A 57,292-nucleotide genomic window follows, 5' to 3' on the forward strand; every position below is an offset into this window, starting at 1 on the left:
TACCGCCACCGCGGCGGCGAACCACTCTTCCCTCCGGGCCTGACCACCGGCGCGCGACTGAACTTCGCCGAACGCCTCGACTACAGCCGTCGTGAAGGACTCGCCGGCGGGCGCGTGTTCACCGATCTGGGCGCGGTGCTGATCGAGACCGTGGAACGGGCATTGAAGGACGCCGGAATCGGGTTGGACGACATCACACGTGTCGTCCACGACGGTTTCCACCGCGACGCCGTCCACGCGATCCTGCTCGACCCCTTGGGAATCGAGGAACAACGCGGCATCTTCGACTACACCCGCACCGTCGGCCACGCCGGACCCGTCGACCACATCCGAGGACTGGAACACCTGTGGCGCACCGGCGCGGTCAGGGCCGGCGAGCACGTGCTGCTGCTCAGCGACGCACCCGGCATGGAGGTCGCGTGCGCGGTGCTCCAGATCCTGACCGACGCCTGAACACGGCGGGTCAGTCCTGAGCGGGGACCACCCCGCGATCGGCCACGAGCCGCCCCGCATCCAGGGTTATCTCGCGCTTGACACACGCGCGTAGCGATTGTTCGTGCGAGGCCACCACGATCGTGCGGCCCTCGTAGTTCAGATCCATCAACACATCCAGCACCGCGGCGGCCGTGTGCGGGTCCAGATTGGCAGTCGGGTCGTCGGCGAGCACGACGGTGGGATCATCGGCCAGCACCCGAGCGATCGCCGCGCGTTGCTGCTGGCCCCCCGACAACATCCCCGGCAACTTGTCCGCCTCCTCGGCGATGCCGAGCCGAGCGAGCCACCACCGCGCCGACGCCTCACGCTCGCCCACGCTCCCACCGGCGCGGATGTTCATCACGACGTTCTCGCACACCGTGAGATTGGGCCGCAGCTCGACACCCTGCGACGCCAACCCGACTCTGTGCCGACACCGGCCACCACCGCGCCGGTCCGACACCGGTGCGCCCGTCACGGTCACGATCGTTCCCGAGCTCGGGCGTTCCACGCCTGCGAGCAGGCGTAGCAGCGTGGACTTACCACTGCCCGAACGACCCACCACCGCGAGGAAATCGCCCTCGCGAACGGTCAGGCTGACCATGTCCAGCGCGCGGACCTCACGGCCCGCGACCCGATACCGCTTGACCACCTCGGTGAGGGTATAGACAGTCCCCACGGTGCCTCACTTCTTCCGGTCACACCGGCCGCCGGGCCGACGCCGTCGGCGGGATCGGCGCGAGATAGTATGTCCTGCAACAACAGTGCGTCCATCTCCACACCTGGACCTCAAACGATACAGACTGTCACCACACGCAACAGTTTGTACCCGAAGATCGTCTGACCAATCCTCGACGGAACCACCGTCACCGGCGCGGGAGGCCGACGTGCAGACCACGACCGGATCGGGCCGGGTTCACAGGGCTTGCAGGGTGTAGAGCGCGGCGGTGGTGACGGCGGTCGCGCCGAGGGCGTAGCGCAGTGCGCGTTCGGGCAGGCGCGGTTGCAGGTGCGCGCCGAGGTATCCGCCGACCAGACCACCCGCCCCGCAACTGATCCCGATGATCCAGTCCGGGGCGATATCGGCGCCGCCGGTGGTGACCCCGAGCACCGCGTAGGTGGCCGCACCCGCGACCGAGGTGAGCAGGGTCGAGGTGAGCGCGGCGGGCGCTACCTCACCCATCGGAATCCCGCGTCCGACGAGGATCGGGCTGAGTAGCGAACCCCCGCCGATGCCGTAGATCCCGCCGACGACACCGACGACCAGCGCGGTCGCGGTGACGAACCGTCTCGACGGCCGCGGGCGGTCACCGCGGGCGCGAGCGGCGGTGCGCAGGCACAGCCATATCCCGAGCGGTCCCAGCAGCGCGGCCGCGATCAGTTTGAAGGTGGCCGCCTCCGGCAGCGCGAACACCCGCACGACCGCGCCGACGATCACGCCGGGCAGGGTGCCCGCCAGCAGCAGCCGGGTCAGCGGGCTGGTCAGGGGCGCGCGGCGACGGTAGCGGGCCAGCGCGCCGGGGATGGACACGACGTTGAACAGCAGATTGGTGGGAGTGACCGCGGGACTGGGCACGCCGAGCACGCTGATCTGCACCGGCAGCAGGAACACCGCCCCCGACACCCCGACCGGCGCGGTCACCACCGCGACCCCCAGTCCCGCCACGAAACTCGCCGCTACCAGGGCCCCGCTATCCACCCACGAACTATCCCAGCCGGACCGGCGGTATCCCAGCCGGACCGGCGGGGAGGCGGACGCGGGCGGTGTCAGGTTTTCGCATGCCCGGGCCGGTCACAGCAATCGCAGTCGTGGGGGGCTCGCTCGGTCCGAGTGAGCGCGGATGTCGATGTCGGGCAGCAGGTATCGCCCTTCCAGGCATTGCGGCCTTCCTTGACCGCAATCGCAGCGATCACCAGCGCGGTGATCGGATCGGCCCACGACCAGCCGAACACGCCGTTGACCAGCAACCCGATCAGCAGCACCGCCGAGAGGTAGGTGCACAGCGAGGTCTGCTTGGAATCGGCGACCGCCGAGGCGGAACCGAGCTCACGCCCGGCACGGCGTTGCGCGGCGGACAGGATCGGCATGATCACCAGACTCGCCGCGGCCAACCCGATCCCTACCGGCGAATGCCGGGCCTGCTCGGCGCCGAGCAGGGACCGGACCGAGTCGAGGGTGATGTAGGCGGCGAGCCCGAAGAACGAGAACGCGATGATCCGCAGCGCGACCTTCTCCCGTGCGGCGGGGTCGGGCCCGGCGAACTGCCAGGCCACCGCAGCCGCCGAGGACACCTCGATCATCGAATCCAGGCCGAAACCGATCAGCGCGGTCGAGGAGACCCGTGCGCCCTCGACCAGGGCGATGACAGCCTCGATCACGTTGTAGGAGATCGTGATCGCCACGAACCAGCGAATCCGCCGCGCCAGCAACGCCCGCCGATCCGCGCCCGGCGCGACGCCCGACGGCATCGAGGGCATACCGAGCGAGGCCATCAGCAGCACACCTCGCTCTCCGAAGACGGGCAGCAGGCCGGATCGACGGCCAGCACCAGCCCCAGCAGGTCCTCGAGCGCACGCCCGATACGAGGGTCGGCCAACTCGTAGCGGGCACGGCGGCCTTCGGGGACCGCGACCACCAGCCCGCATCCACGCAGGCACGCCAGATGATTGGACAGGATCTGACGCGAGACCCCGATAGTCTCGGCGAGGTCGGAGGGATATCCCGGCGCGGAGCGCAGGCTCAGCAGGATCTGTGTCCGGGTCGGATCCGACAGGGCATGTCCGAAGCGGGCCAGCGCGTCGCGGTGCACTACGGTCTCCACACGCAAACAATACATCCTAATCTGTATCCAGAAAATAGTGGACTATGGTGGTGGTGTGCGTGCCGCGTTGTCTCGGTCGAGGTTGCGGTAGACCGTCTTGTGAGGGACGCCGGAGGTCTCGGCGATGTGCGCGACGGTGTAGCGGCGTATGCCGTGCAACAGGAACCGTCCGGCGGAGGCGGTGGTGGTCGATGCCCTGCTTGAGCAGTGACAGATCGATACCGCGCTCGTCGAGTCGGGCGGCGGGTTCGCTCGTGTGCCGCACCGACCGGCACGGGCGCGAGAGCCGGGTGATGACGAGTTCGACACCGCGGCGCAGGTGGTCGAAGCATTTGTCCCACTCCGGGCACCGCGCCGGCTTCCCCGATGCCTTGTCGACCCAGATCCTGGGGGCCACCGTCGCCGCCGCGGGCCGGTACCGCGGTGTGCACCGTCGGTCCCTGAACCGTCCGGTCCGGAGGAATCGGGGCCCAGGCGTCGCCCCGCCCGGCCCCAACCCCCGCCCCGGTTATCGGGATGCGCGCCGGGCGCGGAACAGGGCCGTGACCGCCGCGGCGACGGCGAGCACGCCCAAGGCCAGACCGGCGATGGCCAGCTGGCGGGTGGTGTCGCCGGGCTCGGCGTGCGCCGGGGTCGGCGCGGCGGCGGATTCACTGCTGTGGGAGTGCGATTCGCCCACGGTCGGGGACCCTGCCAACACCAGCACCGGCAGCGGGTACTCCGGTTCGGGTGCCCCGGCGAGGCTGGGCTGGTCCCAGGTCACGATCGTGCCGTCGCTGTAGGTCTGCACGGCCCGGAAGGCGATGGTGTCGACCGCGGGCAGGGGGCCCGCGTAGAGGGCGAAGCGTTGGAATTGTCCCGGCCCCACCGTGGCGTCGGTGTCGGCATTCCAGGTGACCGAAGTCGCCATCGTCGACGGGTCGCGTGTCACGGTGGCGTTCCAGCCGGGCAGGGGTTCGGTGCGGGCAGTCTTGAGCCCAGGCAGGTCGATGGTCAACGCCGTGGTGAAGGCGTGCTCGGATTCGTTGGAGATCCGGAACGTGAGCACGCTCGAGGAGCCGGGTTTCGCGCCGGGCGCCTCGACCGCCAGATGCGCCGAGGCGACGCCACCGGCCGCCACGGTGACGGTCGTGGCGACCGCGACGGTGAAACCGAGCCGCCGCAGAACTGTGTTCATCTCATATGTCCTGTCCGAAGGGGAATGTGTGCGGATGGTCGCGCCTGTTGTCGGGGGGCTTCGACCGAGCACCCGTTCGACCGGTCTCCGCCCGAGAAGTCGCCGGGGCCTCACCGGCGCCCGACCGGGAACCGGCGGTGATCGCCTCCGGCGACCGGCCAGCTGCCGGGCGGGGAGGTCCGCTCGACGAGTCCTCCGTCGTGGGCGGCGAGTCGTGGCATCGGTACGGTCGGGAAATCCGCGCCGAGGAAGACGCCCTCGGACAGTCGGCGGGGACCGGGCGCCCGGTGGCCTGCGGTGCGCGATTGTGGTGACGCGGCCGTGGCCGGGCCCGGCTCGGAGGTCGCCAGCCGCCGCAGCGCCCAGGTCGAGGCGAGGCCGATGACGGCCAGACCCGCCCAGACCGCCCAGTCCGCGCCCGCGTCGTGGGCCGCGCCCACGACGGTGCCGGTGGCGAGGTTGCCGAGGAGGATGCCGACACCGACGACGGTGTTGTAGAAGCCGTAGTGGGTGGCCACGAGACGGTCACCGGACAGGGTCACGACGGTGTCCATCTCGAACGGGAACACCGCGGCGGTGCCGACCGCGAGCAGGGTGGTGGTCAGCAGCAGAGCGCCCACCGCCGCCGCGGTGCCGAAGCGGGCGGTGCCGGGCACCGCGATCAACGGGACGAACGCCGCCGCGAGCACGCTCATCCCGGCGACCAGGCTCGTGGCCGGACCCCACCGGGCTCGTAAGAAGGCGGTGATCCGCAGTTGCCCTGCGACCGCGACGACCCCGGAGACGACGAACAGACCCGAAACCAGGATCTGAGACCGAGCACCCGCGATGAACTCCGCCTGCAACGGCAGGGCCAGATAGACCTGGAACGACAGCACATAGGAACCGATCATCGCCACCGAGAAACCGAGGAAACGCCGGTTGGACACCACGGTGCGCCAGTCCTCGAACACCGAGGTCGCCTCGGCGGGGGCCTCGGCGCGCCGGGGCGGCAGCGCGAGTAGTTGGGCGAGGGTCAGCGCGGCGAACACCGCCGCGGCGACCGCGGCGGTGAGCCGGAACTCCAGCGTCATCAAGGCGAGCCCGACCAGCGGACCCGCCAGTATTCCCGCCTGGTAGAACATGTTGAACACGGCGAAGGCTTCCAGACGGCGCTCACCGGCGTCGGCGGCCAGGTACGCGCGCACCGCGGGATTGAACAGGGCTCCGGCGAAACCGGTCGCCGCCGAGGCGATCAGGACACCGGGCAGCGAGTCCGCCACGACCAGCAGCGCGAATCCGCCGGTCCGCAGCAGACACCCCGCCACGATCAACGGTTTGTAGCCGAGCCGGTCGGCGAGGGTGCCTCCGATCAGGAACATGCCCTGTTGGGAGAAGTTGCGCACGCCCAGCACCAGTCCCACCGCCCACGCCGCCAGCCCCAGCGGTCCGGCCAGGTAGCCGGCCAGATACGGCATCAGCATGTAGAAGCCCAGGTTGATGCCGAACTGGTTGATCATCAGCAGCCGGGCGGGCAGATCGAATCCGGCGAATCTGGCGTACACGCTCACGACGGAGTCCCCGCGGCCACGGACGGCTCGGGTGCGCTCACCGTCGTGCAGCGCGTCCATCGGGTCACCACCCGCTGCCCCGAGTGGGCGATGGTGTCGGGTTCGACCGGCGGGGTGGCGTCGAGCAGGCCGTGCTGGGCGCAGTAGGTGTCGTTGTAGACAGTGTCGAAGTAGCGGTGCGGTCCGTCGGGGAACACCGCGGCGATCTGTGTGTCGGCGGAGGTGACCCGCGCGGCCCAGCCAGCGACCAACGCCACCGCGCCGACGCTCCATCCGCCGCTGGCGTGGTGGGTCGCGGCCAGGGTGCGCGCGGCCCACACCGCTTCGGCCGGGGCGACCCAGTGCACCTCGTCGAAGGCGTCGTAGTCGACGTTGGCGGGCAAGATGCTCGACCCCAGCCCGCGCATCAGGCGCGGCCCGGCCGGTTGACCGAAAATCGTCGAGGAGATCGTGTCGACACCGATGAGGGTCATCTCCGGGTTGAACCGGCGCAGCACGCGGGCGATCCCGGCGGAGTGGCCTCCGGTGCCGACCGCGCATACCAGGACATCGACGGTGCCCAATTGCTCGATCAATTCCCGGGCCAGAGCGTCGTAGCTGTCGACGTTGTCCGGGTTGTTGTACTGGTCGGGGCACCAGGCGCCGGGATTGGCGGCCAGCAGTCGAGCGACCCGGTCGCGGCGTGCCTGTTGCCAGCCGCCGCTGGGATGTGCCTCGGTGACCAGTTCGACGGTGGTGCCGTAGGCACCCAGCATCCGGGCCACGATCGGTTCCAGGCCGGGATCGGTGACCACGGTCACCGGGTGCTGATGCACCATGCCGGCCAGCGCGAGTCCGAGTCCGAGGGTGCCGCTGCTGGATTCGACGATACGGGCCCCCGGACGCAGCTCGCCGCGCTCGCGGGCGCGGCGGACCATGTGCAGCGCGGGACGGTCCTTCATCCCGCCGGGATTGAAGCCTTCGAGCTTGGCCCAGAAGCCGCGTCCGACTCCGGCCAACGGTTGGCCGATCCACAACACCGGGGTGTTGCCGACCAGCCCGCGGGGTGCGTCTGCGGTCAGCGGTGCTGCCGGTTTCCGGCCGGCGGGTTCGAGATCGCGCAGGGGCACGACATTGTTCATGGGGCTGTCTCTTCTCTGCAACGGCGTCCGCGTTCGACGGCGCGCCACGACGGGTGGGCAGCAGATTCCCGCCGCCGAGAACACCTCGGCGCGGGCGCGGCCGATCAGCGTCGGGCGATGCAGAACAGAGTCAGAAGGGTCCGCCCGGTAGCGGACATCGAGGGGCGCGGGGGGCCACGCACACCCCCGGCGGACACCGCCGGACCCGGCGCCGCCACCAGCACCGAGGTCACCGCCGCGAGCAGCAAAGCCACGACAGTCAGCGAGACGACCCCCGGTGGCAGTGCCGGAGAGGCGCAGTGCACGCGGTGGTCGACACAATGGTCGATGATCGGCGATGCGAGATCGTCGTGGACGGCGCCCGAGTCCCGCTCGGCGACCGCGTGCGAGCCACCGCCGTGTTGGGCATGTTGCTGGGCCAGTCGGCAGTCCAGACCGGGAACGACCACCAAGGCCACCAGCGCCAACACCACCAGCCAGCTACCAGGCCGCAATCGAACGAGGAAATCCACGATGACACGACAGTAACGAAATCGTAACGACCCGCGCAACCGCGCGAGTGGACCCGACCGTCCGCCGGCGCCGGTGGTCCCGGTCGTCGCGCGGAACTTCGATTCAGGGCGCGAATCGCGGCCGGGCCGCGTACGCAGCTCGTGCCCCATTCGCACCTCCTCGGCCGATCATCGTGTCCGCAAATATTTTTCGTGTCGTCCACCCGAGTCTATCTGAGGCGGGTCGGCATCCGCGTCAACCGATCTACTATCTCGGTACGTAATAAGTTTGCGATCAGACGCGCTACCCGACGGGGCGTCCATCGATGGCGATCGGTTGGGGAATCGACAATCGCCCGCCACGCCGAACCCGCAGGCCGTGAACACAGCTCGTCCCTGCCCGCCCGACTCCTCGGCAATCGCCCCGAGAACCCCGCATAGTAGCCCCACAATGATCACGACGCAGACCTCACGGAGCTCATGACCGGCGTTGCGGTTGGTGGCCGCGACCTCGATCGCCGCCGCGGCGGCGATGTTCGTTGCTGTCCCCGCCGCAGCGGCCCCGCCGTCGGCAGGGACCGGTGGACATATCTTAAACGACGGCAACGGAGGCAACGGGCACGGCAACCCCCGTGTCGACTACGGCCACCACCAGGACGGCAGCGGCCGCAGTCGCTAGCCCTGCGGCGCGGCCGGTACAGGTAGGCCCTGCTGTGACGGTGCCGCAACAACCATCCTTTGTGATATAGGTTGTCCATTGTGGTCATCACCGTGATGCAGGCGATCTCGCGATCGCCGAGGATCACTTGACGCACCTCACGCGCACTCGCCAGGCACCGGCCAGATCGTGTCCATCGCCACCGACTCCAATTCCCCCGAATCAGGACCTGCCCGGCACGAGCGGATCTCAGTTTCCGATAAGCGGCTGCCGAGGAGGACGACGGCGGTTCCGCTGCCAGTGCTCGGTTACCGGAATCCGGGTTGGCGGGTGGGTGCGGCCGGCCAGATACGGCAGTCCGAATGCGAGGCTGGACTGGATCCTGAGGACGGGCCATTCACGACGCCCCTCGCGGTTGCCGAACCCAGACCCAGCCACGGCCCGACGATTTCGGCCACACGCCATCTGTGCGCCGACCAGCAGATTGAAGAATCGTTCGGTTCCTAGTTGGCGCTGAACTTGTACACCGATCCGCCAGGTTGTTTACGTCCAGAGTTCTCCTGTGGTGTCGGTATGAACGATCGCAGCACTGCGGGAGGGATGGCGAGGGGCTCGGCCGCGGCCCGGTAGGGCCGGTCTCCGAATCGTCGGCTCAGGAGTGTCCATAGCAGCAGCGGGCTTTCGTTGCCTACCTCGACCGGTTCTTCCTTGCGCCAGCCCTTCGCGGACAACTGTACGAACAACGACCTCGTTCGAGTGTCGGTGATCAACTCGAGTGCCGCCGCTCTCATGATCAAAGCTTGTATGGATACTCCCCAGGTGGCCTTGATCCGCGCGTAGTCAGTCAAAGTTGTTGCATCAGAAAGTATCTCAACGGCCCGGGAGCGCGGGACGAGTAGGGCAGATGCGAACTTGTTGGCCTCGTTCTCCGGGTCGTTTGCTCGGGGGCGGAACGTATGTAAGACCATGTGCCCGACTTCGTGTGCGATTGTGAATCGCTGTCGATCACCGTGCGTGCCCGGGAAGAATCCGATCAGGCCGCTGGCGCCGAGGCCGCCCCAGTACGAGGCTCCGAAATGGCCTCCTCCTGCTGGCGCTTCGTCGCCCTCGATCTGTGGGGGCACGATAGGGGCCACGGCGACGCCGGCACGTTCCAGTGCGCGCGTGAGATGCGGGATCGGTGCGGCAGGTGCAAGGCGTAGCGCTTCTCTGGTTTGATCGGCCAAGTGGTTGATTTCGTCGTCGGTCACCGACTCCTGGGTCACAAAGGGGAGGTCGGCAACCGGGTACCTGCCCTCCGTGATCAAGCCATTCGAGACTCGGTATCCCTCGCCGTACCACCGATGAATCCGTCGAGTCATGGTCCTGCTTGCGCCCGCTAGCTTTCGAAACCGCAGCGAGTCCAGAGGGATCGAGCTCGACTCGACCCGGAAAAAGCTCAGCGGGGTTCCGGTGGAGTCTGCGATGATCTTGAGTTCGGCTGAGGTTGCGTCACGAGAATGAGTCTCCACTTCGGACAGCCAGGATTGACCGAGGCCGGTCATTCCGGACAGTTGCTGCTGCGTGAACCCGAACAGTTCGCGCAGCGCGCGTATCCGCTCACCCGGAGATGCCGGGAGCATCATCACCACCTTCCTCTTCCGCTTCGGGAATCCAAAGATCCAAGCCCTCATCAGTCGGCTGGAACTCGAGATCGGACAACTCCTGAGCAGTTTCGGGGAGCACGAACTCGAGATCGACCTTGGCCCGTTCTCCCCACCTCCACGGACCGATCGTACGAACGATCCGGAAAGTGGGTGTCGCTGACTCTCGATCTATCCGCCACACGCCGAGCAAGCGGTCGTTCGCTTCTCCGCTGAGCGGGAGTTGGGGCGGCAACGGCGGGTTGCTGAAATACGCCTGGCGAGCCTCGTTGGTGCCGGGAGGGGGGATGTAGTCGTCTGCGTGCGCGTGCAGCAGGTGAACTCGATAGTTACCGTCGCTCAGCCACAGGGCGCCGTTCTGTGAGTGTCGGCCTGCCAACTTCCATGCACCGAGCGAGCCGACTCTTGCTTGGTGCAACTTATGATGGGCGAGCGCGCGAATCGTGTGAGTCGCGTGCCAGCCATAGAGATCAGCATCCGCGAGCTCGGGCAGGCGCGAACGGCGGATCTGCTCAGCCCAGGCAAAGGTGTCGTGGAGCGGCTCGCACAGGTCGGACAACGCCGATCGCACCCGCTCCACGTGCTCCTTAATCATGGCGTCGATAATATCAGGAAGAAAGTTAAGGTGCTGTGTCTCTTCGGTAGCTGGCGTGTCTGTCTCCCGCCCGAGTAGATGTTCGCCGCGCTGCGGGGTGCCACCCACGTGTGGGGAGCGTGCATTCGCGGTCGGCCGGAAATGACCCAGGTCCGCGTCCTCGAATTCGCGCAGGCGGTGATGGGCTTCCGGATCGACCCCTGACCTGCCTGCGAGCCGCCGCGGTGGCGGGTCTGCGGCAACCTCGCGAGTGCCGGTTGTGTGATGACGCCGTCATCACCGGTTCCGCGAAAGGCCAGGTCGGCGCATGATGACTGGGTCATCACCCGGATGGTACTGTTGAGCTTCGTAATGTCATGAATCGTCCTGAAAAGCGGTTGAACAGCGGCGATGTCGACGCGTTGGCTGATTGACCTGCGCATTTCCGGCGATCCGTACCGGGGTTCGATTCCCCCAGGCGGCTCCATTTCTGAATCAATTCCCGCTGGTTGTGGCGTGCCCGGTTCCTCGCGGTGGGGGTTCTGCCGTTGCAGCGCCTCGATCAGGTGGTGGGCGGCGGTGGCCGGTTCGAGGGGGCCGCACATTTCGCGGAGGGACGCGAGTCGGGTACACGCGTTCAGTGATTCGTGGGTCGGGATGTATTCCTTCAGGCGTTGCGCCTCGGTGGACTGTTGGAAGGCGAGGACGAGTGTGATGTCGTCTAAGTGCGCGGTTTCGCGGCCGATCGCCGCTGGGTCCCCGTCGAAGAAGGCGTCGGTGTCCAGTAGTTGCGCTTTTCCGGACCGCTTCGGTGACGGCATCTTCTGCACCCCTCACCCATCGTGCTGCGGCGTTCGGCGAGACATCTGGTTGTCGAGTTGTCCGCCACGGCAGGTGCTTTCGCGTGCTCGCGGTGGTCGAGGGGTGCGGACGAGAAGATCGACTCCGGTTCCCCGCGGGCCGATGACTTGCTATGATCGAGCGGTCACGTAAGTGACGTCGAGTGGTGAGGACCGCCCTGCGTAGACGGCCCCCACCGATGGGTTACCTGATCCGTACTCGACGGACCAGAGCGAGCGCCCCGGCGATCGCGGCAGCCAGTATCAGTGACATGCCGTAGTCGACCGGGGCGTTACCCTTTTTCCGGCGATGTTTCGCCATCTCCCCATCACCTCCTTCCTGGGCGCGGTGTGTGGACCTTGTCCACCGCCCCTCGGCTGGAGGTGTCTTCACTCTACGGCAGCCCCGTGGTCAAAAAGCAACTGGCACAGCGGGTTTCGGACTTATGACAAGTGTTCGGTAGGTATGCCGAACGTCCAACAGCCGCTCGCTCGGGCCGACTCGAACGGTTGCGACCGGGCCGTGGCTGGGGGCGGGGGAGCGGCCGACGGTGGTGATCGCGCCGGGGGTTTCGGGGCAGGCGGACCGGTGCGCGATGTCGGTGGCGTTCTCGACGGGGATGACGGTGTTCACCGATCCGTCGCCGGGGATCTCGGCCAATCAGGAGTAGCCGTCCTCGGCGGTGTGGAGCGGGTTGGGGGCGCGGGTGCTGGTCGTGGACTACATCGGCTTGGGGACGCCAGGGATCCACACGTTCGCGAATCGGATCGAAGGGGCGCACGCGGTGCTGGACGCGGCGCGGGCGGCGAACGCGCTGGCCGGGGTCGACGCCGACGCGCCCGTGGTCTTCTGGGGATATTCGCAGGGCGGGGGTGCGACGGCGGCCGCGGCGGAGATGCAGCCGACCTACGCGCCGGAATTGAATCTGAAGGGGACCTGGGCGGGCGGGCCGGTGGCGGATCTGGCGGCGATCCTCGAACGGATCGACGGCGCGTTGATCGGCGGGGTGGTGGGGTCCTCGCGCCCGGCGACCCCGGTGTTGATCACCAGCGGACGCAACGACGACACCGTCCCCTACGGGCAGGCTCGGCAGTTGGCGCTGGATTGGTGCGCGCAGGGGGCGACGGTCACCTTCCGCACCAACGAACTGCCGCCGATCCTGCCGGGCGCGACCATTCCGGCGCATTTCGGGCCGGAGCTCATCGAAGGATTCGGTCCCGACAACGCCGTCACCTACCTGCTGGATCGCCTCGCGGACAAGCCGGTCTCCGGGTGCTCGCCGGCTTGATCGGTCGCGGTCGGGGCGGTCTGTGGTCGGTCACGGACCACCCCCATCGGATTCATGACGTGCCCGGATTTCGCGTTGAACAGCGGATTCCGGGCCGTCGGGTGAGGACTCTGGTCGCAGTCCGGTACGTGGCGGGACAGCAGCCGCGCCGGGAGCGACAGCGATTTCACGCGGGAAGGTTTCGGATGGGGACAAGGACTTGGGGACGATTGTGGATGGTCGCGATGGCGGTGACGGCGTGCGCGGTCTCCGGGGGCGTCGGGAACGCGGTGCCGCAGGCGACCGCCCCCGACAAGCCGGTGACCGAACAGCAACTGGCCGACTACATCGCCGACGGGTTGAAGGTCCGTCCGGTGGCGGGGACCGGATCGGCGTGCAGTTCGGGTAGCGGCACGGGGTCGGGCAACGGGTCCGGCGACTGCTACGGCGGGTCCGGCAGCAGTTCGGGGTCGGCGGGCGGATCTGCCAGCGACACCGTGGGTTTCGGCCCGTCGATGACGTCGTGGGTCTCGGCGTTCGGCTACGGGCTCCAGCATCCGGACGCCGCGCCGCCCGGAACCAACGACTGGTCCTGCAAGCCGACCGCGGCGCATCCGCGCCCGGTGATCGCGCTGCACGGCACCTGGATGAACGCCTACAACGGTTTCGCGTTCATGGGACAGCCGTTGAAGGACGCCGGGTTCTGCGTGTTCACCTTCAACTACGGGCGCTCGAATCTGCTCCAGGGCGGCGGGCTCGGTTCGCTGCTGCCCGGGGTGATGGGCACCGGCTACATCCAGGATTCGGCCGATCAGGTGGCGCTGTTCGTGGATCGGGTGCTGGCGGCGACGGGGGCCGACGAGGTCGACGTCATCGCGCATTCGCAGGGTGGTGCGCTGGCGAACTGGTACACCAAGTTCGACGGCGGCGCGGCGAAGGTGAACAAGCTCATCACCTTCGGGGCCACCCATCACGGCACCACCTTGGACGGGATCGGCGCGCTCGGCCGCGCGATCAACAACCTGGGGATCGATGTGCTCGGCCTGGTGGAGATCTTCGTGGGGCACGCGGGAATCCAGCAGACGGTCGGCTCGGATTTCGTGAACACCCTGAACGCGAACGGTGACACGGTGGCAGGCGTCGACTACACGGTCGTCGGCACCCGCTACGACGAGGTCACCACCCCGTTCGACCTGACCTTCCTGAAGGCGGGCCCGGGCGCGACGGTGAACAACATCGTCTTGCAGGACGGCTGCGAATCCGATGTCTCCGACCATCTGACGCTGATGTATTCGCCGCGCGCGCTGTCGATCGCGCTGCGGGCCCTGGATCCGGCGGGCCATCCGGACCTGGTGTGCTCGTTCAATCCGTGGCTGGTCGGCGGCGGTGGTTCGCTCTAGCGGACGATTACGGGACACCGGAAGGGTGGCGGTGAACGGCTACCGCTACCCTTCGTGCGGGGGAAGCTCCTTCGGATACGTGATCAGCGGAGCTTCCCCCTCTTCCGAACCACCCCGGGCTCAGGGGATTTCGCTCGCTCAGACGGCGGTCGCCGCGGGGCGGGCGCCGCGTTCGGCGATCCGGCCCAGGACCGCGTTGAAGCGGTCGATGGCTTCCACGTTGCCCAGGTGGCCGGTCGGGAAGACGTGGTAATCGGCCAGAGTGCCCGCCGCTTCGAGGATTTCGGCGATGCGCCGCGACATCCGCTCGGGCAGCAGCAGGTCGTTCGCGCCGGCGATGACGGTGGTCGGGACGCTGAGATGCTTGGCGGAATCGCCGAGGTTCATGTCGACGAGGGCGGCGGCGTGCAGGCCGCGGGTCAGCGGGCGACAGCCGCGGATGATCCCGAGCGCGAAGGAGACTTCGTCGGCGGTGGCCTTGGGATTCATGACCCGGTTCTTGAGCACCGCGCTGACCAGCGGGCCGCCGGGTACCGGGAACGGGGAGAACAGCAAGGTCTCGGCGATCAGGCCGGGCATGCGGATCGGGTTGCCGCGCAGGGTGATTTGACGTGCGGACACCGTCAGCGGCTTGTTGAGCAGCGGCAGCATGTCGGTCTCGTAGCGGACCTCGCCGGAGGTGGTGTTGAGCAGCACGACTTCGCTCGCCCGCTCGGCGACCTGGTCGGGGAAGTGAGCGGCCCACGCCTGCAACGTCATCCCGCCCATGCTGTGCCCGACGAGGACGGCCCGCTTGCCGCGCGGGAGCGCCGCTTCGAGGACGGCTTCGAGATCCTCGGCGAGCGTGGCGGGGCCGAGGGCGGCGCGGCCGAGGGCGCTCTCGCCGTGGCCGCGCTGATCGTAGGTGAGCACCCGGTAGCGATCGGCGAACGCGTTGATCTGCGGGTACCAGTACTCGATGCTGCAACTCCACCCGTGGATGAGCACGATGGGGTCGCCGTCGGCGGGCCCGTAGGCGTGCACCCGCAGGCGCGCCCCGTCGGCGGTGGTCACGGGGATGACGTCGTGCGGCGCGGTGGGCTTGTTCAACAGCGCGGTGGCGTACTTGCGATTCCGCATCCCGGCGCGATAGGCGGCCGTGAGCGGCTCGGTTCCGCGTAGCGACGCGAGCGTCTTCATCGACGTGACCAGCATTCGAGCACTCCTTTGTGTCTGCCGTTACCGTACCGTGCAAGCTGGGGTGCTAGCTAGTGCAAGCGTCGGTTGCGGAAATCCTGGCTCGAAAGCGCGGATACCCGGTATTCGGTCCGGCGAACCTGCCCCGTGCGCGAAAGATCGAACACCGCTCACCAGGGGAAACGCCCGGGTGTGAGGCGGTGTTCGGCGCTGGGACGTCGTGACCGCTCGCATACTTCCGATATCGCGAGCGCGGTCACGGACGCTACGACTCCGCCGCCCCGGATCTGTCCGGGGCTCGGCGGAGTCGGGAATCGGGCGCTCAGCCCGGGGTGAGGAGTTCCGCGATCAGTTCGGGGACGACCAGGCAGACCTGATCGTCGGGGTGGAAGTCCACCCGCGGGTCGCGGTGACGCGGTGCTCGGACGAACACCACCACCGACGACCCGTCACCGGGATCTATCTCTACCGCGACCGAACCCGCGGTTTCGCCCTCCAGGGCGCCCTGCCAGCGGCCGACATGCCCGAATTCGAGCCTGCGTGCCGAACTGACCCCAAACGCGTCGAGCCGGGTAACACCAGCGGCATCCACGTCGGGAAATGCTACGGGAGCAGCGGAAACGCCGGAGCGAATCGATCATGTTCGACGCCTGAGCGGCTAGGATGCGCCGTCCCGGGCCCCACTGTGGTGGCGGCTCGGCGGTGCGGCCGATTACCGTGTCGACTGTGGAGGGCACGCACGTCCCGGGCGAAACGGCCGCGGAGTCGATCATGGCGAAATACACCTCGCCGCCGAAGCATCGCGGCTGGCGCGCGATGCCGATTCCGCTGCTGACGGCGGGGGTCGGCCTCGGTGCGGTGGCGCTGCTGGCGGTGCGTGACCCCCACGTGGAGGGGTCCTACGGCTACTGCCCGGTCTACGCGCTCACCGGTTTGTACTGCCCCGGTTGCGGGGGGATGCGCGCGGTGCACAACCTGACCGAGGGCCGCGTCCTGGACGCGCTGCACAGCAACCTGATCGCGGTCCCCCTGCTGTTCGGGCTCGCGCTGTGGGTGGGGTCGTGGATCGTGCGGGCCTGGCGTGGTGAACGGTTGGTGCTGCCGCGGATCGAGCGCACCACCATGTACGCCCTGCTCGGCCTGATCGCGGTGTACTCCGTCCTGCGCAACACGCCGTGGGGCGGGTGGCTGACCCCCGTCTGACCGGAAACGGCTGCTTGACCCCGCGCGAGACGGGCAAGCTTCGAATATGAGCGACACGTTGAAGCAGCGCATCCGGGCCAAGCTGTTGCGCCAGTTGGACGAGGACGGCGCACCGGACGCCGAACAGGACGACACCCGCCAGGTCGCGATCGAGAACGATCTGGAGACCCTCGCGGCCGTCGCCGACGACGATCCCATCGTCGAGGAACTGGCCTCGCGCTACCTGGTCTTCTGATTCAGCGCTTGTGCCCCGCGGGCGGCAACTGCGGCAGGACTTGGGCGCGCAGCCACCCGTCCCACAGCGGACGCAGGGACGCGCGGGTGTAGTGCCCGGCCAGATCGGTGAACTCCTCGGCGTCGACCGAGGCGTGCCGGTAGCGGGAGGTCCAGTCGCGCAGCAGGTCGAAGAAGGCGCTGTCGCCGAGTTCCAGGCGCAGCGCGTGCAGGGTGAGCGCGCCGCGCTTGTAGACCCGGTCGTCGAACATGCGCGCGGGCCCGGGATCGCCGACGACGAGGTCCTGCGGTTGCCGCGACAGGTTCTGGCGCGCGGCCCTGGCCTGTTGGTCGGCGGTCGGACCGCCGGAAGCCTCCGACCAGATCCATTCGGCGTAACAGGCGAAACCCTCGTGCAACCAGATGTCGCGCCACCGGCGGATGGTGAGGCTGTTGCCGAACCACTGGTGGGCCAGTTCGTGGGCGACCAGTCGTTCCGAACCGCGCCTGCCGTCGCAGTGGTTCGCGCCGAACACCGAGATCCCCTGGGCCTCGATGGGGATCTCCAGGTCGTCGTCGGTGACGGCGACGGTGTAGGCCCCGAAGGGGTACGGGCCGAACTTCTCGGCGAACACCTCCATCATCTGCGGTTGCCGCGCGAAATCGTGCTCGAAGGCGGCGCGCAGACGCGGCGGCACCACCGCGTGCATCGGGACCCGCGCGTGCGGGGAGCCGACCCGGTAGCGGCGATAGGGCCCGATCTGGATGGTCGCCAGGTAGCTGGCCATCGGCTCGGGTTGGTCGTAGATCCAGGTGGTCTGACTGGCTTTGGTCTGCTTGCCGACCAGAGCCCCGTTGGCCAGCGCGTAGTACGGGGTGTCGGTGGTGATCGCGATCCGGTAGCTGGCCTTGGAACTCGGGTGGTCGTCACACGGGAACCAGGAGGCCGCGCCGTTGGGCTGACTGGCCACCAGCGAGCCCTCCGACAGTTCCTCCCAGCCGACCTCGCCCCACGGCCCGCGCACCGGCTTGGGCACGCCGCTGTACTGGATCAGCAGCGCGAGCACGCCGCCCGCCGGAATCCGCTGCTGCGGAGTGACGACCAGCTTGCCGCGCTGGTGGGTGTACTTGGCCGCCTTCGCCCCGTTGACGAAAACCTTGGACACGACCAGCGATTGGGACAGGTCGAAGGCGAAGCGGGGACGCACCTCGGTGGTGACCGCCGTCAGCTCGGCCCGACCCGAGAGTCGGTTGCTGGCGACCTTGTAGGTCAGCGCCAACTCGTAGCGCGACACCCGGTAGCCGCGGTTCCCGTTCTGGGGTAGGTATTCGTCGATGGGCGCGTCGTAGAACTTGCTCGCCATCAACGTGTCGCTTTCGTCGCTTCCGGTTCGGCCGCGGGGGAGACCGGACTCGTCCACGGCGCGATCGGATTTCCCCACCAGCGCGTGGACGGCGGGACGGCGTCGCCGCGCATCACCAGCGAGGCGGGGCCGATGGTGGCGCCGGCGCCGATCACCGCCGCGGGCAACGCGACACAGTGCGGACCGAGGGTCGCGCCCGCGCCCAGGGTGACGGTGTCCATCGCCATGATCCGATCGTGGAACAGGTGGGTCTGCACGACGCAGCCGCGTTCCACGGTCGCGCCGTCACCGAGTGTCACCAGGTCTGCCTCCGGAAGCCAGTAGGACTCGCACCATACCCCGCGGCCGATGCGCGCGCCGAGTCCGCGCAACCACAGGTTCAGCACGGGTGTACCCGTCGCGGCGCGCGCGAACCAGGGGGCCGCGACCGTTTCCACGAAGGTGTCGGCAACCTCGTTGCGCCACACGAACGAGCTCCACAGCGGATGTTCCTCGGCCCGGATCCGGCCGACCAGCAACCATTTCGCGGCCACCGCGCTGCCGCAGGCGACCGCGCCCGCGGCCAGCAGCACCACACCGCTGAGCAACGCGGTGGGCAGGTGACCGAGCGTCTGCGCCAGCCACGCCAGCGTGAACAGCACGCCGAGGCCGATGGCGAAGGTCACCAGGACCGGGATCAGTCGGCAGGTCTCCACGATCGCGCGGGCGATGCGCAGGCGTGGCGGCGGATCGAAGGTGCGTTCGGCGCCGGACTTCTCCGAGGCCCGGCGCAGCCGCACCGGCGGGCTGCCCAGCCACGACGAGCCCGCCTTCGCCTTGGTCGGCGCGGCCGAGAGCACCGCGACCAGACCGTTCTTCGGGACCCGCCGCCCCGGCGCGGTCATGCCGGAATTGCCGAGGAACGCGCGCTTGCCGACCTTGGCCTCGCCGATGTGCAGCCAGCCGCCGCCCAATTCGTAACTGGCGATCATGGTGTCGTCGGCGAGGAAGGCCCCGTCGGCGACGGTGGTGAACTTGGGCAGCAGCAGCACCGTCGACGCCTCGACCGATTTGCCGACCTTCGCGCCGAGCAGGCGCAGCCAGATCGGGGTGAGCAGGCTGGCGTAGAGCGGGAACAGGAAGGTGCGCGCGGAGTCGAGCAGGCGTTCGGTGGCCCACGCCTGCCAGCCGATCCGGCTGCGCACCGGGTGGTACCCCTCGCGCAGGCCGATGCTGAACAGGCGCACCGCGACGATCGTGATCGCCGCGTAGACGGCCAGACTCAGCAGCGTCGCCACCGGCAGGATGGCGAAGGCGCGACCCAGCCCTGCGGTGAGCGTCGCGGTGTCGCGGATCCACCACGCGATGAACACACCGCCCGCGGCCAGTCCGAGCACGGGCACCGCGGCCAGCACCATCGAGGTGACGCCGAAGATCGCGATCCAGTGCGTCGCGCGCGCGGGCGAGTGGTCGGGCCAGCGGTGCCGGGCCTTGCCGACCTTCACCGCGGGCGAACCCGCCCATTCCTGATCGGCCTTGACCTTGCCGCTGACCGCCGAACCCGGCGCGATCTCGGCGTTCTTGCCGATCCTCGTGCCGGGCAGCAGGATCGAGCGCGAACCGACCACCGCGCCGGGGCCGATGACGATCGGGCCGATGTGCACCAGGTCGCCGTCGATCCAGTAGCCGGACAGGTCGACCTCGGGTTCGACGCTGCATCCGTCGCCGAGTTCGAGCATGCCGGTGACCGGCGGCAGGGTGTGCAGGTCGACGCCGCGTCCGATCTTCGCGCCCAACATCCGCGCGAACGGCACCATCCACGGCGCGCCCGACAGGTTCTCCGCGCCGCTGGCCTCGGACAGTCGCACGGCCGCCCACAGGCGCAGGTGTTCGCGTCCGCCGCGCGGATAACTGCCGGGTTCGATGCCCGTCAGCAGGGTCCACGCGCCCAGCACGCACAGCGTCATCCGGCCCGGCGGGGTGATGAACAGCACGAACGCCGCCAGCGCCCACCACCAGGACAGGTGCGGCAGCCACGGCAGCGAGCCGGACCAGGCCGCGACATTGCCGACGGTGGCCAGCCAGGTCAGCCACTGCAAGCCGGTGAGAGTGGTCAGCGGGACGGTGGCCAGCACTTGGAACAGTTGCGCGCGCAGCGGGGTGGGCCGCACGTGCCGGTCCTCGACGGCCGCCACGGGGGCGCTGTCGTCCAGGTAGGCGGCCAGCGCGCCGAGGCGGGGATGGTCGTAGAGGTCGGCGACCGCGACGCGCGGATACCGTTCGCGCAGCGCGGCGACCAACTGCGCGGCGGCCAGCGAGCCGCCGCCGACGTCGAAGAAATCGGTGTCGGGGCTGGTGACCTCCGCGCCGAGGATCGAATCCCACAGGCCCGCCACCCACTGCGCGGTGGGGCTCAGCCCGGCCTCGGCGTCGATGTCCTTGCGCTTGGGCAGCGGCCAGGGCAGCGCGTCGCGGTCGACCTTGCCGGAGGTCCGGGTCGGCAGTTCGGCGACCACGGCCAGACGCGGCACCATCGGCGCGGGCAGTTGTTCGGCGAGCAGGTCGCGGGCGGCCTTGACGTCGTAGTCGGGTTCCGGGCCCGCCAGGTAGCCGACCAGGATCTTGTTGCCCGCCTTGGTGGTGCGGATCGCGGTCGCCGCGCCGGTGACGCCGGGCAGGTGTTGCAGGGCGTTGTCGATCTCGCCGAGTTCGATGCGGCGGCCGCCGATCTTGATCTGGTCGTCGGCGCGGCCGAGGAAGATCAGTCCCGCGCTCTCGTTGCGCACCAGATCACCGCTGCGGTAGGCGCGCTCCCAGCCGAGCGAGGGCAGCGGGGCGTACTTCTCGGCGTCCTTCGCGGGGTCGAGATAACGGGCCAGACCGACGCCGCCGATGACCAGTTCCCCGGATTCGCCCTCGCCCACCGGGTTTCCGGCGGCGTCGACCACGGCCAGGTCCCAGCCGTCCAGCGGCAGGCCGATCCGTACCGGCCAGTCACCGGTGAGCAGGGCGGCGCAGGCGACCACGGTGGCTTCGGTGGGGCCGTAGGTGTTCCACACCTCGCGGTCCTCGGTCCCGGCGAGACGTTCGGCCAGTTCGGGCGGCACCGCCTCGCCGCCGAAGATCAGCAGGCGCACCGGGTCGAGGGCCTCGGCGGGCCAGGTGGCCGCCAGGGTCGGCACCGTGGAGACGACGCTGATCTCCCGGCGGACCAGCCACGGCCCGAGATCGGCGCCGGTGCGCACCAGCGCGCGGGGCGCGGGGACCAGGCACGCGCCGTTGCGCCAGGCCAGCCACATCTCCTCGCAGGAGGCGTCGAAGGCCACCGACAGACCGGCCAACACCCGGTCCTCGGGGCCGATCGGCGCGTCGGGCAGGAACAGGCGGGCCTCGGCGTCGACGAAGGCCGCGGCGTTGCGATGGGTGACCGCGACGCCCTTGGGGGTGCCGGTGGAACCGGAGGTGAAGATGATCCACGCGTCGTCGCCCGGGTCCGGCGATGCCGTGCCGATCTCGGCCGCGGGGCGCTCGGGATCGGTGATCTCGATCCCGTCGCCGGTGACGACCGCGCTGACCTTCGCCTCGCCGAACACCAGTCTGGCGCGTTCGTCGGGATCGTCGGCGTCGACGGGGACGTAGGCGGCGCCCGCGTGCAGGACCGCGAGAATCGTGACGTACAACTCGTAGCCGCCCGACGGCATCCGCACGCCGACGCGGTCGCCCGCGCGCACGCCCGCCTCGGCCAGTCGGGCGACGGCGTCATCGATCTCGGCGAGCAGTTCGGCGTAGGTCAGGACGTTGTCGCCGTCATCGATCGCGGCGGCGTCGGGGTAGGTCAGCGCGGTGTCGGCGAGGATGTCGACCAGGGTGCGCACGGGTGCGGCGAGGTCGCCGCGTTGCAGCGGATCGGTCCGGGGCGACTCGGCGTCCGCGGAGTCCGCTCCGGTCGCGGTATCGATCTGCGGATGCGGCATGACGTCCTGCCCACCTCTCATTGACCCGACCGACCTTCACCGTTGTTGTTCCACACGAGGGTTACCAGCGGGCAAACACGCCGGTAGACCGACTGTCCACGGTACCCGGGGTACCGGGAGAAGCCGCGCCGCAAGGCTCGGCCGGCCAGGGTTTCGTCCTCACCGAGCGCCTCGAGGGCGAACCGGAAGGTGGTTGACAGCTCCTCGGTGCGTCTGTCACTCTCTGATCAGGTCATGAGTACCAGCGTCAAGCCCCGGCTAGCTGGTCGGCAACCCTCCTCCGCGGCGGGGTGCTCCGGGTGACGACCGGGCCGTAGCCCGACCGGGTACGGCAAGCGCGGACTCGATGAATTCCCACGTGACGAGTCCCTGGACCGATGGGATCCGTGATGACCACCGTTGCCGATCAGACCTGTACCGCTCTCGCTCGCGTGTCGGGTGACGACCTGCGCGTGCCGCTCGTGCAGGGCGGGACGGCCGAGTACGCCAACTTCGACTACGCGGCGAGCGCCCCCGCCCTCGCGGCGGTCACCGACCGCATCGCGCAACTGCTGCCCTACTACGCCAGCGTGCACCGCGGCGCGGGCTACGCCTCCCGGATCTCCACGGAATGCTATGAGTCCGCACGTGATTCGGTGCGCGAGTTCGTCGGCGCCGCCGACGACCAGGTGGTCGTGTTCACCCGCAACACCACCGACGCGCTGAGCCTGCTGTCGACCTGCGTACCCGGCGACACCGTGGTCCTCGACACCGAACATCACGCGAATTTCCTGCCGTGGCTGCGCAACGGCCGCCGGGTGGTGCCCGCCGCCGACACCCTGGACGAGACGATCGGCCGGATCGTCGCCGAACTGTGCGCGAAACCGGCCGCGCTGCTGGCGATCACGGGTGCGTCCAACGTCACCGGCGAGGTGCTGCCGATCGAACGACTGGCCCGGGTGGCCCACGACTGCGGCGCCCGCATCCTGGTCGACGCCGCGCAGTTGGCCCCGCACCGCCGCATCGATCTGCGCGCGGCGGGCGTCGACTACCTGGCCTTCTCCGGGCACAAGCTCTACGCGCCGTTCGGCGCGGGCGTGCTGGTGGGCCGGCGTGACTGGCTCGACCAGGCCGATCCCTACCTGCCCGGCGGCGGCGCGGTGGTCGAGGTCGGCGTCGAGACGACGAAATGGGCCTGCGCGCCGCAGCGCCACGAGGGCGGGTCGCCGAACGTGCTGGGCGTGGCCGCGCTGGCCGCGGCCTGCGAGGCGCTGGCCGCCATCGATCCCGAGGCGCTGGCCGCGCACGAGCACCTGCTGGCCGAGCGGTTGCGCACCGGCCTGAGCGCGGTGCCCGGTGTGAGTCTGCTGCGGGTGTGGTCCGACAGCCCCGATTCGGTCGGCATCGTCGCGTTCACCCTCGACGGTTTCGAACCCGGTCACGTCGCCGCCTACCTGTCGGCCGAACACGGCATCGGCGTGCGCGACGGCCGCTTCTGCGCCCACCCCCTGCTGGCCCGTCTCGGCATCGACGGCGCGCTGCGCGCCAGCATCGGCCTCGGCACCGACTCCGCCGACGTCGACCGCCTGATCGAGGCGATCACCACCCTCGTCGCCACCGGCCCCGACTGGAACTACGCCCGCACCGACGGCCACTGGAACCCCACCCCCGAAACCCGCCCCCTCACCCCCGGCCCCGAAGGCGCAGCCCCCTGCACCATCGCCTGACCGTCGCCGTATCGGGCGCGACGCCCGATACACTCGGCCGGAATCGACAACCGTATCGAGGGTGGGTATCGCGATGACTGTATTGCCCGCCTGGGCCGCCGATCCGGGCGCTCTGGTGATCTCCGAAGCGAGCTACGACGCACTGCCCGAGGAGGTGCGCGGCCAGATCGAAGTCATCGACGGCCACGTGTTGTTCTGCCGCAGCGGGAGTCTGCAACACAACAATGTCGCCAGGCGACTGGCCAACCACTTGGAGGCCGCGCGTCCGGACGAGCCGTGTACCGGAGTGGTCACCGACTTCGAGATGCACTACCTCCACGGGCGACCGGGCAGCCCCGGATTCTCGTTCCGGCGTCCCGACGTCGCGCTGCACCGATGCCTGGACGAGGACCGGAAACTGACGACCGAGGATGTCCTCTTGGTGGCCGAGGTGGTGTCACCCGGATCGGAGTACACCGACACCGTCGACAAACGTGCGGAGTACGCCCACGAGGGCATTCCGATCTATCTGGTCGTCCACCTCGACGCCGAGCGGCGGGTGAAGATCATCCAGGAGTATCGGCTCGACTGGGCCAGTCGCAGCTACCGACTGGCCGAGACGCATCAGGACTCGTTGCGGCTGACCGGCCCCTTTCCGGTCGATATCCCGTTCAAGGTGCTGGATCAGGGCTGAGGGGGTTATTCGTCGAGGGGGGTGGGGCGGTGGTAGCGGCCGTTGTAGTAGAGGAGGGGGGCGGCGGCGGGTTCGTCGGTGGTGTCGTCGTGGACTCGGGTGACCAGGCCGACGACGAAGGTGTGGTCGCCGAGGGGGATGAGGCGGTCGACGGCGGCGCGGACCCAGATGGGGGTGCCGTGCAGGACGGGTTCGCCGGTGTCCAGCGCGGACCACAGGGAGCGGTCGCTGAAGCGTTCCGCGGCGGTGCGGGAGAACCGTTTGGCCAGGTCGTGCTGGTGTTCGCCGAGGAAGTGGATGACCACCGAGCGCGCGCCGAGCATGGCGTCCAGGCTCGAGGAGGTGTGGGCGATGTTGAACGAGACCAGCGGCGGGTGCAGCGACAGCGACGCGAACGAGGTCGCGGTGAAGCCGACCGGGCCGTTGCCCGAATCCAGGGTGACGACGGTGACGCCCGCGGGGTAGCGGCGCATCGAGGCCCGGTAGAGCTCGGCGGTGATCCCGCTCGGGTCGTCCGGGATCGGGAGATCGGTCTCGGGCCGTGGTGCTTCGGTCACGTGACCAAAACTACGCCGGATTCAGTCGACGTCGAGGGGGAGGCCCGCGGTGATTCGCACCAGTTCGCGAAAGGATGTGCGGAAGATCGTGTTCGGGTGTCCGCCCGCCGCCCAGACCTCGCGGTACGCGGCCAGGGCGTTGTCCACCCAGGTCGGCAGGTTGGTGGGGTGGCCGACCGGTGCGATGCCGCCCAGCGGTTGGCCGGTGACTTCGCGCGCCAGGCGGGCGGGGGCGGGGGCGAGCGTGCCTTCGAGTCGTTCGCCGGTGCGCGGCAGGTCGACTTGGTGCGCGCCGGAGACCAGCAGCAGCACCGGGTCGTCGTCGAGCAGGAACACCAGCGATTTGGTGATGGCGCCCACGTCGACGCCGAGCGCTTTGGCGGCGTCCTCGGCGGTGTGGGTGGCCTCGGGTTGGCTGACGATGACCCCGTGGTGGCCGCGCGCGATCAAGGTATCGGAGACCCGGCACGCGACCGGTGGTAACGACGCCCTGCGCATGGCACCAGGGTAGAGCGGCGTGGGCGCGCGTGTCCGGTGTTACGGTGTCAGTAGTCGGGATAGCCGGCTTCGGGACCCAGCATCCGGTCGATCCTGATCCGGGTGACGCGGCCGAGTTCGGTGATCGTGCGTCGCGAGAGTTGTTCGGCGGGAACGGAGTCCAGCGCGCGTTCCAGGTCGGCGGGGGACAGCGCCAGCAGTTCGAGGTCGGCGTCGGTGAGTAGTGCGTCGCGGTCGGCGTAGGGGCGCGCGCCGGCGAGGGTGATCGCCCAGGTGACGTTTCCGCAGCACGCGTAGAGCGCGTGGACGGCACGGCCGTGCGGCAGGGTGTTGAAGCGGTCGAGCCCGATCCCTCGATGAATCAGCACGGCGTTTCTCCGAACCGGTGGCGTGGATTAGCTGACGCGTAGATTGTGGCGTTCGCGCAGGTCCGGGAGCTACTGCGCCACACCGAATTAGCATGATGTTTATCTGTGTGCGACACGATTCGCCGAGGTGGTGCCCGGTGCGGGGGGTGAGCGGGCGCGCGGTCCGGTTCCGGGGATACCGGGACCGGGTCGGGACGGTCTCGATACGCTGTACAAATGACTGATTGGCAGGCTTTCTCCGTCGAAATCAAGGACCACGTCGCCCAGGTGACGTTGATCGGTCCCGGCAAGGGCAATGTGATGGGGCCGGATTTCTGGCGTGAGCTGCCGGAACTGTTCGCCGAACTGGACGCCGACGGCGAGGTCCGCGTCATCGTGCTCACCGGGTCGGGCAAGAACTTCTCCTACGGCCTGGACCTGACCGGGATGTCGGGCACTTTCGCGTCGCTGCTGGCCGACCGGGCCTTCGCCGCCCCGCGCACCGATTTCCTGGTCGAACTGCGCAAGATGCAGGCGTCGATCACCGCCGTGGCGGACTGCCGTAAGCCGGTCATCGCGGCCGTCTCGGGGTGGTGCGTCGGCGGTGGCCTGGATCTGATCGCGGCCGCCGATATCCGCTTGGCCAGCGCGGAGGCCAAGTTCAGCCTGCGTGAGGCGAAGGTCGCGATCGTGGCCGACGTGGGCTCGCTGCACCGGTTGCCCGGCATCATCGGCGAGGGGCAGTTGCGCGAGTTGGCCTACACCGGCAAGGACATCGACGCGGCGCGCGCCGAGAAGATCGGTCTGGTCAGCGATGTCTACCCCGATCAGGACGCGGTTCTGGACGCCGCGCACGCGATGGCGCGCGAGATCGCCGCCAATCCGCCGCTGGTGGTGCAGGGCATCAAGGACGTGCTGGATCAGCGCACCAAGGACACCGTCGCCGCCGGTCTGCGCTACGTCGCGGCCTGGAATTCGGCGTTCCTGCCGTCGGAGGACCTCACCGAGGCCGTGCAGGCCGTATTCGAAAAGCGGGAGCCGCGTTTCCAAGGTCGCTAGATCGGCTTGCGTTCGCCGTCCGGTCACCGACATACTTGCGTCACGCAACTAATTGTTTGACGCAAGTAAAGGTGAACCGTGAATCCGGACGAACGGTCGATCGACACGATCGCGGTCCAGCTCACCCGGCTCCAGCGCATCCGTGAACGGACCGCCGCCGCCATCCGCACCGCCGACGGTGTCGATCCGGCGGCGTTCGCGCTGCTGTTCCGGCTCCTCCAGGACGGCCCGATGCGCTCGGGCGCGCTCGCCGAGGCGGTGTACAGCGACGCCTCCACGGTGAGCCGACAGGTCGGCATGCTGGTCGAGCGTGACTTGGTGCGCCGCGAACCCGACCCCGCCGACGGCCGCGCCGCGGTCCTCACGGTCACCGACCACGGGCGCGAGGTCGCCGAACGGATTCGCCGCCGACGCCACGAGAACCTCACCCGCGTCACGGCGGACTGGTCCACCGAGGACCGCGTCCTGTTGGCCGACTTGCTCGAACGATTCGTCGACGACTTCGATCGCGCGCGAACCAGCATGGTCTCGCTGTTGCGCGATCAGCCCGACACCGGATGTCGGCCCGACAACGGCGACGAGTAGGGAGAACCGAGCGTGACGGCGGACATCGAGAACACGGCCACCGACAGACCCCGGACCGACGACCGGAACGCCGTGAACGCGGCGGGTTTCACCCACCGGCAGATCCTGACCATCCTGTCCGGCCTCATGCTCGGCATGCTGCTGGCCGCCCTCGACCAGACCATCGTCTCCACGGCCATCCGCACCATCGCCGACGACCTCAACGGCTACTCGATGCAGGCATGGGCCACCACGGCCTACCTCATCACCGCCACCTTGGCGACTCCGCTCTACGGCAAACTTTCCGACATGTACGGCCGCAAGCCGTTCTTCATGACCGCCATCGTGCTGTTCGTGGTCGGCTCGCTGCTGTGCACGCTGGCGCAGTCGATGTATCAACTCGCGGCCTTCCGCGCCTTCCAAGGGCTCGGCGCGGGTGGACTCATGGCGCTGGCGCTGGCGATCCTCGGCGATATCGTCGCCCCCCGCGAACGCGCCCGCTACCAGGGCTATCTGATCGCGGTCTTCGGCTCCTCGAGCGTGCTCGGCCCGGTGCTCGGCGGTCTGTTCGCCGGACAGGACTCGCTGCTCGGGGTCAGCGGTTGGCGGTGGGTGTTCCTGGTGAACGTGCCGCTCGGGCTGATCGCGCTGGCGGTCGTGGCGCGGGTACTGCACCTGCCCGCGCGCCCGCGCTCCACCGACCGGGTGGACTGGCTGGGCGTGCTGGTACTGGCGATCGGGCTCGCGCCGCTTCTCGTGGTCGCCGAACAGGGGCACGAATGGGGTTGGGGCAGTACGAAATCGATCACCTGTTATGTGATCGGCGCGGTCGGCGTGCTCGGGTTCGTCGCGGTGGAACGGGCCATGAAGGACAAGGCGCTGATCCCGTTGCGGATCTTCGCCGACCGCACCTTCGCCCTCGGCGTGGTCATCGCGGTGGTCGTCGGCGCGGCCATGTTCGGCGGGATCTCGTTGGCGCCGCAGTACCTGCAGGTGGTGCGCGGCGCGAGTCCGACCGTCGCCGGTCTCCAGATGCTGCCGCTGGTGCTGGGCATGATGACCGGTTCGGTGCTGGCCGGACAGATGATCTCGCGCACCGGCCGCTACCGCAGGCATCCGATTCTCGGCGGCCTCACCCTGACCCTCGGAATGTTCCTGCTGCACTACCTCGACGCCGACACCCCGCTGTGGCTGGCGATGGTCTTCATGTTCTGCGCGGGATTCGGCCTCGGCAACATCCTGCAACCGCTGACCCTGGCGTTGCAGAACGCGTTGCCGCCCAGCGATATGGGTGTGTCGACGGCGGCGGCCACCTTCTTCCGCCAGATCGGCGGCACCTTCGGCGTCGCGATCTTCCTGTCGATCCTGTTCGCCCGCACGCCGGACCGGATCGCCGACCAATTGCGTTCGGCCGCCGACGATCCGACATTCCAGCAGGCGGTGGCGGCCGGGGCCGCGGGCAACCGGCCCGAGGACGCCGCGCTGGCGAAAGGTCTGCTCGCCCACGACACTTCCGCCGCGAGCGAGGTACTGCGCGACAGTTCGATCATCCAGCGGCTCAGTCCCGCCCTGGCGCGGCCGTTCCAGGTCGGGTTCGCCGAGGCGATGTCGACGGTGTTCCTGGTCGGCGCGGGCGTCGCTCTGGTCGGGTTTGTGCTGGTGTTGTTCTGGAAGGAGATTCCGCTGCGCACGGCGGGCGGTATCCAGGCGGCGGGCGAACCGACACCCGAACCCGTTGCCGCCGTGGTCGGCCCGACCGGACTGCCGCCCGTGGGGGAGTCGAACGCGGCGATGCCGAACGCAGCGGTCCCGGATGTCGTGGTCCCGGATGTCGTGGTCCCGGATGTCGTGGTCCCGGATGTCGTGGTCCCGGATGTCGAGGAATCGAACGCCGCGACACCGAAGTCGGCAGGGCCGGACGCGGAACCCGAACGCGGTGGGGCGGATCGGCGCTGAGGTGGGGTCCGCACCGCACCCAAGGGTGGGGCGGGTGATTCGCCCGAGGGGAGGGTTGTTCGCCCCCTAGGGGTGGCTGTTTCCGGTGGTCGGCGGCCATAACGTTGTTCTCATCGGAAGCCGGGAACGTCCCGGATCGCGAACCTCAGGAGAACACCACATGCGGATCACATCGCTCGTCGCCGCCGGCCTGATCGCCACCGCTGCCGTCGCCGGGGTGTCGACGGCAGCATCGGCCTCCGCCGCGCCGCAGTACCACACCGCGTCCACCGGGTACTACTACGGCACCTACGCCACCCTGGAAGCCTGCCGCGCCGACGGCGAGTCGCCGAGCACCGGCGGCTGGTACTGGGAGTGCGTGGAGACCTGGAGCGGCTGGGATCTCTACATCTACTACTGATCCCGCACAGAGTAAGGGGCGTCCGGAGATCCGGACGCCCCTTCTCGCTGTTCGAAACCGGCTCAGTGGCCCTGTTCCTGCAGGCGCTTCAGCGACGCTTCCACCTCGGCCTCGGCCTCGGCGCGACCGACCCACTCCGAGCCCTTCACGTACTTGCCCGGCTCCAGATCCTTGTACCGCTCGAAGAAGTGCTTGATGGCGGCCAACTCGAATTCCGGCACGTCGGCCAGATCCTGGATGTGCGCCCAGCGCGGGTCGCCCGCGGGCACGCACAACACCTTGGCGTCGCCGCCCGCCTCGTCCTCCATCTTGTACATCGCGACCGGACGGGCCTCGACGATCACGCCCGGGAACACCGAATCGGGCAGCAGGACCAGCGCGTCCAGCGGGTCGCCGTCCTCGCCGAGGGTGTTCTCGATGAAGCCGTAGTCGGCCGGGTAGGCCATCGACGTGTAGAGGTAGCGATCCAGCCGCACGCGGCCGGTCTCGTGGTCGACCTCGTACTTGTTGCGGGACCCCTTCGGGATCTCGATGGTGACGTCGAACTCCACGCCATCTCCTTCTATGGTGCATTCATCGGCTCAGCTGGCGCGCACGCCGACTCGCCATGCTGTTCGGGGGAACGGTAGCGGTACGAGGATAGTGTGGTCGGCGGAGCCGATACTTTGAAGGGCGGTGATCGGCGCACGGCGTCGATCGCGGTGGTGCACGACAAACGTCGATCGGTGTGCGGCGGCGGAGTCAGGGAGACGGCGGGCCAATGGTTGGTAACGGACGCAACATCGGTGAATTGGCCGCCAGACGGCGGCGCCGGACCTGGATCGCCCTCGGGCTGAGTTTCGTCGTCGTGGTCGCGGTGCTCGTCGCGGGCCTGGTGATCGTGCGGCCGTGGACCCCCGAATTCCGGCACGGCGGCCTGACCGTCGCCGAACCGCCCGCGCCCGTCCGTCCCACCCCTCGACTCGTCCCCGCTCCCGCGAGCGCGCCCGCGCCCAGTCCGGCGGGCATCGGCGCGGCGCTGGGCCCGGTGGTCGGCAATCCGGATCTCGGCGCGTTCACCGGCATCGTCACCGACGCCGACAGCGCCACGACGCTGTGGAGTTCGGACCCGACCAAGCCGATGATCCCGTCCTCGACGGCCAAGATCCTGACCACCGCCGCGGCGCTGCTCGCGCTGCCCGAGGACCAGCGGGTGGTCACCCGGGTCGTCACGGGTTCGGCGGCGGGGGAGGCCGTGCTGGTCGGCGGCGGCGACCCCACCCTGACCGCGCGCCCCGACGGCCTCGGCTACTACCCGAACAGCGCCCGACTCTCGGATCTGGTCGAGCAGATCCGGTCCTCGGGCCGTCCGGTGGACACCATCGTCGTCGACACCTCCGCCTACACGGGGGCGACGATGGCGCAGGGCTGGGACCCGATCGACGTGCCGGAAGGCTCGATCGCCCCGATCGAGTCGGTGATGATCGACGGCGGCAGGCTCGACCCGCTGGTCGAATACTCGCCGCGCACCTCGACCCCGGCCTTGGACGCGGGACGGCAGTTGGCGACCGCGCTCGGACTCGACCCGTCGCGAGTGCGGGCCGGGTCCGCCGTGGCGGGCGCGGCCGAGTTGGCCAGCGTGCGGTCCGCGCCGTTGCGCGACCGGTTGCGCGACATGATGGTGCATTCGGACAATGTGCTCGCCGAGACGATCGGCCGGGAGATCGCCGTCGCCACCGGACGCGAACCCTCCTTCGCGGGCGCGGTCGCCGCGGTGGCCGACACGCTGCGTAAGGCCGGATTCGACCTGACCGGGGCGACGATGTTCGACGGCAGCGGCTTGTCGGTCGACGACCGCCTGCCCGCGCGCCTGCTCGACGAGATCCTGGCCACCGCCGCCCGCGCGGACGGTGTGGGCGCGGGCGGCGAGGCCACGACGGTGCAGTCCGGGCAGGCGAAGCCGCGGACCGACGAACTGGCCGCCACCCTGGCCCCGCTGCTCGACGCGCTCCCGGTCGCGGGGGCGACGGGGTCGCTGACCAGTCGGTATGTCACCGCGAATCGCGGGGCCGCCGGATGGGTGCGCGCCAAGACCGGAACTCTCTCGGTCGCCAGCGCGTTGGTCGGATATGTGCTCGACCGGGACGGCCGGGTGCTGACCTTCGCGCTGATGTCCAACGATCGGCCGCCCGAGGTGAGCAGACCAGCCTTGGACGCCATCGCGGGCACGCTGCGCAACTGCGGATGCTCGTGACAGGTGGTTGACCATGTTCGAAGGCGCTGACACAGCGGGCGAGTCCGATATCGCGGTCCCCGACCAGGACCAGCGGCCCGGTAGACGCAGCGGTCTGACCGGTGCCGTCGACTGGCGACTGGCCGCGCGCACCGGCGGCGCGCTGGTGCCGCCCGGCCCGCGCACGTCCCGGTTCTTCGCCGAACAGGCCGTGGAGGAACTGGCGCGGGCTTCGGTGCGCGCCGAAGGGCCGGTGCGCGAGGTCACCGGGTTGCTCGACGACCGTCCGGTGCCCGCCGCCCGGATCGTGGACAGGCGCGGCTGGATCGGGGCCGCCGCGGATTCGATGGCCGCGCTGACGGGTACCGAGGCCGAGCCCGCGGGCCGATTCGCCGGGAAGCCCGCGGGGGTGCAGGCCGGGGCGATGCTGGCGTTCCTGTCCACCGCGATCCTCGGCCAGTACGACCCGTTCACCGGCGAGGACGGCACGCTGCTGCTGGTCGCCCCGAACATCGTCGCCGTGGAACGGTTGCTAGGTGTCGCGCCCAGCGATTTCCGGTTCTGGGTGTGCTTGCACGAGGTGACCCACCGGGTGCAGTTCTCCTCCGCGCCGTGGCTGGCCGACTACATGAAGGCCAATGTCGAGATCCTCGGCGAGGTCGGCGACGAACCGATGGCCGAGATGCTCTCGCGCCTGGTCGAGGAGGTGCGCGAACGCCGCCGCGGCGGCGGGGCCGACGATCCCGCGAGCCGCGGCATCGTCGGGTTGCTGCGCGCCACCCAGGCTCCCGCGCAGCGCGAGGCGCTGGACCGGATGCTGATGCTGGGCACCCTGCTCGAAGGGCACGCCGACCACGTCATGGACGCGGTCGGCCCGGCGGTGGTTCCCACAGTCGAGCAGATCCGCGCGGCCTTCGACAAGCGCCGCACGCGTCCGACCAACCCGATCCAGCGCCTGTTGCGCGCCTTGCTCGGCGTGGACGCGAAGGTGGCGCAGTACGTGCGCGGCAAGGCGTTCGTCGACCACGTCGTCGGGCGCGTCGGGATGACGGAGTTCAACGTCGTCTGGACCGACGACTACACCCTTCCGCTACCGGAGGAGATCGAGGACGGTGACCGCTGGATCGCGCGGGTGCTCGGCTGAGCCCGCGCGGCCGACCGGCGACCCTCGGATCGGTACTCTGCGGATATGGGCCGTAGAGCAGCAGCGCCCGATCCCGCGGCGCGCAGGCTGCCCGAGACGGCCGCCGTCCTCGAGGTGCGCCGCGCCGTGCGGATGTGGTTGCGGCAGTTCACGACCGGCGACGAGGGCGCGGTGGCGGTGGCGCTGTCCGGCGGGGCCGATTCGCTCGCGCTGACCGCCGCCGCCGTCGTGGAGGCCCCCGCGGTGGACGCGTTGATCGTGGACCACGGACTCCAGGCCGGATCGGATCGCGTGGCCGCGGAAGCGGCGGCCACGGCCACCGCGTTGGGCTGTCGTTCCGCGCGGGTGCTGCCGGTTGTGGTCGACCGGTCCGGCGGCCTCGAGGCGGCGGCGCGGCGGGCCCGCTACGGCGCGTTGGCGGCGGCGCGGGCGGGCGGTCCGGTCCTGCTCGGCCACACCCTCGACGATCAGGCCGAGACGGTGTTGCTGGGCCTCGCGCGTGGCTCCGGTGGACGCTCGATCCAAGGGATGGCCGCCTACAGCGCGCCCTGGGGGCGGCCGCTGCTGGGCGTGCGCCGCGCGGTCACCAGGGCGCTGTGCGCCGACCTGGGCGTTCGGGTCTTCGAGGACCCGCACAACAGCGCGCCCGAGTTCACCCGGGTACGGGTACGCCACGAAGTGCTGCCGCTGCTCGAGGACGTCCTGGGCGGCGGAGTCGCCGAAGCGCTGGCCCGCACGTCCGCGCAGTTGCGCGAGGACGTCGCGGTCCTGGACGAATTGGCCGAGGAGTTGCTGGCTGCGGCGGCCGCGGGCGGAGAGGACGCGACCGCACCCGGCGATCATGCGGTGACCCTCGCGGTGGAGATCCTCGCCACGGCCCCCGCCGCGCTGCGCCGCCGGGCGATCCGGGCGTGGCTGCTCGACGGTGGCGCGAAAGCCCTGACCGACAAACACCTGCGTTCGGTGGACGCGCTGGTCACGGCTTGGCGCGGTCAGGGCGGGGTGGCCGTGGGCGGCGGATCGCCGGGGACGAGGTTGGTCGCCGCGCGCGAACGTGGCAGGCTGACACTGCGGTGGCGTCGGTCGACGCCACCGCAGTGACTGATGCCGATCGGGCTTCGGCCCGTGGGGCCGACGACCACGGAAGGACACCACACCTCGTGTACGAGGACGACATCGCGTCGGTGCTGATCACCCGGGAACAGATCGCCGCCAAGACCGAGGAACTGGCGAAGATCATCGCCGAACGCTATCCGGTCGGCGCCCCGGAAGGGGATCTGCTGCTGGTCGGCGTGCTCAAGGGCGCGATCTTCTTCATGACCGATCTCGCCAAAGCGCTGCCCATCCCCACCCAGATGGAATTCATGGCCGTGTCCTCCTACGGTTCGTCCACCTCGTCCTCGGGCGTGGTGCGGATCATGAAGGATCTGGACAAGGACATCGCGGGACGCAACGTCCTGATCGTCGAGGACATCATCGATTCGGGGCTCACCCTGTCCTGGTTGATGCGCAACCTGTCGACCCGCAACCCGGCCTCCCTCGAGGTGGTGACGTTGCTCCGCAAACCGGACGCGCTGCGCACCCCGGTCGAGGTCGCCCACGTCGGCTTCGACATCCCCAACGAGTTCGTGGTCGGGTACGGCTTGGACTTCGCCGAGCGCTACCGCGACCTGCCCTACATCGGGACGCTGAACCCGAAGGTCTACGGCGGCTGAACCCCGGCGGGCGCCTGGACGCGTTCCAGCGCCCGCAGGTCCTTCTCCATCGCCAGCGAAAGCAGGTACACGCCGACGAAGGCGATCAGGCTGCCCAGGGCCAGGACCCGCACCTCCACGATGATCTCGGTCAGGTCGGCGGGTGTGAGCAGGGTCGCGCCCGCGACGGCCGCCAGCGGGATCGATGCCGCGACGACGAGCCAGATCCCGCTGCGCCGCCGCAGTTTCCGCAGGCGGACCGCGTCCTGCCCGCCGTCTGTCGCGTCGCCGCCGATGTCACCGTGCGCGAGGAACATCGGGTACAGGCAGCGCACGACGTAGAAGTTGACCAGGAAGAACGGGTACACCAGCGCGACCGCGCCGCAGATCGCGTGCATGGCGATGAAATGGGTGTAGTCGTAGGCCCGGATCGCGTCGGAGGTGCCGCGGATGACCAGCGGGAACGACATCCCCGACAGCATCCAGAGGGTGAAGATCACCGCCACGGCGCGGTCGCCGAAGACGATCGCGTCGGTCCTGGCCCGGCGCAGTGTCTCCTCGGAGAAGCGTCCGCCCCTGCGCAATCCGTAGGGCACCAGGATCAGGTGCCGTCCGAAGTACGCGAGTATCACCGTGCCGAAACCGAATCCGACGAAGTTGACGATCGCGGTGCCGATGTCGAGTCGGTGCGCGGCCTGATCGGTCAGCTTGTCGATGATCAGCATTCGGTTGTAGTCGACGTTGAAGACCGAGGCCAGCGCGTTGGGCACGGCGATGGCGAGGGTGATCAACGGAATCCGCCAGCGCCGCAACCGCCGTCGCGGACTGTGCTGCGGCGGGTCGACCAGGTCACGGGCGCGCGGGTCCAGGCACAGGTCCAGTTGCCGGGCCAGGATCGCGGCGTCGGCCCAGCGACGGTCAGGATCGTATTCCAGGCAGGTCGTCAGGACGCGCCGCAGCGCGGCCGGGCAGTCGGCGGGCAGTCGGCGCAGCGCCGCCTCGGGCGGTCCCGCGCGCCGGGTGGCGGTGTCGTCGGAGTCGGCGAAGGGCCGCGCGCCGGTGAGCAGTTCCCACAGCAGCAGTCCGAGCGAGTAGACGCTCGGGCGCTGATCGACCGCGGTGGCGGGATCTTCCGGCGCGCGGTAGGCCGGGTCGGCCGCCGCGTCGGCGATGTCGGCGATCTTCGGTTCGCCCTCGGCGGTGAACAGGACGGTGTCGGGGGTGAGCGCGCGATAGCGCACCCCGTGCCGGTCGGCGTGGTCGACGGCGTCGGCGAGGCGTCTGCCCAGCCAGGCCACCGTCTCCGGCCAACTGAGTCGGGCGAGCTCGGCGCGCACGGGGGAGTCGGCGGGCCGGATCTCGCCGGTGCGTTCCATCGCGGCGTCGACCGAGCGCAGCAGCAGCGCGCCGCCGTCGGTCTCGGGCCCGGTGCGGACCCGGTCCAGGACGTCGCGGGCGGTGCCGCCGGGCAGGTACTGCGTGTAGACGAGCCTGCCGGACCCGGTGGGGGTCAGCAGCGGGCGGTGGTCGAAGACCCGCAGGATGTGCGGGTGGTCCAAGCGGGCGACCCGGTGCCGGTCACCGTGACCCTCGAACAGCCACACCGCGACCAGGCGCTGCATGGACCGCTGGCGCGCCAGGAAACAGCGGCCGGGCGCGACGGCGTCGAGTTCGGTGCGCAGGTCGAAATCGTCGAGGCGCTGCCCGGCCTCGAGCGCGCCGAGCGGTCGGTCCAGGGTGAGCGCGGCGGCGTCGGCCGCGAGGTCCTGCTGCTCCAGGCGTTCGCGGACGGCCGCGGCGAAATCAGGGTAGTCGGCGAGGAAATCGGTCAGCGGCAGCGGCGCTCGGTCGCGACGCGCGGCGAACTCCTCGCAGATCAGTTCGACCAGCGCCGGGCTGTCGGCCATCTCCGGGTAGTCCGCGCGATAGGAGCCGACGGTGCGTCCCTCGCCGGGGCGTTCCCAGCGGTGCCGCAGGTCGATGCGGATCAGGTCGGTGAGGACCGCGGCACGCGCCACCCCGGCGTCGGGGACGAATTCGGCCAGTTCCGGCGGCGGTCGGTCGCCGTGCAGCGCGCGCCGCCACGCCGCGGTGAAGCGGGTGACGGCCTCGGCCCAGTGCACCGTCACTTCGGCGGATCCGCCGCGACGCGGTCCCGGCGGCGGTTCGGCCGCCCGTCGCGCCGTCGCTCGGACTCCTGCCCACCCGGATCGACCACCCGTTCCAGGGCGCGCAGATCCGCCTCCAGCGCGCGGAACAGCAGGTACGAGCCGACGAAGGCGATGATCGCCCCCGCGCACAGCACCCGCACGGCGACGATCACCATCGGGATATCGGTCGGCGGCAGGAAGGTCACGCCCGCGACCGCCAGCAGCGGCACCGACGCCGCCACCGCGAGGTAGCCGTTGCAGCGCCGGTCCAGGTTGCGCAGCCACACGGCGTCCTCGGCGCTGATCTCGCCGTGCCGCAGGAAGATCGGGTAGATGCACCGCACGATGTAGAAGGTGGCCAGGAAGAACGGGTAGGAGGCCGCGATCGCGCCGCACACCAGGATCGAGGCGAGGAAGTGCACGACCGCCCGCGCGGTGATCTCGCCGGTCGCCAGTTGCAGCGCCACCGGGAAGGTCAGGCCCGCCAGCACCCACAGCACGAACGGGACCACCACCACGCGGTCGCCCATCAGCAGCGCGTCGGATCGGGCGCGGCGCAGGGTGTCCGGGTCGTAGCGTTTGCCTTTGCGCAGGCCGCGCGGCACCGCGAGCACGTAGCGGGACATGTAGACGATCAAGGCCAGGCCGAGCGGGAAGAACACCACGTTCACCACGCCGGTGATCACCAGGAAGATCCGTTGGGCGTCCTCGTCCATGCGGTCGACGATCAACTGCTGGTTGTGGTTGATGTTGTAGAGCGAGGCCAGCACGTTCGGCACGCCCACCGCCAGCAGCAGCACCGGCACGATCCAGCGCCGCAGCCGCAGCCGCCAACTGCCGGGAGCCGGGTCGACCAGTTCCCGCGCCCGCGGGTCGAGGCACAGTTCCAGTTGTTTGGCCAGCGTCTCCCCGTTGGCCCAGCGGTCGTCGCGGTCGGGGGCCAGACAGGTCAGCAGGATGCGGCGCAGGGCGGCCGGGCAGTCGTCGGGGACCTGTCGCAGCGCCGCGTCCTCCACCCCCGCGCCGCGCCGTTCGAGCATGGCCTCCAGTGTGGTGTCGTCGCCGTGGGCGTCCGCGCCCGCGGTGGAGTCGTCGAAGGGTTTCGCGCCGGTCAGCAGTTCCCACAGCACCACGCCGAGGGCGTAGATGTCGGAGCGGGTGTCCAGATCGGCGGCCCCGCGCGAGCGGCCGGGATGGCACGCCTCCAACTGTTCGGGCGACATGTAGGCCAGCGACCCGCCGAAGTAGGCGACCGGACTCGTGCCCTCCACGTTGCGGCTGAAGCTGATGTTGAAATCGGCCAGTTTCGGCACGCCCTCGGCGGTGAGCAGCACGTTCGCCGGTTTCACGTCGCGGTGCAGTACGCCGTGCGCGGAGGCGTAGTCCAGCGCCTCGGCCAACCGGCGGCCCAGCCACGCTACCGTCTCCGGCCAGCTCAGTTCGGCGATCTCGGCGCGCACGCTGGAATCGGTGGGCCGGATCTCGCCCTTCTCCTCCATCGCCGCGTCCACCGCGTCCAGCAGCAGACGGCCGCTGCGTTCGGCGGCCGGGGTGGCGCGCACCCGGCGCAGCACCCCGAGCAGGGTGCCGCCCGGCAGGAACTGCATGTACAGCAGCCGCAACCGGCGGGCGTCACCGCGCGTCTCGTCGCCGGTGTCGAGCAGTCGCTGGTCGAAGACCCGCACGATGTAGTCGTGGTCGAGTTGGGCCAGCGTCTGCGGTTCGGTGCCGTGGTCGGCGGAGATCTTCACCGCGACCAGTCGTTGCAGCGACCGCTGCCTGGCCAGGAAGACCCGCGCGAACGCGCCGCTGCCGAGTCCGGTGAGCAGGTCGAAGTCGTCGATGCGCTGACCGATCCTGATCCGGTCGAGCGCGGCGAAACGGCCGGGGTCGTTTCCGGCCGTGGTGCCGATCTCGGTGTCGGCGCCCGGTTCGGAGCCCGTGGCGGCCGCGGTCGCGCTCAGGTCGAACGGCGCGGCGGCGGTGCCGTCCAGGTCGGCGGCAGCGGTGCCGTCCGGGTCGTGCGCGGCGGTGCCGTCGAGGTCGGGCCCCGCGCCGACGGTCGCGTCCCCGCCCGGTGACATCCGGGTGGAGTCCTCCAGGGCCGAGCGGCGGGTGCTCTGATCGATGTCGTCGGCGTTGAGCAGGTCGCGCAACTCGGCGGCCTGACCGGGATACTCGCGCAGGCAGTCGCGGGGGTCGACCCGTTCGCCGCTGTGCCTGCGGACCACGAACTCCTCGTAGACCAGGCCCGCGGGCAACGCGTCGGGCGCGAGTTCGGGAAATTCCGCGCAGTAGTCGCCGAGGCGTTTGCGGGCGGCGGCTGTGGCGCCCGCCGGACGCGGCGCGCGCAGCCAGCGGTGCCGCAGATCGACCCGGATCAGTTCGATCAGGGCCTGCTTGCGGAGGGTGTCGGCGTCGGGCAGGTAGGCGGCGATCTCGGGAAGCTCGGTGGCACCCAGGCCGGCCGCGTCGGCGCGGGCGGCGGACTCCCATGCGGCGGCGAAAGCCGTCACGGCGTCGGCCGCCGGCGTCGAGACGGAACCGCGGCCGGCGGTTCCGCTGTCGGAAACCGTGTCCGGACCGGGATCGTTCTCGGCGTCGGCACTCATTCGGGAACCTCGGGCCTGGGCGGATGTCGCTGACTCCGCGCTGATCGGTCGGTGGCCGTGTCGGATGAATTTCCGCCACACCCGACTTCATCATCCCCCGAGCGGTATCCGAAATGATACTTTGCGGCGCGAGAGCGGATCACCCGATTACCAGACGAGGCGATGGGGGCGTATCAGCACATGTACGACACTGTGACGCGAGTGGTGGTCGATCGAGTGGCGCCGGGTCGCCGCGCCCCCGCTCTCCCACGCACCGCCGAGGACATCCTCTCGGCCGTGCACGAGGGTGCCCTGATCCCGTCGGAGCTGGTCGCGGCGGCCTTGGCCCGGATCGCGGTGGCCGACCGGGAGCTCAACGCCTTCACCGTCGTTCGCGCCGAACAGGCCGTCGCCGAGGCGCGCGCGCTGGAATGTCGCGAGGATCTGGACATGCTCGCGCTGGCCGGTGTGCCGGTCGCGGTGGAACACGCGGTCGCGAGTCCGGTGCTGGGTCGCCTGCGCGAGGCGGGCGCGGTGCTCGCCGGGACGACCTCGGGGGCGGGCGCAGGGCCGCGCGCCGACGTCGCGGAGTCGCGCACCCGCAATCCGTGGAATCCGGATCTGGCGGGCGGCGGTGCGGCGGCAGCGGTGGCGGCGGGGCTGGTTCCGCTCGCGGTCGGCGCGGACGCGTTCGGCGCGGTCCGCCTCGGCGCGGCGCGCTGCGGGGTCTTCGGCTTCTCGCCCGGCCGCCGCGGGCCGTCGGCGCGACCGGGGCCCGCCGAACACAGCGTGGTGGCGACCTCGGTGGCCGACGCGGCCTTGGCGCTGTCGGTGCTGGCCGCCCGTCCCGATCCGGTCGACGGCGATCCGCCGCGCCGACTACGCATCGGGGTGGCCGTCGATCCGCCCCACCGGCTGTTCCGGGTGGACGGGGAGTGGGCTGCCGCGGCGTGGCGGGCGGCCGCGGCGACCGAGGCCGAAGGACATCTCGTCGAGCCGGTCACGCTGCCGTACGGCGCGGGCGTCTACGAGGCCCTGCTACGCAGAGTCACCGGCCTATCCGACGGCGACCTGTCCGAGGAGCTGTCCCCCGGTCTCCTATCGCCGAGATCCGCCCGACTACGGCACTTGGTTCGCCCCGCGCAACTCGATCGGATCGAGGCGCGACTACTGGAACTGTTCGACAGCTACGACGTCGTGATCACACCGACGCTCGCCGCCCCGCCGCCTCGCGCGCGGAACCGCGCCGCGCGGGGCAGGCTCCCCGATATTCTCTCGGCCGCTCGTTCGGCGGCCTTCACCGCGATGTGGGACCTGCTCGGCTGGCCCGCCGCCTCGATCCCGATGGGATCGCATTCCCGTTCGGCCACACCGTTGGCCGCCCAATTCGTCGGCCAGCCCGGCAGTGAGTCCACCCTGTTGCGGCTGGCCGCCCAGGTGGAGCGGCGCGAGCCGTGGCGGCGCGTCGCCGGATGACCACGCGCCGAGCCCGCCTCAGTTCTGCGCGGTGGCGCTGAAGCCGCCGTCCACGGCGCGTCCGGCGAATTCCAGGATGGTGGGCCGCGAGTCGTCGGCCCGCCAGGCGACCGCGAGTTCGCACGGCGCGAGTCCGGCGACCGGGCGCGCGGTCAGTCCGGGCCACCGGTACATCGGGACGTTGTTCTCGGCGAGCAGACATACGCCGAGTCCGAGGCTGACGGCCTCGAGCTTGTCCTCCGGTGTGGCGGCTTCCGCCCCGATCTTGGCCGGTCGGCCGTTGCGGGCGTCGTTGCCGAGCCAGAAGTCACGGACCGCGCCCGCTTCGGAGGGCAGCGCGACGAACGGTTCGTCGAGCAGGTCGGCGAATTCGATGCTCTCCTGGTCGGCGAGGGCGTGGTTCTCCGGTAGCAGGACCCAGCGCGGTTCGGTGCGCAGCACCTGCCATCGGTAGCGATTGGGGTCGGGGAGCGGTAACCAGACCATCGCGAGGTCGGCCTGTCGCCCGGCCAAGCCGCTGGACGGGTCGGTCCAGGACGCGGCGTGCAGCGCGAGGCGGTGGCCGCTGGCGCTCTCCAGGTCGTTGAGCAGGCCGCGGCCGAGGGCGGATTGGATGCCGACGCGCAGCACCTCACCCGCCTCCTGGAGCGAGACGTTGGTGACTTCCCAGAGTTCGAGGATCTTGCGCGCGCCTTCGAGCAATTCCTTGCCCGCGACGGTCAGGGCGACGCTGCGCTGATTGCGGTCGAACAGGACCACGTCCAGCTGACGTTCCAGCTGGCGGATCTGACGCGACAGGGTGGGCTGTGCGATGTGCAGCCGCTGGGCGGCGTTGGTGAAATGCAGTTCCTCAGCGACGGCGACGAAATACCGCAGGTCGCGCAAATGCGGGTCCATAGCCCCTTGCTATCAGAATTGGTCGGTAATTTCCACCCTAATCAGGCGAGGAAGTCCGAATACGTGCTCAGAAACAGTCGACAGGTTTGTTAGAGACAGCATATTGGTTACAGAGGACTTGTGCATCAGTGACCGGGCTAATCTTCGGCAGGTGGGGTTCGCGCGGCGTGATGGGGCTCTCATGGTCACGTGACCAGCGAAAATGTCGCGTGCGTCCGGTTCCGCGGGTCGCGGCGCCGGCGCGTCGGCGATCCGGCGGGAAATTGGTCGGATGTCCGATAAGTAGTCTTTTCGGACCGGAAGGTGACTTTGGTCACAATCTGGTTTGTTCGGCCGGATATCGGTCGGACAAGTTGTCCCGGACGGATCGTCGGAAATGGGGGCGGGGCGCCCGGTCCACGACCCGACGCCCCGCGACTCACCCGCCGTGCCTCACACCCCGCGCGCCCGCTCCTCGTAGGCCTTGCGGCGCTCGGCGTCCACGTCGTCGAGGAACGCGTGACCCGAACCGAGCGACCGGCCGATCGCGTCACCCAGCGGCGTCGGCAGGAAATTCACCACCTGCGAGATGATCCCCGCCGTGCGCGTCACCCGCACCTTCGACTTCGGCGACACGATCAGTCCGACGATCGCCGCCGCGATCTCCTCGGGTTCGGCCGCGCGCATCGCCTTCGGCGCGGTCACCCCCGACCCGAGTTCGGTGTTGGTCAGCGTCGGCAGCACCGAGGAGATGTGCACCCCCGAACCCCGGTACTCCTCGCGCAGCGTGTCCGAGAAACCCAGCACCGCGTGTTTGCTCGCGTTGTAGGTCGCCAGTCCGGGGATGTGGCTCTCACCCGCGAGCGAGGCGATGTTGATGATGTGGCCGCTGCGCCGCGGCAACATCCGGCGCAACGCCGATTTCGAGCCGAGAATCACGCCGTACACGTTGATCTCGAGAATTCGTCTCGTCAGCGCGTCGGGTTCGTCCACCACCCGGCCCGTCGGCATGATGCCCGCGTTGTTGATCACCACGTCGATCGGCCCGATGGTGCGCTCCACCTCGTCCAGGAAACTCTCGAACGAAGCGCCGTCGGTGACGTCGAGTTTCCCGTACACCTCGAAATCCCGGGCCGAACCGGATTCCTTGACGGTCGTCTCGTCGATGTCGCCGATGGCGATCTTCGCGCCGAGGGCCTGCAAGGCGACGGCGGTGGCAAGGCCGATGCCGCGCGCGCCGCCGGTGATGACGACGACCTTGCCGCGGATCTTGTCGGTGGAACTCACTTGCGGTCTCCGGTCAGCTTGAGCAGGGCGGGGATGTCGATGCGGCGCAGACCGCGCGCGCCCGCAGCGCGCATCGCCCCCACCGCCATCAGCAGATTCCGGGAATTGACCGGATACCAGAACAATTCGCGTTCCTGGGTGGGCAGGATCGGCTTGGTGATGGCCTGCTGACGGCAGTACTTGCGCACGCCCGCCGCGCCACCCCAGCGCGCCCCCACACCGGACTGCCCCCAACCGCCCATCGGCAGCGCGTAGGAGAACAGATTGGCGAACACGTCGTTGATGTTGACCGCGCCCGCGTTCAACTGCCGGGCGATCCGCTCGCCGCGTTCCTTGTCGCCGGTCCACACCGAGGCCGACAGGCCGTAGATGGAGTCGTTGGCCAGACGGATCGCCTCGGCCTCGTCGGCCACCTTCATCACCGGCAGCGTCGGGCCGAAGGTCTCCTCGGCCACGCACGACATGGTGTGGTCCACGTCGACCAGCACGGTCGGCTCGAAGAATGTGCCCTGCCCCGTCGGTTTGCCGCCGGTCAGCACCTTCGCGCCCGCCGCGACGGCCTCGTCCACGTGCCGCTGGACGATGCGCACCTGGTTCTCGTTGGCCAGCGCGCCGACATCGTGGTTGAGCCCGCGCCCGTCGATGCCCTGCCGCAGACCCTTGACGTTCTCGGTCAGCTTGGCGACGAATTCGTCGTAGACCGCGGCCTCCACGTAGACGCGCTCGACGGAAATGCACACCTGGCCCGCGTTGAACATGCCGCCGAAGGCGATGCCCGCCGCGGCCCGGTCGATGTCGGCGTCGGCCAACACGATCGCCGGATCCTTGCCGCCCAGTTCCAGGCTGTAGGGGATCAGTCGGTCCACGCAGGCCGCCGCGATCTTCTTGCCGGTCGCGGTGGACCCGGTGAACTGGAGGTAATCGACGTTCGCGACCACCGCCGCGCCCGTCGCGCCCGCGCCGGTGAGCACCTTGAACACCGGGGGCGCGCCGATCTCGGCCCAGCCCCTGGCCAGTTCCAGCGCCGAGAGCGGAGTCACCTCCGAGGGCTTGAGCAGCACGGCCGCCCCCGCGGCCAGCGCCGGGACGACGTCCATGATCGGCATCGCCAGCGGGAAGTTCCACGGCGTGATCACCCCGACCACCGGATACGGCCGGTAGGCGGTGGTCAACTTCTTGACCCGGGCCAGCGGGCTGTGCGGAGAGGGGTGATCATCGGCGAGGAATTTCGCCGCACGGCGCGCGTAGTAGCCGATCACATCCGCGCCGAAGGCCGGATCGATGAGCGCGTCGGCGCGCGGCTTGGAGGTCTCGGACTGCAACACGTCCGACAGGTGCTCGGTGTTGTCGATCAGCCAGTCCTGGAGTTTGAGCAGCCACTCCTTGCGGCCGTCGGGGCCGATGGCCTCCCACTCCGGCTGGAACAGCCGTAGTTCCCTGACCGCGGCGGCGACGTCCTCGGCGCTGTGGTCGGTCACGGTGCCGACGATCTCGCCGGTACCGGGATTGCGTACTTCGATCCCGCCGGGCTCGCCCGCGTTCGCTCCCGGCGCGTCCTGTCGCCGCTCGGTATTGGTCACTGCTGATCTCCCACTGCCGTCGTGCTGTGAACCGCTGGAGCCGACTCTGTGAACCAGCTCACTGTTCTATGATCGTGACACAATCCGCGGTGACATTCTTGGCCCGATACGTCAATGACATCGCCGTGTTTTGTACTCCGGTGCCAAACGGTCGGAGTGGTGGTACGGCAGGTGAGGGGTACCGGCGATGGCGGCGGCACCGGAACGCGTCGGACCCGACAGCGAAGTCGTGCGCGACTGGCTGGCGGAATACGCCTACGAGACCATGCGCGGGGACACCCTGGAACGGGTCGTGGAACGGCTCGACAGCGCGATCGTCGCCAAGGTTCCCGAACTCGCGGACCGCGACATGCGCCGCGACCTGGCCGCCAGCACCCGCTCGCATGCCAGGACCATGCTCGGCAGCCTCACCTCCGACGGTTTCGAGTTCGCCCTCGCCGAGGAGGCGCACGCGCTGGCGCGCACCATCGCCCGCCGCGGCTTCGAACTACGTGTCCTGCTGCGCACCTATCACGTCGGCATGGACGCCGTTCTGGACTACATGACCGACGCCGTCGACCAACTCGACGCGCCGCCGGAGATCGAACGGGCGATCATGCTGCGGTTGTTCGACCGCGCGACCAAATGGGTCAGCATGTCGGTGGAACGGCTCACCGACACCTACATGGAAGAACGCGAGCGGGTCCTGCGCGCCGCGCTCAACCGGCGCACCGAGACCGTCCGCGCGATCCTCGCCGGCGACGATCTCGACGTCGACCAGGCCTCGGCGCGGCTGGGCTACCGGCTCACCCGGCACCATCTGGCTTTCGTGCTGTGGGCCGACGGCGGCGACGGCGGCGGGGACGGGGAGATGATCGGCCTGCTCGATCGGGTCGCCGCGCGCATCGGCGCGGCGCTGGGCAGCGCCAACGTGCTGACCCTGCCGTCCGGCGCCAGCGGTTCCTGGGCGTGGGCGGGCTTCGACGACCCCGCCCGCGCCGCCGAACTGGCCGTTCCCGGCTCGCTGGACAAAGCCGTACAGGGGGCGATCGACGCGCCGGTCCGGGTGGCCTTCGGGGTGCCCGCCCCGCATGTCGCCGGCTTCCGCGACAGTCACCGGGAGGCGGTGGCGGCGCGGCAGGTCGTCGAGCGCGGGCCGGGGCGCGCGCGGCTGACCGCCTACCGGTCGGTGGAGATCGCCTACCTCGCCGGCGCCGACGACGCGGCGATGCACCGGCTCATCGCGCGGGAACTGCGCGCCCTGGCCGGTCGCGACGCCAACTCCGCGCGCCTGCGCGAAACCCTGCACGCCTACCTGCTCGCCCACCGCAGCCCCGAGGGCACGGCGAAACTGCTAGGGGTCCACAAGAACACCGTGCGCTACCGAATCCAGCGGATCGAGGAACTGCTGGGGCATCCGATCGAGCAGCGCAGCCTGCCGCTCGAGATCGCGCTGGCCTGCGTCGCCGCCTACGGGCTCGACGCACTGCCGTGACGGGTTATTCGGTGCCGGTGCGGCCGGCGCGCAAGGGCGCGTCCGACGTCGCGGGAGCCGGGGCCTGGGGCAGGTCCGCCAGCAATTGGGTGGTCGCCGCCGCGATCGCGGTGACCGCTTTGTCCACCGCCGCCTTGGTGGCGGTGCTCAGGCCGGAGACACCACCGACCGTGCGCACGTACTGCAGTGCGGCGGCGTAGATCTCCTGCTCGGTAGCGGCAGGTTCCAGACCTCGCAGGAGGGTGATGTTGTCGCGCATGCGTGCAGATTAGTCCTGATAACGGCGATTCGGCAGGACAAGTTTGCGACTGTGTGAAAATATCCGCCGTCTCGGGCCGGTTGGGGCAACCGCACGCCCCGCGCCTGCCGATGGGGAACAATCGAAGACATGCCAGCCCGCGGTGTAGCCCCGTTGACCACGTTCCCCTACGCAGAATTGGACAAACGGGAAGAGGATCACTGGTCGGGCGCCGCGATCTCCGATGACGAATTGCGCGCGCTGGCGCTCGGCGGTTTCTATTCCGCGCGCTGGGACGCCTTCCACGACGCGCTGCTGCTCGGTCCCGAACGCGATCATCCGCTCGGCGACCGGCGCGAACTGGCCATCGACACGCTGACCGGCGCGTGGGGCATCACCGACAGCACCGAGGCCCAGGCGTCGATGGAACAGTTGCTCGAAGGGATGCACGCCCCGCTCTACGCGCTGGTCCACCCCTTGGTCATGGCCTCGATCAACGCCAGCGAACGCGACCGCTTCGGCGAACGCGCCGACCGGCACCGCGCCTTCCTGCGCCAGGTCGGCTCGTTCCGCGGCATGGACAACCCGGAGGCGCTGGTCCGCGACTACGACATCTGGTCCCAGGCCATCAAGATCGGTTTCACCGACCACCTGGCCCGTCCGCTGCCCAGCGACATCCACGCGTGGGATCTGGCCCGGGTCGTGGCGGTCGCCCGGATGGCCTACACCGCCGGCTACCTCGAGGCCGACACCGCCTGGGGCTACCTGCACCGGGCGCTGCCGCTCGCGCAGCGCAAATATCGCAACTGGCGGCAGTTCGGCGACGCCTACCTGGCCGGCTGGACCTACTGGCAGGCGTGCGAGGACCTCGCCGAACTCAAGAACGGCGGCGTCGACCGTCGCCTGGAACTGCTGCGGCTGTGGATGCGGCCCACGAGTCCGTGGCGGCGCATCGGACTCAACGACGACGGGCCCACGCTCGCGAGTTGACGACGCGGTGTGGCGGTCGCGACGACCGCCACACCCGGTCTATCCGCCGTCGGGCAGCGAGCGCAGGATGCCGCGGCCGTACCGCTGGAACTGCGCGTCGTCGACCATGCCGAGCGAATGCCGCTCGACCAGCAGTTCCCACTCCGAATACAGTTGCGACACACCGGGATCGGCCGGACCGGCGGCCCCGTCGGCGGCTTCGCGGCGCACCGCGAAATTCACCGCGCAGGTGACCCGCTCGGTATCGGCGCGATCCTCGCCCGAGAACCGGAACGTCAGGTGACCGTCGTGCACGTCGATACCGCCCGAGCCCCGGCCCGAGGCGACCTCGCCCGCGACGCCCTCGGTGGCGCGCGCCCACAGGATCACCGGGATCGGCAGTTCGTGGGCGTAGCGGTCGTCGGGATCGATCGAGACGAACAGCAGTCGCCCGGTGGTCGCGGCCAGCAGTCCGTCGCCGCTGCCCAGCGGCGCGTGCGCGCGCACCAAGGCCGTCTCGAGCACGTACTCCTCGGCGGTGACGTAGCGGTTGAGGGCGGCGATCGCGGGCCCGGCCTCGCGATGGGGCGTCATCCGGCGCACCGCGCGCTCCACATCCGCGCGGGTGGGACCGCTCTCGGCCCAGGTCGGCGCGGGCGGGCGCAGGTCGGGGGCGGCGACGTCGACGCGACGGCCGCCGAGGATCTGGGTGTTGATCCGCTCGACGATCTCCGCCGCGGCGGGGACATCGTGTTCGGCGATGAGCACCGGCAACGGCGTGCGGTCCGCGGGCACACCGGTCAGCACCGGTGTCGGGTAGCGCAGGTAGATCTCGATGACGACCGCGTCGTCGGCACGCCGGTTGAGCCGGACCTTGAGCAGGTCGGTGACCGGCACGTCGAGCACGCGCTCGCCTTCGCCGCCCGGTCGCAGAACGGTCAACCGCCCGCGTCCGTGGCGCACTATCGCCGTGGGTGTTCGTAGCTCGACTATGTCCATACCCCCTGCGCTCTTGTCTGATGCGGTGGCTGTGTGCGTTGATCGGTAGTCGCTACCGTTCGCTTACCCGCCGTGGCGGGAATTCCTCGGGGCGTGTGCGCCGTGCCCTCGCCGCCTTCCCCGGGCCCTGGCCCGCACCGGAATGTTGTGTCGTCGCTCACGATAGGCCGAACATGCCATGATTGTGACGACTCGGGGTAAACCGGAGCGAGGATCTCGGGAACCACCGTCGTTCCCCGGCCGTTTACCTGTCGAACCGCACCAACTGCCGAACTGCGCGATGTATCGAGTAGACCGTACGCGGTAACGTGGCATGTCCGCATCCGAAACTCGTCGCGGCGAGGTGAGGGTGGGGCCGACCCTTCGCGGCGGAATGCGTGAACAACGCGGCCCGACGTTCAGCTAGGCAGACCCGGAGACACCGGAAAGGACTGGCCTCGCGGCCGACGCTCTATGAACCGCAAGACAGTGTTTCGCACTCTGGCCATAATCGCGGGCATCCTGCTCGTGGTCTTGGCGTTCAGCTACTTCGGCAATGACACGCGCGGCTGGAAGAACGTCGACACCTCGGTGGCCCTGAGCGAACTCAACAACAAGGGCAATGTCAAGAACGTCCAGATCGATGACCGCGAACAGCAACTGCGCATCGAACTGAACAATCCGACCGACGCGACCGACGGCGACACCAAACTGCTCGCCAAGTTCCCGGGCGGCAGCGAGACCTCCGCGCAGATCTTCGACGCGGTGCAGAAATCCGGCGCGCCCTACAACACGGTTGTCAAGCAGGAGAGCTGGTTCACCCAGATCCTGCTGTTCGTGCTGCCGATGGTGATCCTGCTCGGCCTGTTCATCTTCGTGATGGCGCGGATGCAGGGCGGTGGTCGCGGCGGCATGATGGGCTTCGGCAAGTCGAAGGCCAAACAGCTGTCCAAGGACATGCCCAAGACCACCTTCGCCGACGTGGCGGGCGCGGACGAGGCCGTCGAGGAACTCTACGAGATCAAGGACTTCCTCCAGAACCCCGTGCGCTACCAGGCCCTGGGCGCGAAGATCCCCAAGGGCGTGCTGCTCTACGGCCCGCCCGGCACCGGCAAGACCCTGCTGGCGCGCGCGGTCGCGGGCGAGGCGGGCGTGCCGTTCTTCACCATCTCCGGTTCGGACTTCGTGGAGATGTTCGTCGGCGTCGGCGCGTCCCGGGTGCGCGACCTGTTCGAGCAGGCCAAGCAGAACAGCCCCTGCATCATCTTCGTCGACGAGATCGACGCGGTCGGCAGGCAGCGCGGCGCGGGCCTCGGCGGCGGTCACGACGAACGCGAGCAGACCCTCAACCAGTTGCTGGTCGAGATGGACGGCTTCGGCGACCGCACCGGCATCATCCTGATCGCCGCCACCAACCGCCCCGACATCCTCGATCCGGCGCTGCTGCGTCCCGGCCGCTTCGACCGGCAGATCCCGGTCGGCAACCCCGACCTGGCGGGCCGCCGCGCGATCCTGCGCGTGCACTCGCAGGGCAAGCCGATCTCGCCCGAGGCCGATCTGGACGGTCTGGCCAAGCGCACCGTCGGCATGTCCGGCGCCGATCTGGCCAACGTCATCAACGAGGCCGCCCTGCTCACCGCCCGCGAGAACGGCGCGGTCATCACCGGCGACGCGCTCGAGGAGTCGGTGGACCGGGTCATCGGCGGCCCGCGCCGCAAGAGCCGCATCATCAGCGAACACGAGAAGAAGATCACCGCCTACCACGAGGGCGGCCACACCTTGGCCGCCTGGGCGATGCCCGATATCGAGCCGGTCTACAAGGTGACGATCCTGGCGCGCGGCCGCACCGGCGGCCACGCGATGACGGTCCCCGAGGACGACAAGGGCCTGATGACCCGCTCGGAGATGATCGCCCGCCTGGTGATGGCGATGGGCGGCCGCGCGGCCGAGGAACTGGTGTTCCACGAGCCCACCACGGGCGCGTCCTCCGATATCGACCAGGCCACCAAGATCGCCCGCGCGATGGTCACCGAATACGGCATGAGTTCGCGCCTGGGCGCGGTCCGCTACGGCCAGGAGCAGGGCGACCCGTTCCTCGGCCGGTCGATGGGCGTCAGTTCGGACTACTCCCACGAGGTCGCGGGCGCGATCGACGAGGAGGTGCGCAACCTCATCGAGGCCGCGCACACCGAGGCGTGGGCGATCCTCAACGAGTACCGCGACGTCCTCGACGTGCTGGCCACCGCGCTGCTGGAGAAGGAGACGCTGCACCGCAAGGAGCTCGAGGAACTGCTCACGGCGGTGCAGAAGCGGCCGCGGATCACCGCGTTCAACGATTTCGGCGACCGCGTCCCCTCGGACAAGCCGCCGGTCAAGACCCCCGGTGAACTGGCCGCCGAACGCGGCGAGACCTGGCCGCCGGAGCCGGTCGCGCCGGTGCCCGCGGTGGCCTCGGCCCACCGTGAGCCCGCCCCGGCCAACGGCTACCCGCCGCAGGGGTATCAGCCGCAGCCGCAGTACGGCCGCCCGGAACACACGGGCGGATATCCGTTGCCGCAGCCCCCCGCCCAGGGCTACCCGCGTCAGGGCGGAACGCACGGTTCGCGTCCCGACTACGGCGCTCCCGCCGGATGGTCGGCCCCGGGGTGGCCGCCGCGCGACGAGCAGGCCCCGCAACCGGCGCCGCCGTCCGGTTACGGCGGTTGGCAGGGCCAGGGCGACCAGCACCAGGGCTATCGGCAGCCGTGGGGCGATCCGTCGCAGGGTCGCGGGGAACACGGTCACGATCGGGGCGGTTACGACGATCCCGACCGCCGCGACAACGACAACCGCGACTGGGAAGGCCAGAACGGCAGGCACTGATCCGTGAACCCCTCGCGTGCGCGCACGCGAGGGTAGGTCATGTGCTCGGATCGAGTGGCCGTTACGCTCGGTCATCGGGGTGCCCAACGATTGCCCGCACCCGTGATTTTGGAGGTGTGCTCGTTTGTCGGCCAACCATGACATCGTCGGTCGGACTCGCAACGGCGCCGACGGGGCCGACTCCGCGCCCGATCTGGTCGCCCTCGAGACCGGGCGACCTTTCGACCAGGACCGCGCGGAGGCCGCCGTCCGCGAACTGCTGCTCGCCGTCGGCGAGAATCCGGACCGTCCCGGTCTGCTCGACACCCCGGCCCGCGTGGCCCGCGCCTACCGCGAGATGTTCGCCGGGCTCTACCAGGAACCCGACGCGGTCCTGAACACCACCTTCGACGAAGGACACCAGGAATTGGTGCTGGTCCGCGACATCCCCATGTACTCCACCTGCGAACACCACCTGGTGTCGTTCCACGGTGTCGCGCACGTCGGCTACATCCCCGGCCCGCAGGGGCGCGTCACCGGGCTGTCCAAGCTGGCCAGGGTGGTCGACCTGTACGCCAAGCGCCCGCAGGTCCAGGAACGGCTGACCAGCCAGATCGCCGACGCGGTCATGCGCAAACTCGATCCGCGCGGCGCGATCGTCGTCGTCGAGGCCGAACACCTGTGCATGGCCATGCGCGGGATCCGCAAGCCCGGCGCCAGCACCACCACCTCCGCCGTGCGCGGCCTGTTGCAGACCAACGCCGCCTCGCGCGCGGAGGCACTCGATCTCATTCTGCGAAAGTGAGGCGGTACGCGGTGTCCGAACGCTGGAGGGTCACCGTCGAGGTGAGCCGGTGACCCGCGTGGGCAATGTGGGGCCGCGCGACGGACGCGGCTGCGTCGTCATGGGCGTGGTCAACGTGACCAGCGATTCCTTCTCCGACGGCGGCCGCTACCTGGACACCGACCGTGCTGTCGCGCACGGCATCGCCCTGCACCGCGCCGGAGCCGACATCATCGACGTCGGCGGCGAATCCACCCGTCCCGGCGCGGCCCGCGTCGATCCGCGCACCGAGGCCGCGCGGGTCACCCCCGTCATCCGCGGACTGGTCGCGGCCGGTGTGCCGACCAGCGTGGACACCATGCGCGCCACCGTCGCCGAGGCCGCGATCGGCGCGGGCGTCTGGCTGGTCAACGATGTCTCCGGCGGTCGCGCCGACCCCGATATGGTGCAGGTCGTCGCCGCCGCGAACATCCCGTGGATTCTCATGCACTGGCGCGCGGGGGCCGACTACCGGCACAGCGGTCCCGCCGACCACTACGACGACGTCGTCGCCGAAGTCCGCGCCGAACTGAACACCCAGGTCGAGAAGGCCATCGCCGCCGGGGTGGACCCGTCGCGGCTGATCCTGGACCCGGGCTTGGGTTTCGCCAAGAACGCCGAACACAACTGGGCGCTGCTGGCGGCGCTGCCGCGCCTGGTCGCCGACGGCCTGCCGTTGCTGATCGGCGCGTCCCGCAAACGCTTCCTCGGGGCTCTGCTCGCGGACCGCAGCGGTGAACCCCGCCTGCCCGACGGTCGGGAGACCGCGACCGCCACGGTGTCCGCGCTGGCCGCCTGGCACGGCGCGTGGGGTGTGCGCGTGCACGATGTGCGCGCCTCGCTGGACGCCATCGCCGTCACCGAGGCGTGGCAGCGCGCCGCGACGACCCGCGGATCCGCCCGATGACCCGCCCGTCGGACCGCATCGAACTGCGCGGCCTGCGCGTCTTCGGCCACCACGGCGTCTTCGACCACGAACGCCGCGACGGCCAGGAGTTCCTGGTCGACCTCACCGTCTGGACCGATTTCACCCGCGCCGCCGCCTCCGACGACCTCGCCGACACCCTCGACTACGGCGCACTCGCCGAACAGGCCGTCGCCATCGTCGCGGGCCCCCCGCGCGACCTGATCGAAACCGTCGTCAGCGAGATCGCCGACACCCTCTTCACCGACCCCCGCATCGCCACCCTCGAAGTGGTCCTGCACAAACCCTCCGCCCCCATCCCGCACACTTTCGCCGACGTCCGCGTGTCCACCACCCGCACGCGGCGCGAACCGGGCGAGGTGCGCCGATGACCCGGGCGGTGCTCTCGATCGGCTCGAATCTGGGCGACCGACTCGGCTACCTGCGCGGGGTCGTCGACGGTTTCGGCGAGCGGGTGACGGCGGTCTCGTCGGTGTACTCGACCGCGCCGTGGGGCGGCGTCGAACAGGAGGACTATCTCAACGCGGTCCTGCTGGTGGAGGACCCGTCGTTCGAGTGCGGGGACTGGCTGGCCGCCGGGCATCGTCTGGAAGCGCGGGCCGAACGGGTGCGCGAGACACGCTGGGGTGCGCGCACCCTCGATGTGGATGTCGTCTGGTGTGGTGCGGGCGGCGAGGCGGTGCACAGCGACGATCCGGTGTTGACGTTGCCGCATCCGCGCGCGCACGAACGCGCCTTCGTCCTGATGCCGTGGGCGGAGGTGGAACCGGCCGCGGAGCTGCGAGTGGGCGATATCACACGCGGTGTGGTGGACTGGCTCGCGGCGCTGCCCGCGACCGAGCGCGACGGGGTGCGCCGGACCGAGTTGTCGCTGCGTGGGCAAGCCGATGGGGTGGGGAACCGACCGTGAAACCGACGAAGTTGTGGGATCTCGGGGCCACTGTGTTGGTGGCCGCGGTGGTGGCGTGGATCGCCACCCGGGTCGCCTACGACAGTTTCCCGCCGATCTCGGTGTTCGCGGGGGCCTCGCTGTATCCGGTGGCGGCGATCGAGGTGGTGTTGGCGTTCGTGGTGCGGGCGCGGGTGCGCGATCAGGAGGTCGGGGGCGGGTTGCACCAGTTGCATCCGATCACGGCGGCGCGGGCGGTGGCGTTGGCCAAGGCGTCCTCGCAGGTGGGGTCGATCGCGGCGGGCGTGTGGCTGGGTTTCCTGTGCTGGGTGTTCCCGCAGCGCGGCACGTTGCGGGCCGCGGCCGCCGATTCGCCGGGGGCGATCGTGGGCATGCTCGCCGGTGTCGCGCTGGTCGCGGCGGCATTGTGGCTCGAGTATTGCTGTCGCGCGCCGGACGACCCTTCCGACGATCCAGCGACTACTTAGCAACTACTTCCGGCTTGTACCACAGGAGACTTTGTGGGCGGCCCGCGACGCGCAGGCTACCCTGGCGTGCATGGTTTCACCCTCCCGTAGCAGCACTTCCCGTCGACGGCGGGACGAAGCGGGAAAACTGTTCGTGGGCGCGTTGGTTCTTCTCGGACTGGTTGCCAGCGTTTTTCTGGTTTTCAGCAATAGTCTGCAATTCGTTCGGATCGGCCTGGTAGCGGCCCTGTGGGCGGCCGCGATCGGCGCGCTCGCCGCGACCAGATTCCGCAAGGAAGCCTCGGTCGACAAGGCCAAGATCCGCGATCTGCAAACGGTGTACGAGTTGCAGCTCGAACGCGAGGTCACCGCCCGGCGCGAGTATGAACTCGGCGTCGAGGCCAGGGTTCGCGAAGAAGTGGGCGCCGACGCCGCGGAGATGGCCGCGTTGCGCGCGGAGTTGTCGGTGCTGCGCCAGAATCTGCAACGGCTGTTCGACGGCGATCTGCTCGTGGAGCGGCCCGCGCTGCACGCCGACGCGACGCGGATCGGCGAACTGGAGAGCCGTCCCGCAGGGCAGGCGAACCACAACTCGGCCGCGCCGGCGAACAATAGCTCCGCGAATGCCGAGAACTGGGCGGCGGAGCTGAACAACAGCATGACCCCGGTGTTCAGCATGACCCCGGTCTTCGTGCCCGACCATCCCGAGCCGCCGCAGTTCGCCACCCCGTACGACGAGCCGGTGACGGCGGAGACCTCGGTGGTCTCGGTCGAGGACGACTACGACGACGACTACGACGAGCGTGACGAAGACCGCTCCGACCAGCGCGGACACGTCTCCGACACGCACGACACCGATCCGCTGCGCCGCCCGAAGGGCTGGTCGGACGCCTTCACCGAGGCCGAACCCGAGGCCGCCGACCCGGAGCCGTCGATTCCGATGCGGGTTCCGCCGCGCGATCCCGCGCCGACACCGCCGCCGCTGCCGCGCCTCGGCGGCCCGACCGCGCCGACCCCGCAGGTCGGCACGGCGGGTTCGCGTCGGCGTCGCCGTGACGACGAGGACGAGGTGGGCGCGCCCTCGCGCAAACTCTCGGTGGCCGAGATCATGGCCAACCTGCAATCGGAGAACGGCCGCTCCGACAACGGCGGGCGCGGGTAGCGCAGATCACGCAGGGGCCCGTGGCATCGGGCCGCGGTCGGCCGATATCCTCGACCCGTAACGTCTGGTACCCGCGACGCGGGACTGGAACGACATCGAGAGGACAATGGTGACCTCGAGAAGTGTGACTTCCGACGGTGTGCCCGAGGGCGGCGGTTCGGCCGGATTCGATCCGGCCCCCGCGCGCCTGACGGTCGGCATCGTCTCCGCGGGCCGGGTGGGTTCGGCTCTCGGCGTGGCCCTCGAGCGCGCCGGACACGTGGTGTTCGGCGTGTCCGCGATCTCGGACGCCTCGGTGCACCGGGCGCGGACGCGGTTGCCGGATTCGGAGATCCTGCCGGTCGAGGAGGTCGCCCGACGCAGCGAACTGCTGCTGCTCGCGGTGCCCGATTCGGAACTGGCCGGTCTGGCGCGCGGCCTGGCGGGCGCGGGCGTGGTGCGCGCGGGCACGATCGTCGCGCACACCTCGGGGGCGAACGGCGTGGCCGTGCTGGCCCCGCTGGCCGAACTCGGCGCGTTGCCGCTGGCGATCCACCCGGCGATGACGTTCACCGGGCACGACGAGGACATCGTCAACCTGGGCAACGCCTGCTTCGGCGTCACCGCCGCCGACGACATCGGCTACGCCATCGCGCAGTCGCTGGTGATCGAGATGGGTGGTGAGCCGGTCCGGGTGGCCGAGGCCGACCGGGCGCTCTACCACGCCGCGCTCGCGCACGGCAGCAACCACCTGGTGACGGTGATCGTCGACGCGGTCGCCGCGTTGCGCGAAGCGCTGGCGGGCCCGGGTCTGCTCGGTCAGCAAACGGTCGACGACCAGCCGAACGGGCTGGCCGAACGGTTGCTCGCGCCGCTGGCGTCGGCCGCGTTGGACAACGCGCTGCGCCGGGGGCGGGCCGCGCTGACCGGTCCGGTGGCCCGCGGCGACGTGGCCGCGGTGGCCGCGCACCTCGAGGCCCTGAACTCGGCCGACCCGCTGGTGGCCGACGCCTACCGCGCGCTGTCGCTGCGCACCGCGCAGTGGGCGGCCACCGATCCCGCACTGATCGACCTGTTGGAGGAACGCCGATGACCGGGCAACCGCGGTACCGGCCGGGTGAATTGACCGTGCACCACGATCCGGCCGCGATGCACGCGGTCGCGAAGGCGCTGCGCGCGGTGGGCCGCACGGTGGGGTTGGTGCCCACGATGGGCGCGCTGCACGAGGGGCACCTGGAGATCGTGCGCCGCGCCAAGCGCACCAACCAGGTGGTGATCGTGTCGATCTTCGTCAATCCGCTGCAATTCGGCGCGAACGAGGATCTGGACAAGTACCCGCGCACCCTGGACGCCGATGTCGCGCTGCTGCGCGCCGAGGGCGTGGACCTGGTGTTCGCGCCCAGTGCCGCCGAGATGTATCCCGACGGCCCGCGCACGATGGTGCATCCGGGCCCGCTGGGCGCGCAGTTGGAGGGCGCGAGCAGGCCGACGCATTTCGCGGGCATGCTGACCGTGGTCGCGAAACTGCTGCGGATCGCCGTGCCGACCGAGGCGTTCTTCGGCGAGAAGGACTACCAGCAGCTGACCTTGATCCGGCAGATGGTCCGCGATCTGAACTTCGACGTGAAGATCGTGCCGCTGCCGACCGTGCGCGAGGCCGACGGGCTCGCGCTGTCCTCGCGCAACCGGTATCTCGATGCGGCGCAACGGGAATCGGCCCTGGCGTTGTCGGCCGCGCTGGCCGCGGGCGCGCACGCGGGCGGTCTCGGCGCGCGGGCCGTGCTCGAGGCCGCGCGCGCGGTACTCGACCAGTCCTCCGGCATCGAGCTGGACTATCTCGAACTGCGTTCC

General features: G+C 69.7%; 54 protein-coding genes, 1 pseudogene and 1 riboswitch (1 of these 56 cut by a window edge). Of the genes and pseudogenes, 27 read left to right on the top strand and 28 right to left on the bottom strand.

Translation table 11 applies throughout. The features are described from left to right. Positions 1–453, top strand: a 453-nt coding sequence (locus ON30_RS01945) for a 3-oxoacyl-[acyl-carrier-protein] synthase III C-terminal domain-containing protein (RefSeq protein WP_040703700.1), incomplete at its 5' end; no start/stop codon positions are given. A gap of 10 nt (positions 454–463) precedes the next feature. On the opposite strand, the gene ON30_RS01950 is transcribed toward ON30_RS01945, so the two are convergent. The 13 genes from ON30_RS01950 to ON30_RS38725 all read right to left on the bottom strand — a co-directional run bounded on the left by ON30_RS01950 (position 464) and on the right by ON30_RS38725 (position 11,331). Then, positions 464–1,078: an ABC transporter ATP-binding protein gene (locus tag ON30_RS01950; protein ID WP_082393585.1), complete on the bottom strand. Its 615-nt coding sequence runs from the start codon at positions 1,076–1,078 to the stop codon at positions 464–466. Positions 1,079–1,390: 312 nt separating this feature from the next. After that, positions 1,391–2,173 carry a sulfite exporter TauE/SafE family protein gene (locus ON30_RS01955; RefSeq protein ID WP_051028844.1) on the bottom strand — a complete coding sequence of 261 codons (783 nt, stop codon included), beginning with the start codon at positions 2,171–2,173 and terminating at the stop codon, positions 1,391–1,393. 68 nt (positions 2,174–2,241) lie between these two features. Beyond that, positions 2,242–2,970, bottom strand: coding sequence for a cation efflux transmembrane domain-containing protein (locus tag ON30_RS01960; protein WP_040703863.1), 729 nt, complete (start codon positions 2,968–2,970; stop codon positions 2,242–2,244). Beyond that, a complete protein-coding gene (locus ON30_RS01965) occupies positions 2,967–3,296 on the bottom strand; it encodes an ArsR/SmtB family transcription factor (protein WP_040703703.1) in 330 nt (109 codons plus the stop codon). Before ON30_RS01965 ends, ON30_RS01960 begins: the two co-directional genes overlap by 4 nt. Positions 3,297–3,312: 16 nt before the next feature. After that, positions 3,313–3,693 (bottom strand): recombinase family protein, encoded by a 381-nt coding sequence (locus ON30_RS42160; protein WP_082393578.1) that lies wholly within the window; start codon positions 3,691–3,693, stop codon positions 3,313–3,315. A gap of 111 nt (positions 3,694–3,804) precedes the next feature. Continuing rightward, positions 3,805–4,473, bottom strand: coding sequence for a YcnI family copper-binding membrane protein (locus tag ON30_RS01970; RefSeq protein WP_040703705.1), 669 nt, complete (start codon positions 4,471–4,473; stop codon positions 3,805–3,807). Positions 4,474–4,583: 110 nt separating this feature from the next. Further along, positions 4,584–6,023: an MFS transporter gene (locus ON30_RS01975; RefSeq protein ID WP_373282473.1), complete on the bottom strand. Its 1,440-nt coding sequence runs from the start codon at positions 6,021–6,023 to the stop codon at positions 4,584–4,586. Next, positions 6,020–7,144 (bottom strand): PLP-dependent cysteine synthase family protein, encoded by a 1,125-nt coding sequence (locus tag ON30_RS01980; RefSeq protein ID WP_040703707.1) that lies wholly within the window; start codon positions 7,142–7,144, stop codon positions 6,020–6,022. Before ON30_RS01980 ends, ON30_RS01975 begins: the two co-directional genes overlap by 4 nt. A 104-nt stretch (positions 7,145–7,248) precedes the next feature. Then, positions 7,249–7,656, bottom strand: a complete 408-nt coding sequence (gene lpqS / locus ON30_RS01985) for a putative copper homeostasis (lipo)protein LpqS (RefSeq protein WP_156371416.1) — start codon at positions 7,654–7,656, stop codon at positions 7,249–7,251. A gap of 434 nt (positions 7,657–8,090) precedes the next feature. Then, a complete protein-coding gene (locus tag ON30_RS37070) occupies positions 8,091–8,690 on the bottom strand; it encodes a BlaI/MecI/CopY family transcriptional regulator (RefSeq protein WP_082393577.1) in 600 nt (199 codons plus the stop codon). A 106-nt stretch (positions 8,691–8,796) separates the two neighbouring features. Then, positions 8,797–9,918, bottom strand: a complete 1,122-nt coding sequence (locus tag ON30_RS37075; protein ID WP_204249185.1) for a helix-turn-helix domain-containing protein — start codon at positions 9,916–9,918, stop codon at positions 8,797–8,799. Beyond that, positions 9,893–10,531, bottom strand: coding sequence for a hypothetical protein (locus ON30_RS01990; RefSeq protein WP_040703711.1), 639 nt, complete (start codon positions 10,529–10,531; stop codon positions 9,893–9,895). Before ON30_RS01990 ends, ON30_RS37075 begins: the two co-directional genes overlap by 26 nt. Further along, a complete protein-coding gene (locus tag ON30_RS38725; protein WP_157183578.1) occupies positions 10,528–11,331 on the bottom strand; it encodes a hypothetical protein in 804 nt (267 codons plus the stop codon). Before ON30_RS38725 ends, ON30_RS01990 begins: the two co-directional genes overlap by 4 nt. Before the next feature lie 530 nt (positions 11,332–11,861). On the opposite strand from ON30_RS38725, the pseudogene ON30_RS01995 reads away from it, so the two are divergent. Next, positions 11,862–12,638: pseudogene (locus tag ON30_RS01995) on the top strand (lipase family protein); the annotation flags it as partial. A 185-nt stretch (positions 12,639–12,823) separates the two neighbouring features. After that, positions 12,824–14,017: an esterase/lipase family protein gene (locus tag ON30_RS02000; RefSeq protein ID WP_051028846.1), complete on the top strand. Its 1,194-nt coding sequence runs from the start codon at positions 12,824–12,826 to the stop codon at positions 14,015–14,017. A gap of 138 nt (positions 14,018–14,155) precedes the next feature. Here the strand turns inward: ON30_RS02000 and ON30_RS02005 are convergent, their stop codons facing one another. Next, the gene (locus tag ON30_RS02005; RefSeq protein ID WP_040703713.1) at positions 14,156–15,211 is read right to left on the bottom strand and encodes an alpha/beta fold hydrolase; all 1,056 of its coding nucleotides are present in this window, start codon (positions 15,209–15,211) and stop codon (positions 14,156–14,158) included. A 304-nt stretch (positions 15,212–15,515) separates the two neighbouring features. Further along, positions 15,516–15,785, bottom strand: coding sequence for a hypothetical protein (locus ON30_RS38730; protein WP_157183579.1), 270 nt, complete (start codon positions 15,783–15,785; stop codon positions 15,516–15,518). 134 nt (positions 15,786–15,919) lie between these two features. Between ON30_RS38730 and ON30_RS02010 the strand changes: the two genes are divergently transcribed. Then, positions 15,920–16,396, top strand: coding sequence for a DUF2752 domain-containing protein (locus ON30_RS02010; protein ID WP_245553903.1), 477 nt, complete (start codon positions 15,920–15,922; stop codon positions 16,394–16,396). A 46-nt stretch (positions 16,397–16,442) separates the two neighbouring features. After that, entirely contained in the window at positions 16,443–16,631 is a 189-nt protein-coding gene (locus ON30_RS02015) for a hypothetical protein (RefSeq protein ID WP_040703714.1), read from the top strand. Between the two features lies 1 nt (position 16,632). On the opposite strand, the gene ON30_RS02020 is transcribed toward ON30_RS02015, so the two are convergent. Both ON30_RS02020 and ON30_RS02025 read right to left on the bottom strand, forming a co-directional pair. Further along, the gene (locus ON30_RS02020) at positions 16,633–17,973 is read right to left on the bottom strand and encodes a M1 family metallopeptidase (RefSeq protein ID WP_083911094.1); all 1,341 of its coding nucleotides are present in this window, start codon (positions 17,971–17,973) and stop codon (positions 16,633–16,635) included. Then, positions 17,973–21,947 (bottom strand): Pls/PosA family non-ribosomal peptide synthetase, encoded by a 3,975-nt coding sequence (locus ON30_RS02025; RefSeq protein WP_245553904.1) that lies wholly within the window; start codon positions 21,945–21,947, stop codon positions 17,973–17,975. The genes ON30_RS02020 and ON30_RS02025 overlap by 1 nt, the downstream gene beginning before the upstream one ends. Before the next feature lie 209 nt (positions 21,948–22,156). Next, positions 22,157–22,270: riboswitch (SAM riboswitch) on the top strand. A 45-nt stretch (positions 22,271–22,315) separates the two neighbouring features. On the opposite strand from ON30_RS02025, the gene ON30_RS02030 reads away from it, so the two are divergent. Continuing rightward, positions 22,316–23,632 (top strand): aminotransferase class V-fold PLP-dependent enzyme, encoded by a 1,317-nt coding sequence (locus ON30_RS02030; RefSeq protein ID WP_085999256.1) that lies wholly within the window; start codon positions 22,316–22,318, stop codon positions 23,630–23,632. A 73-nt stretch (positions 23,633–23,705) separates the two neighbouring features. Continuing rightward, the gene (locus ON30_RS02035) at positions 23,706–24,305 is read left to right on the top strand and encodes a Uma2 family endonuclease (RefSeq protein WP_040703870.1); all 600 of its coding nucleotides are present in this window, start codon (positions 23,706–23,708) and stop codon (positions 24,303–24,305) included. A gap of 5 nt (positions 24,306–24,310) precedes the next feature. On the opposite strand, the gene ON30_RS02040 is transcribed toward ON30_RS02035, so the two are convergent. The 3 genes from ON30_RS02040 to ON30_RS02050 are packed head-to-tail and all read right to left on the bottom strand — an operon-like array spanning position 24,311 to position 25,728. Beyond that, positions 24,311–24,862 (bottom strand): flavin reductase family protein, encoded by a 552-nt coding sequence (locus tag ON30_RS02040; protein ID WP_040703717.1) that lies wholly within the window; start codon positions 24,860–24,862, stop codon positions 24,311–24,313. A gap of 21 nt (positions 24,863–24,883) precedes the next feature. Further along, a complete protein-coding gene (locus ON30_RS02045) occupies positions 24,884–25,360 on the bottom strand; it encodes a YbaK/EbsC family protein (protein ID WP_040703718.1) in 477 nt (158 codons plus the stop codon). 47 nt (positions 25,361–25,407) lie between these two features. Next, positions 25,408–25,728, bottom strand: a complete 321-nt coding sequence (locus ON30_RS02050) for a 2-oxo-4-hydroxy-4-carboxy-5-ureidoimidazoline decarboxylase (RefSeq protein WP_040703720.1) — start codon at positions 25,726–25,728, stop codon at positions 25,408–25,410. Positions 25,729–25,944: 216 nt separating this feature from the next. Between ON30_RS02050 and ON30_RS02055 the strand changes: the two genes are divergently transcribed. The 4 genes from ON30_RS02055 to ON30_RS02070 all read left to right on the top strand — a co-directional run bounded on the left by ON30_RS02055 (position 25,945) and on the right by ON30_RS02070 (position 29,686). Beyond that, positions 25,945–26,766, top strand: coding sequence for a crotonase/enoyl-CoA hydratase family protein (locus tag ON30_RS02055; protein ID WP_040703721.1), 822 nt, complete (start codon positions 25,945–25,947; stop codon positions 26,764–26,766). Between the two features lie 78 nt (positions 26,767–26,844). Next, positions 26,845–27,351, top strand: coding sequence for a MarR family winged helix-turn-helix transcriptional regulator (locus tag ON30_RS02060; RefSeq protein WP_051028847.1), 507 nt, complete (start codon positions 26,845–26,847; stop codon positions 27,349–27,351). Positions 27,352–27,423: 72 nt separating this feature from the next. Next, complete coding sequence (locus tag ON30_RS02065) at positions 27,424–29,286, top strand: MDR family MFS transporter (RefSeq protein WP_245553910.1); 1,863 nt, start codon at positions 27,424–27,426, stop codon at positions 29,284–29,286. A 160-nt stretch (positions 29,287–29,446) separates the two neighbouring features. Next, complete coding sequence (locus tag ON30_RS02070) at positions 29,447–29,686, top strand: hypothetical protein (protein ID WP_040703723.1); 240 nt, start codon at positions 29,447–29,449, stop codon at positions 29,684–29,686. Positions 29,687–29,748: 62 nt separating this feature from the next. Here ON30_RS02070 and ON30_RS02075 read toward each other — a convergent pair whose 3' ends face one another. Further along, positions 29,749–30,237 (bottom strand): inorganic diphosphatase, encoded by a 489-nt coding sequence (locus ON30_RS02075; protein ID WP_040703724.1) that lies wholly within the window; start codon positions 30,235–30,237, stop codon positions 29,749–29,751. A 209-nt stretch (positions 30,238–30,446) separates the two neighbouring features. Here ON30_RS02075 and ON30_RS02080 point away from each other — a divergent pair, with 209 nt between their 5' ends. Genes ON30_RS02080 through hpt form a run of 4 tightly spaced genes read left to right on the top strand, consistent with a single transcriptional unit; the run spans position 30,447 to position 34,757 of the window. Beyond that, entirely contained in the window at positions 30,447–31,919 is a 1,473-nt protein-coding gene (locus tag ON30_RS02080) for a D-alanyl-D-alanine carboxypeptidase/D-alanyl-D-alanine-endopeptidase (RefSeq protein ID WP_040703726.1), read from the top strand. Between the two features lie 13 nt (positions 31,920–31,932). Further along, positions 31,933–33,042 carry an Rv3626c family coenzyme F420 biosynthesis-associated protein gene (locus ON30_RS02085; RefSeq protein WP_051028848.1) on the top strand — a complete coding sequence of 370 codons (1,110 nt, stop codon included), beginning with the start codon at positions 31,933–31,935 and terminating at the stop codon, positions 33,040–33,042. 45 nt (positions 33,043–33,087) lie between these two features. Continuing rightward, positions 33,088–34,143, top strand: a complete 1,056-nt coding sequence (gene tilS, locus ON30_RS02090) for a tRNA lysidine(34) synthetase TilS (protein WP_051028849.1) — start codon at positions 33,088–33,090, stop codon at positions 34,141–34,143. Positions 34,144–34,202: 59 nt separating this feature from the next. Further along, the gene (gene hpt, locus ON30_RS02095) at positions 34,203–34,757 is read left to right on the top strand and encodes a hypoxanthine phosphoribosyltransferase (RefSeq protein WP_040703727.1); all 555 of its coding nucleotides are present in this window, start codon (positions 34,203–34,205) and stop codon (positions 34,755–34,757) included. On the opposite strand, the gene ON30_RS02100 is transcribed toward hpt, so the two are convergent. Next, a complete protein-coding gene (locus ON30_RS02100) occupies positions 34,745–36,865 on the bottom strand; it encodes a protein kinase (RefSeq protein WP_040703728.1) in 2,121 nt (706 codons plus the stop codon). The genes hpt and ON30_RS02100 overlap by 13 nt on opposite strands. After that, a complete protein-coding gene (locus ON30_RS02105) occupies positions 36,862–39,498 on the bottom strand; it encodes a serine/threonine-protein kinase (protein WP_051028850.1) in 2,637 nt (878 codons plus the stop codon). The genes ON30_RS02100 and ON30_RS02105 overlap by 4 nt, the downstream gene beginning before the upstream one ends. A 201-nt stretch (positions 39,499–39,699) precedes the next feature. On the opposite strand from ON30_RS02105, the gene ON30_RS02110 reads away from it, so the two are divergent. Beyond that, positions 39,700–40,953, top strand: a complete 1,254-nt coding sequence (locus ON30_RS02110; RefSeq protein ID WP_281004708.1) for an amidase family protein — start codon at positions 39,700–39,702, stop codon at positions 40,951–40,953. A gap of 18 nt (positions 40,954–40,971) precedes the next feature. Here the strand turns inward: ON30_RS02110 and ON30_RS02115 are convergent, their stop codons facing one another. The 3 genes from ON30_RS02115 to ON30_RS02125 all read right to left on the bottom strand — a co-directional run bounded on the left by ON30_RS02115 (position 40,972) and on the right by ON30_RS02125 (position 44,696). Then, positions 40,972–41,850: a LysR family transcriptional regulator gene (locus ON30_RS02115; protein ID WP_040703730.1), complete on the bottom strand. Its 879-nt coding sequence runs from the start codon at positions 41,848–41,850 to the stop codon at positions 40,972–40,974. 432 nt (positions 41,851–42,282) lie between these two features. Then, complete coding sequence (locus ON30_RS02120) at positions 42,283–43,116, bottom strand: SDR family oxidoreductase (RefSeq protein WP_040703731.1); 834 nt, start codon at positions 43,114–43,116, stop codon at positions 42,283–42,285. After that, positions 43,113–44,696, bottom strand: a complete 1,584-nt coding sequence (locus ON30_RS02125) for an aldehyde dehydrogenase family protein (RefSeq protein ID WP_040703732.1) — start codon at positions 44,694–44,696, stop codon at positions 43,113–43,115. The genes ON30_RS02120 and ON30_RS02125 overlap by 4 nt, the downstream gene beginning before the upstream one ends. A 187-nt stretch (positions 44,697–44,883) precedes the next feature. Here ON30_RS02125 and ON30_RS02130 point away from each other — a divergent pair, with 187 nt between their 5' ends. After that, positions 44,884–46,170, top strand: coding sequence for a PucR family transcriptional regulator (locus ON30_RS02130; RefSeq protein WP_040703735.1), 1,287 nt, complete (start codon positions 44,884–44,886; stop codon positions 46,168–46,170). Positions 46,171–46,174: 4 nt separating this feature from the next. Here the strand turns inward: ON30_RS02130 and ON30_RS02135 are convergent, their stop codons facing one another. Next, positions 46,175–46,429 carry a DUF2277 domain-containing protein gene (locus tag ON30_RS02135; protein ID WP_040703736.1) on the bottom strand — a complete coding sequence of 85 codons (255 nt, stop codon included), beginning with the start codon at positions 46,427–46,429 and terminating at the stop codon, positions 46,175–46,177. A gap of 129 nt (positions 46,430–46,558) precedes the next feature. On the opposite strand from ON30_RS02135, the gene ON30_RS02140 reads away from it, so the two are divergent. Further along, the gene (locus ON30_RS02140) at positions 46,559–47,398 is read left to right on the top strand and encodes a DUF1266 domain-containing protein (RefSeq protein ID WP_040703738.1); all 840 of its coding nucleotides are present in this window, start codon (positions 46,559–46,561) and stop codon (positions 47,396–47,398) included. Between the two features lie 39 nt (positions 47,399–47,437). Here ON30_RS02140 and ON30_RS02145 read toward each other — a convergent pair whose 3' ends face one another. After that, the gene (locus ON30_RS02145) at positions 47,438–48,319 is read right to left on the bottom strand and encodes a hypothetical protein (RefSeq protein ID WP_040703879.1); all 882 of its coding nucleotides are present in this window, start codon (positions 48,317–48,319) and stop codon (positions 47,438–47,440) included. A gap of 510 nt (positions 48,320–48,829) precedes the next feature. On the opposite strand from ON30_RS02145, the gene ftsH reads away from it, so the two are divergent. The 9 genes from ftsH to panC all read left to right on the top strand — a co-directional run. Then, positions 48,830–51,217, top strand: coding sequence for an ATP-dependent zinc metalloprotease FtsH (ftsH, locus tag ON30_RS02150; RefSeq protein ID WP_040703739.1), 2,388 nt, complete (start codon positions 48,830–48,832; stop codon positions 51,215–51,217). A 142-nt stretch (positions 51,218–51,359) separates the two neighbouring features. Then, positions 51,360–52,001 carry a GTP cyclohydrolase I FolE gene (folE, locus tag ON30_RS02155; protein ID WP_085999258.1) on the top strand — a complete coding sequence of 214 codons (642 nt, stop codon included), beginning with the start codon at positions 51,360–51,362 and terminating at the stop codon, positions 51,999–52,001. Between the two features lie 100 nt (positions 52,002–52,101). Then, complete coding sequence (gene folP, locus ON30_RS02160; RefSeq protein ID WP_051028866.1) at positions 52,102–52,926, top strand: dihydropteroate synthase; 825 nt, start codon at positions 52,102–52,104, stop codon at positions 52,924–52,926. Continuing rightward, complete coding sequence (gene folB, locus ON30_RS02165; RefSeq protein ID WP_040703885.1) at positions 52,923–53,315, top strand: dihydroneopterin aldolase; 393 nt, start codon at positions 52,923–52,925, stop codon at positions 53,313–53,315. The genes folP and folB overlap by 4 nt, the downstream gene beginning before the upstream one ends. Continuing rightward, positions 53,312–53,854 (top strand): 2-amino-4-hydroxy-6-hydroxymethyldihydropteridine diphosphokinase, encoded by a 543-nt coding sequence (gene folK, locus ON30_RS02170; RefSeq protein WP_040703740.1) that lies wholly within the window; start codon positions 53,312–53,314, stop codon positions 53,852–53,854. Before folB ends, folK begins: the two co-directional genes overlap by 4 nt. Next, complete coding sequence (locus tag ON30_RS02175) at positions 53,851–54,321, top strand: DUF3180 domain-containing protein (protein ID WP_040703741.1); 471 nt, start codon at positions 53,851–53,853, stop codon at positions 54,319–54,321. The genes folK and ON30_RS02175 overlap by 4 nt, the downstream gene beginning before the upstream one ends. A gap of 70 nt (positions 54,322–54,391) precedes the next feature. Further along, complete coding sequence (locus ON30_RS02180) at positions 54,392–55,462, top strand: DUF6779 domain-containing protein (protein ID WP_051028854.1); 1,071 nt, start codon at positions 54,392–54,394, stop codon at positions 55,460–55,462. A 124-nt stretch (positions 55,463–55,586) separates the two neighbouring features. Further along, complete coding sequence (locus tag ON30_RS02185) at positions 55,587–56,534, top strand: Rossmann-like and DUF2520 domain-containing protein (protein WP_245553905.1); 948 nt, start codon at positions 55,587–55,589, stop codon at positions 56,532–56,534. After that, positions 56,531–57,292, top strand: the 5' portion of a protein-coding gene (gene panC, locus ON30_RS02190; protein WP_040703742.1) for a pantoate--beta-alanine ligase. 159 nt of this gene lie beyond the right edge of the window; 762 of the gene's 921 nt are visible here — the first part of the coding sequence; its start codon is at positions 56,531–56,533; its stop codon lies beyond the right edge, outside the window. Before ON30_RS02185 ends, panC begins: the two co-directional genes overlap by 4 nt.

It is taken from the genome of Nocardia takedensis NBRC 100417 (genome assembly GCF_000308695.1).
GTDB lineage: Bacteria > Actinomycetota > Actinomycetes > Mycobacteriales > Mycobacteriaceae > Nocardia > Nocardia takedensis.

What these genes read in the sequence shown, in the direction of transcription:
- ON30_RS02140 (WP_040703738.1), top strand. Translation starts at nt 46,559, where the DNA reads ATGCCAGCCCGCGGTGTAGCCCCGTTGACCACGTTCCCCTACGCAGAA.
- tilS (WP_051028849.1), top strand. Translation starts at nt 33,088, where the DNA reads ATGGGCCGTAGAGCAGCAGCGCCCGATCCCGCGGCGCGCAGGCTGCCC.
- ON30_RS02135 (WP_040703736.1), bottom strand. Translation starts at nt 46,429, where the DNA reads ATGCGCGACAACATCACCCTCCTGCGAGGTCTGGAACCTGCCGCTACC.
- ON30_RS01980 (WP_040703707.1), bottom strand. Translation starts at nt 7,144, where the DNA reads ATGAACAATGTCGTGCCCCTGCGCGATCTCGAACCCGCCGGCCGGAAA.
- ON30_RS37070 (WP_082393577.1), bottom strand. Translation starts at nt 8,690, where the DNA reads ATGGCCCGTCCTCAGGATCCAGTCCAGCCTCGCATTCGGACTGCCGTA.
- ON30_RS38725 (WP_157183578.1), bottom strand. Translation starts at nt 11,331, where the DNA reads ATGCCGTCACCGAAGCGGTCCGGAAAAGCGCAACTACTGGACACCGAC.
- ON30_RS02180 (WP_051028854.1), top strand. Translation starts at nt 54,392, where the DNA reads ATGGTTTCACCCTCCCGTAGCAGCACTTCCCGTCGACGGCGGGACGAA.
- folK (WP_040703740.1), top strand. Translation starts at nt 53,312, where the DNA reads ATGACCCGGGCGGTGCTCTCGATCGGCTCGAATCTGGGCGACCGACTC.
- ON30_RS37075 (WP_204249185.1), bottom strand. Translation starts at nt 9,918, where the DNA reads ATGATGCTCCCGGCATCTCCGGGTGAGCGGATACGCGCGCTGCGCGAA.
- ON30_RS02115 (WP_040703730.1), bottom strand. Translation starts at nt 41,850, where the DNA reads ATGGACCCGCATTTGCGCGACCTGCGGTATTTCGTCGCCGTCGCTGAG.
- ON30_RS02025 (WP_245553904.1), bottom strand. Translation starts at nt 21,947, where the DNA reads ATGAGAGGTGGGCAGGACGTCATGCCGCATCCGCAGATCGATACCGCG.
- folP (WP_051028866.1), top strand. Translation starts at nt 52,102, where the DNA reads ATGGGCGTGGTCAACGTGACCAGCGATTCCTTCTCCGACGGCGGCCGC.
- ON30_RS02105 (WP_051028850.1), bottom strand. Translation starts at nt 39,498, where the DNA reads ATGAGTGCCGACGCCGAGAACGATCCCGGTCCGGACACGGTTTCCGAC.
- ON30_RS02015 (WP_040703714.1), top strand. Translation starts at nt 16,443, where the DNA reads ATGAGCGACACGTTGAAGCAGCGCATCCGGGCCAAGCTGTTGCGCCAG.
- ON30_RS02000 (WP_051028846.1), top strand. Translation starts at nt 12,824, where the DNA reads ATGGGGACAAGGACTTGGGGACGATTGTGGATGGTCGCGATGGCGGTG.
- ON30_RS02055 (WP_040703721.1), top strand. Translation starts at nt 25,945, where the DNA reads ATGACTGATTGGCAGGCTTTCTCCGTCGAAATCAAGGACCACGTCGCC.
- ON30_RS02035 (WP_040703870.1), top strand. Translation starts at nt 23,706, where the DNA reads ATGACTGTATTGCCCGCCTGGGCCGCCGATCCGGGCGCTCTGGTGATC.
- ON30_RS02080 (WP_040703726.1), top strand. Translation starts at nt 30,447, where the DNA reads ATGGTTGGTAACGGACGCAACATCGGTGAATTGGCCGCCAGACGGCGG.
- ON30_RS02130 (WP_040703735.1), top strand. Translation starts at nt 44,884, where the DNA reads ATGGCGGCGGCACCGGAACGCGTCGGACCCGACAGCGAAGTCGTGCGC.
- ON30_RS02005 (WP_040703713.1), bottom strand. Translation starts at nt 15,211, where the DNA reads ATGCTGGTCACGTCGATGAAGACGCTCGCGTCGCTACGCGGAACCGAG.
- folB (WP_040703885.1), top strand. Translation starts at nt 52,923, where the DNA reads ATGACCCGCCCGTCGGACCGCATCGAACTGCGCGGCCTGCGCGTCTTC.
- ON30_RS02020 (WP_083911094.1), bottom strand. Translation starts at nt 17,973, where the DNA reads ATGGCGAGCAAGTTCTACGACGCGCCCATCGACGAATACCTACCCCAG.
- ON30_RS01990 (WP_040703711.1), bottom strand. Translation starts at nt 10,531, where the DNA reads ATGATTAAGGAGCACGTGGAGCGGGTGCGATCGGCGTTGTCCGACCTG.
- ON30_RS02030 (WP_085999256.1), top strand. Translation starts at nt 22,316, where the DNA reads ATGACCACCGTTGCCGATCAGACCTGTACCGCTCTCGCTCGCGTGTCG.
- ON30_RS02045 (WP_040703718.1), bottom strand. Translation starts at nt 25,360, where the DNA reads ATGCGCAGGGCGTCGTTACCACCGGTCGCGTGCCGGGTCTCCGATACC.
- ON30_RS02070 (WP_040703723.1), top strand. Translation starts at nt 29,447, where the DNA reads ATGCGGATCACATCGCTCGTCGCCGCCGGCCTGATCGCCACCGCTGCC.
- ON30_RS01970 (WP_040703705.1), bottom strand. Translation starts at nt 4,473, where the DNA reads ATGAACACAGTTCTGCGGCGGCTCGGTTTCACCGTCGCGGTCGCCACG.
- ftsH (WP_040703739.1), top strand. Translation starts at nt 48,830, where the DNA reads ATGAACCGCAAGACAGTGTTTCGCACTCTGGCCATAATCGCGGGCATC.
- ON30_RS01950 (WP_082393585.1), bottom strand. Translation starts at nt 1,078, where the DNA reads ATGGTCAGCCTGACCGTTCGCGAGGGCGATTTCCTCGCGGTGGTGGGT.
- ON30_RS02085 (WP_051028848.1), top strand. Translation starts at nt 31,933, where the DNA reads ATGTTCGAAGGCGCTGACACAGCGGGCGAGTCCGATATCGCGGTCCCC.